At 50.9% G+C, this 57671-nt stretch carries 58 protein-coding genes (2 of these 58 running past the window's edge); 28 read left to right on the forward strand and 30 right to left on the reverse strand.

Features of this window, described 5'->3' with window-relative positions; translation table 11 throughout:
- Both DFR37_RS03920 and DFR37_RS03925 read left to right on the forward strand, forming a co-directional pair.
- Window positions 1-1085: the 3' portion of a (2,3-dihydroxybenzoyl)adenylate synthase gene (locus tag DFR37_RS03920; RefSeq protein WP_113931944.1), read on the forward strand. The gene continues 586 nt to the left of window position 1, outside the view; only the last 1085 of its 1671 coding nucleotides appear in the window; its start codon lies beyond the left edge, outside the window; it ends in the stop codon at window positions 1083-1085.
- Window positions 1086-1137: 52 nt separating this feature from the next.
- Window positions 1138-1980, forward strand: coding sequence for an amidohydrolase family protein (locus DFR37_RS03925; protein ID WP_113931945.1), 843 nt, complete (start codon window positions 1138-1140; stop codon window positions 1978-1980).
- A gap of 48 nt (window positions 1981-2028) precedes the next feature.
- Here the strand turns inward: DFR37_RS03925 and DFR37_RS03930 are convergent, their stop codons facing one another.
- Window positions 2029-2670, reverse strand: coding sequence for a TetR/AcrR family transcriptional regulator (locus tag DFR37_RS03930; RefSeq protein ID WP_113931946.1), 642 nt, complete (start codon window positions 2668-2670; stop codon window positions 2029-2031).
- A 243-nt stretch (window positions 2671-2913) separates the two neighbouring features.
- Here DFR37_RS03930 and DFR37_RS03935 point away from each other — a divergent pair, with 243 nt between their 5' ends.
- Window positions 2914-3945, forward strand: coding sequence for an acyltransferase (locus tag DFR37_RS03935; protein WP_170139819.1), 1032 nt, complete (start codon window positions 2914-2916; stop codon window positions 3943-3945).
- A 190-nt stretch (window positions 3946-4135) separates the two neighbouring features.
- Window positions 4136-4681: a hypothetical protein gene (locus DFR37_RS03940; RefSeq protein ID WP_379881461.1), complete on the forward strand. Its 546-nt coding sequence runs from the start codon at window positions 4136-4138 to the stop codon at window positions 4679-4681.
- Window positions 4682-4816: 135 nt separating this feature from the next.
- Here the strand turns inward: DFR37_RS03940 and DFR37_RS03945 are convergent, their stop codons facing one another.
- From DFR37_RS03945 to DFR37_RS03955, 3 genes are all read right to left on the reverse strand, one after another.
- The gene (locus DFR37_RS03945; protein WP_113931948.1) at window positions 4817-6169 is read right to left on the reverse strand and encodes a type II toxin-antitoxin system HipA family toxin; all 1353 of its coding nucleotides are present in this window, start codon (window positions 6167-6169) and stop codon (window positions 4817-4819) included.
- Window positions 6166-6432 carry a helix-turn-helix transcriptional regulator gene (locus tag DFR37_RS03950; protein WP_113931949.1) on the reverse strand — a complete coding sequence of 89 codons (267 nt, stop codon included), beginning with the start codon at window positions 6430-6432 and terminating at the stop codon, window positions 6166-6168. The genes DFR37_RS03945 and DFR37_RS03950 overlap by 4 nt, the downstream gene beginning before the upstream one ends.
- Before the next feature lie 147 nt (window positions 6433-6579).
- Entirely contained in the window at window positions 6580-7977 is a 1398-nt protein-coding gene (locus DFR37_RS03955; RefSeq protein ID WP_211317205.1) for a chloride channel protein, read from the reverse strand.
- A 302-nt stretch (window positions 7978-8279) separates the two neighbouring features.
- Here DFR37_RS03955 and DFR37_RS03965 point away from each other — a divergent pair, with 302 nt between their 5' ends.
- Window positions 8280-9320 carry a DUF4351 domain-containing protein gene (locus DFR37_RS03965; protein ID WP_113931951.1) on the forward strand — a complete coding sequence of 347 codons (1041 nt, stop codon included), beginning with the start codon at window positions 8280-8282 and terminating at the stop codon, window positions 9318-9320.
- A 176-nt stretch (window positions 9321-9496) separates the two neighbouring features.
- Here DFR37_RS03965 and DFR37_RS03975 read toward each other — a convergent pair whose 3' ends face one another.
- Window positions 9497-9919, reverse strand: coding sequence for a helix-turn-helix domain-containing protein (locus tag DFR37_RS03975; RefSeq protein ID WP_113931952.1), 423 nt, complete (start codon window positions 9917-9919; stop codon window positions 9497-9499).
- Window positions 9907-10035, reverse strand: coding sequence for a type II toxin-antitoxin system HigB family toxin (locus DFR37_RS03980; RefSeq protein WP_113931953.1), 129 nt, complete (start codon window positions 10033-10035; stop codon window positions 9907-9909). Before DFR37_RS03980 ends, DFR37_RS03975 begins: the two co-directional genes overlap by 13 nt.
- Window positions 10036-10155: 120 nt before the next feature.
- Here DFR37_RS03980 and DFR37_RS03985 point away from each other — a divergent pair, with 120 nt between their 5' ends.
- Window positions 10156-10353, forward strand: coding sequence for an aldehyde dehydrogenase family protein (locus DFR37_RS03985; RefSeq protein WP_346724843.1), 198 nt, complete (start codon window positions 10156-10158; stop codon window positions 10351-10353).
- A 45-nt stretch (window positions 10354-10398) separates the two neighbouring features.
- Here DFR37_RS03985 and DFR37_RS03990 read toward each other — a convergent pair whose 3' ends face one another.
- Both DFR37_RS03990 and DFR37_RS03995 read right to left on the reverse strand, forming a co-directional pair.
- A complete protein-coding gene (locus DFR37_RS03990; RefSeq protein ID WP_113931954.1) occupies window positions 10399-10719 on the reverse strand; it encodes a hypothetical protein in 321 nt (106 codons plus the stop codon).
- Window positions 10706-10987: a hypothetical protein gene (locus DFR37_RS03995; protein ID WP_113931955.1), complete on the reverse strand. Its 282-nt coding sequence runs from the start codon at window positions 10985-10987 to the stop codon at window positions 10706-10708. Before DFR37_RS03995 ends, DFR37_RS03990 begins: the two co-directional genes overlap by 14 nt.
- Before the next feature lie 248 nt (window positions 10988-11235).
- Here DFR37_RS03995 and DFR37_RS04000 point away from each other — a divergent pair, with 248 nt between their 5' ends.
- From DFR37_RS04000 to DFR37_RS04015, 4 genes are read left to right on the forward strand one after another with little or no spacing between them, the layout of a single operon-like run.
- The gene (locus tag DFR37_RS04000) at window positions 11236-11757 is read left to right on the forward strand and encodes a TRAP transporter small permease (RefSeq protein ID WP_147251581.1); all 522 of its coding nucleotides are present in this window, start codon (window positions 11236-11238) and stop codon (window positions 11755-11757) included.
- On the forward strand, window positions 11754-13043 hold the full coding sequence (locus DFR37_RS04005) for a TRAP transporter large permease (protein WP_113932402.1): 1290 nt from the start codon (window positions 11754-11756) through the stop codon (window positions 13041-13043). The genes DFR37_RS04000 and DFR37_RS04005 overlap by 4 nt, the downstream gene beginning before the upstream one ends.
- Before the next feature lie 45 nt (window positions 13044-13088).
- Window positions 13089-14105, forward strand: a complete 1017-nt coding sequence (locus tag DFR37_RS04010; RefSeq protein WP_113931956.1) for a TRAP transporter substrate-binding protein — start codon at window positions 13089-13091, stop codon at window positions 14103-14105.
- 18 nt (window positions 14106-14123) lie between these two features.
- Window positions 14124-15530: an FAD-binding oxidoreductase gene (locus DFR37_RS04015; protein WP_113931957.1), complete on the forward strand. Its 1407-nt coding sequence runs from the start codon at window positions 14124-14126 to the stop codon at window positions 15528-15530.
- 41 nt (window positions 15531-15571) lie between these two features.
- Here DFR37_RS04015 and DFR37_RS04020 read toward each other — a convergent pair whose 3' ends face one another.
- Window positions 15572-16450, reverse strand: coding sequence for a fumarylacetoacetate hydrolase family protein (locus tag DFR37_RS04020; protein WP_113931958.1), 879 nt, complete (start codon window positions 16448-16450; stop codon window positions 15572-15574).
- An 86-nt stretch (window positions 16451-16536) separates the two neighbouring features.
- A complete protein-coding gene (locus DFR37_RS04025) occupies window positions 16537-17247 on the reverse strand; it encodes a GntR family transcriptional regulator (RefSeq protein ID WP_113931959.1) in 711 nt (236 codons plus the stop codon).
- 320 nt (window positions 17248-17567) lie between these two features.
- Here DFR37_RS04025 and DFR37_RS04030 point away from each other — a divergent pair, with 320 nt between their 5' ends.
- From DFR37_RS04030 to DFR37_RS04055, 7 genes are all read left to right on the forward strand, one after another.
- Window positions 17568-17987 carry a RidA family protein gene (locus tag DFR37_RS04030; protein WP_113931960.1) on the forward strand — a complete coding sequence of 140 codons (420 nt, stop codon included), beginning with the start codon at window positions 17568-17570 and terminating at the stop codon, window positions 17985-17987.
- 117 nt (window positions 17988-18104) lie between these two features.
- Window positions 18105-18920: an alpha/beta fold hydrolase gene (locus tag DFR37_RS04035; RefSeq protein ID WP_113931961.1), complete on the forward strand. Its 816-nt coding sequence runs from the start codon at window positions 18105-18107 to the stop codon at window positions 18918-18920.
- 14 nt (window positions 18921-18934) lie between these two features.
- Window positions 18935-20293 carry a metal-dependent hydrolase family protein gene (locus DFR37_RS04040; RefSeq protein WP_113931962.1) on the forward strand — a complete coding sequence of 453 codons (1359 nt, stop codon included), beginning with the start codon at window positions 18935-18937 and terminating at the stop codon, window positions 20291-20293.
- Window positions 20294-20402: 109 nt separating this feature from the next.
- Window positions 20403-21497, forward strand: coding sequence for a substrate-binding domain-containing protein (locus DFR37_RS04045; RefSeq protein WP_113931963.1), 1095 nt, complete (start codon window positions 20403-20405; stop codon window positions 21495-21497).
- 4 nt (window positions 21498-21501) lie between these two features.
- Window positions 21502-22275 carry an ATP-binding cassette domain-containing protein gene (locus DFR37_RS23240; RefSeq protein ID WP_242341703.1) on the forward strand — a complete coding sequence of 258 codons (774 nt, stop codon included), beginning with the start codon at window positions 21502-21504 and terminating at the stop codon, window positions 22273-22275.
- A complete protein-coding gene (locus DFR37_RS23245) occupies window positions 22259-23095 on the forward strand; it encodes an ATP-binding cassette domain-containing protein (protein ID WP_245953992.1) in 837 nt (278 codons plus the stop codon). Before DFR37_RS23240 ends, DFR37_RS23245 begins: the two co-directional genes overlap by 17 nt.
- Window positions 23096-23119: 24 nt before the next feature.
- The gene (locus DFR37_RS04055) at window positions 23120-24106 is read left to right on the forward strand and encodes an ABC transporter permease (protein ID WP_113931964.1); all 987 of its coding nucleotides are present in this window, start codon (window positions 23120-23122) and stop codon (window positions 24104-24106) included.
- A 107-nt stretch (window positions 24107-24213) separates the two neighbouring features.
- Here DFR37_RS04055 and DFR37_RS04060 read toward each other — a convergent pair whose 3' ends face one another.
- Window positions 24214-24495, reverse strand: a complete 282-nt coding sequence (locus DFR37_RS04060; RefSeq protein ID WP_113931965.1) for a peptidylprolyl isomerase — start codon at window positions 24493-24495, stop codon at window positions 24214-24216.
- Window positions 24496-25055: 560 nt separating this feature from the next.
- On the opposite strand from DFR37_RS04060, the gene DFR37_RS04065 reads away from it, so the two are divergent.
- Complete coding sequence (locus DFR37_RS04065) at window positions 25056-25994, forward strand: glycosyltransferase family 25 protein (RefSeq protein ID WP_170139820.1); 939 nt, start codon at window positions 25056-25058, stop codon at window positions 25992-25994.
- Window positions 25995-26138: 144 nt separating this feature from the next.
- Entirely contained in the window at window positions 26139-27254 is a 1116-nt protein-coding gene (locus tag DFR37_RS04070; RefSeq protein ID WP_170139821.1) for a Wzz/FepE/Etk N-terminal domain-containing protein, read from the forward strand.
- 143 nt (window positions 27255-27397) lie between these two features.
- Here the strand turns inward: DFR37_RS04070 and DFR37_RS04075 are convergent, their stop codons facing one another.
- The gene (locus tag DFR37_RS04075; RefSeq protein ID WP_113931968.1) at window positions 27398-29239 is read right to left on the reverse strand and encodes a polysaccharide biosynthesis protein; all 1842 of its coding nucleotides are present in this window, start codon (window positions 29237-29239) and stop codon (window positions 27398-27400) included.
- 409 nt (window positions 29240-29648) lie between these two features.
- Between DFR37_RS04075 and DFR37_RS04080 the strand changes: the two genes are divergently transcribed.
- From DFR37_RS04080 to DFR37_RS04090, 3 genes are all read left to right on the forward strand, one after another.
- Window positions 29649-30512, forward strand: a complete 864-nt coding sequence (locus tag DFR37_RS04080; protein WP_113931969.1) for a class I SAM-dependent methyltransferase — start codon at window positions 29649-29651, stop codon at window positions 30510-30512.
- Between the two features lie 126 nt (window positions 30513-30638).
- The gene (locus DFR37_RS04085) at window positions 30639-31793 is read left to right on the forward strand and encodes a DegT/DnrJ/EryC1/StrS family aminotransferase (RefSeq protein ID WP_180148033.1); all 1155 of its coding nucleotides are present in this window, start codon (window positions 30639-30641) and stop codon (window positions 31791-31793) included.
- A complete protein-coding gene (locus tag DFR37_RS04090) occupies window positions 31793-32386 on the forward strand; it encodes a sugar transferase (RefSeq protein ID WP_113931971.1) in 594 nt (197 codons plus the stop codon). The genes DFR37_RS04085 and DFR37_RS04090 overlap by 1 nt, the downstream gene beginning before the upstream one ends.
- A gap of 66 nt (window positions 32387-32452) precedes the next feature.
- Here the strand turns inward: DFR37_RS04090 and DFR37_RS04095 are convergent, their stop codons facing one another.
- The 17 genes from DFR37_RS04095 to DFR37_RS04165 form a co-directional block, all read right to left on the reverse strand.
- Window positions 32453-33244, reverse strand: coding sequence for a glycosyltransferase family 2 protein (locus tag DFR37_RS04095; protein ID WP_170139822.1), 792 nt, complete (start codon window positions 33242-33244; stop codon window positions 32453-32455).
- Between the two features lie 75 nt (window positions 33245-33319).
- Entirely contained in the window at window positions 33320-34612 is a 1293-nt protein-coding gene (locus DFR37_RS22755; RefSeq protein WP_211317207.1) for a hypothetical protein, read from the reverse strand.
- Between the two features lie 92 nt (window positions 34613-34704).
- Window positions 34705-35286 carry a GNAT family N-acetyltransferase gene (locus DFR37_RS22760; RefSeq protein WP_147251583.1) on the reverse strand — a complete coding sequence of 194 codons (582 nt, stop codon included), beginning with the start codon at window positions 35284-35286 and terminating at the stop codon, window positions 34705-34707.
- A 72-nt stretch (window positions 35287-35358) separates the two neighbouring features.
- A complete protein-coding gene (locus tag DFR37_RS23465; protein ID WP_113931973.1) occupies window positions 35359-35985 on the reverse strand; it encodes an acyltransferase in 627 nt (208 codons plus the stop codon).
- On the reverse strand, window positions 35985-37265 hold the full coding sequence (locus DFR37_RS04105; protein WP_113931974.1) for a lipopolysaccharide biosynthesis protein: 1281 nt from the start codon (window positions 37263-37265) through the stop codon (window positions 35985-35987). Before DFR37_RS04105 ends, DFR37_RS23465 begins: the two co-directional genes overlap by 1 nt.
- Window positions 37266-37276: 11 nt before the next feature.
- Window positions 37277-38047 carry a hypothetical protein gene (locus DFR37_RS04110; RefSeq protein ID WP_242341705.1) on the reverse strand — a complete coding sequence of 257 codons (771 nt, stop codon included), beginning with the start codon at window positions 38045-38047 and terminating at the stop codon, window positions 37277-37279.
- A gap of 211 nt (window positions 38048-38258) precedes the next feature.
- Complete coding sequence (locus DFR37_RS22765; protein ID WP_147251584.1) at window positions 38259-39839, reverse strand: capsule biosynthesis protein; 1581 nt, start codon at window positions 39837-39839, stop codon at window positions 38259-38261.
- A gap of 2 nt (window positions 39840-39841) precedes the next feature.
- Window positions 39842-40900 (reverse strand): pseudaminic acid synthase, encoded by a 1059-nt coding sequence (gene pseI, locus DFR37_RS04120; protein WP_113931977.1) that lies wholly within the window; start codon window positions 40898-40900, stop codon window positions 39842-39844.
- Window positions 40901-40902: 2 nt separating this feature from the next.
- Complete coding sequence (gene pseH, locus DFR37_RS04125; RefSeq protein ID WP_113932403.1) at window positions 40903-41397, reverse strand: UDP-4-amino-4,6-dideoxy-N-acetyl-beta-L-altrosamine N-acetyltransferase; 495 nt, start codon at window positions 41395-41397, stop codon at window positions 40903-40905.
- Window positions 41398-41441: 44 nt separating this feature from the next.
- The gene (gene pseG / locus DFR37_RS04130; protein WP_113931978.1) at window positions 41442-42548 is read right to left on the reverse strand and encodes a UDP-2,4-diacetamido-2,4,6-trideoxy-beta-L-altropyranose hydrolase; all 1107 of its coding nucleotides are present in this window, start codon (window positions 42546-42548) and stop codon (window positions 41442-41444) included.
- An 8-nt stretch (window positions 42549-42556) separates the two neighbouring features.
- On the reverse strand, window positions 42557-44584 hold the full coding sequence (locus DFR37_RS04135) for an aminotransferase class III-fold pyridoxal phosphate-dependent enzyme (protein ID WP_113931979.1): 2028 nt from the start codon (window positions 44582-44584) through the stop codon (window positions 42557-42559).
- Window positions 44581-45453 (reverse strand): aldo/keto reductase, encoded by an 873-nt coding sequence (locus tag DFR37_RS04140; protein ID WP_113931980.1) that lies wholly within the window; start codon window positions 45451-45453, stop codon window positions 44581-44583. Before DFR37_RS04140 ends, DFR37_RS04135 begins: the two co-directional genes overlap by 4 nt.
- Window positions 45446-46108, reverse strand: coding sequence for a class I SAM-dependent methyltransferase (locus DFR37_RS04145; RefSeq protein WP_170139823.1), 663 nt, complete (start codon window positions 46106-46108; stop codon window positions 45446-45448). Before DFR37_RS04145 ends, DFR37_RS04140 begins: the two co-directional genes overlap by 8 nt.
- 61 nt (window positions 46109-46169) lie before the next feature.
- Window positions 46170-47324 carry a UDP-4-amino-4,6-dideoxy-N-acetyl-beta-L-altrosamine transaminase gene (gene pseC / locus DFR37_RS04150; RefSeq protein WP_113931982.1) on the reverse strand — a complete coding sequence of 385 codons (1155 nt, stop codon included), beginning with the start codon at window positions 47322-47324 and terminating at the stop codon, window positions 46170-46172.
- Entirely contained in the window at window positions 47321-48337 is a 1017-nt protein-coding gene (pseB, locus tag DFR37_RS04155) for a UDP-N-acetylglucosamine 4,6-dehydratase (inverting) (RefSeq protein WP_113931983.1), read from the reverse strand. The genes pseC and pseB overlap by 4 nt, the downstream gene beginning before the upstream one ends.
- A 120-nt stretch (window positions 48338-48457) precedes the next feature.
- Window positions 48458-49393, reverse strand: a complete 936-nt coding sequence (locus DFR37_RS04160) for a UDP-glucuronic acid decarboxylase family protein (RefSeq protein WP_113931984.1) — start codon at window positions 49391-49393, stop codon at window positions 48458-48460.
- Window positions 49394-49403: 10 nt separating this feature from the next.
- The gene (locus tag DFR37_RS04165; protein WP_113931985.1) at window positions 49404-50804 is read right to left on the reverse strand and encodes a UDP-glucose dehydrogenase family protein; all 1401 of its coding nucleotides are present in this window, start codon (window positions 50802-50804) and stop codon (window positions 49404-49406) included.
- A 313-nt stretch (window positions 50805-51117) separates the two neighbouring features.
- Here DFR37_RS04165 and DFR37_RS22770 point away from each other — a divergent pair, with 313 nt between their 5' ends.
- From DFR37_RS22770 to DFR37_RS04185, 6 genes are all read left to right on the forward strand, one after another.
- Window positions 51118-51525, forward strand: a complete 408-nt coding sequence (locus DFR37_RS22770; RefSeq protein WP_147251585.1) for an SxtJ family membrane protein — start codon at window positions 51118-51120, stop codon at window positions 51523-51525.
- An 11-nt stretch (window positions 51526-51536) separates the two neighbouring features.
- Window positions 51537-51686 carry a DUF5989 family protein gene (locus DFR37_RS23255; protein ID WP_242341706.1) on the forward strand — a complete coding sequence of 50 codons (150 nt, stop codon included), beginning with the start codon at window positions 51537-51539 and terminating at the stop codon, window positions 51684-51686.
- A 3-nt stretch (window positions 51687-51689) separates the two neighbouring features.
- Window positions 51690-53525, forward strand: coding sequence for a carbamoyltransferase family protein (locus DFR37_RS04170; RefSeq protein WP_113931986.1), 1836 nt, complete (start codon window positions 51690-51692; stop codon window positions 53523-53525).
- Complete coding sequence (locus tag DFR37_RS04175) at window positions 53512-54756, forward strand: SGNH/GDSL hydrolase family protein (protein WP_113931987.1); 1245 nt, start codon at window positions 53512-53514, stop codon at window positions 54754-54756. The genes DFR37_RS04170 and DFR37_RS04175 overlap by 14 nt, the downstream gene beginning before the upstream one ends.
- Before the next feature lie 211 nt (window positions 54757-54967).
- A complete protein-coding gene (locus DFR37_RS04180) occupies window positions 54968-56245 on the forward strand; it encodes an O-antigen ligase family protein (protein ID WP_113931988.1) in 1278 nt (425 codons plus the stop codon).
- Window positions 56242-57000: a YdcF family protein gene (locus DFR37_RS04185; protein ID WP_170139824.1), complete on the forward strand. Its 759-nt coding sequence runs from the start codon at window positions 56242-56244 to the stop codon at window positions 56998-57000. The genes DFR37_RS04180 and DFR37_RS04185 overlap by 4 nt, the downstream gene beginning before the upstream one ends.
- On the opposite strand, the gene DFR37_RS04190 is transcribed toward DFR37_RS04185, so the two are convergent.
- A protein-coding gene (locus DFR37_RS04190) for a helix-turn-helix domain-containing protein (RefSeq protein ID WP_113931990.1) crosses the window boundary here: on the reverse strand, window positions 56947-57671 show its 3' portion. 154 nt of this gene lie beyond the right edge of the window; the window shows 725 of its 879 coding nt (coding positions 155-879); its start codon lies off the right edge, out of view; the stop codon is at window positions 56947-56949. The two genes, DFR37_RS04185 and DFR37_RS04190, sit on opposite strands and share 54 nt — an antisense overlap.

Genomic DNA, 57671 nt, shown 5'->3' on the forward strand with positions numbered 1-57671 from the left:
TCCAGTTGTCGGGCGGGACCACAGGCATTCCCAAGCTCATTCCCCGCACGCACAACGACTACGCCTATAACTCCAAAACCGCCGCCAATGTCTGCCGGATCGAAGCGCAGCATGTGCTGTTGGTCATCTTGCCTATTGCCCACAACCTGCCCCTGGCCTGCCCCGGCATCCAGGGCTTCATGTTCCAGGGCGCCAAAGTCGTGCTCTCTGCCAGCACCCGCGCGGCCGACATCTGCGCCGCCATACAAGACCATGGGGTCACGCATATCAAGGTCGTGCCGGCCCTGCTGATACGGCTGCTTAACGACCCGGTGCTAAGCCAGTACAACCTTTCGTCGCTTAAAGTCATTCAAAGCGGCGGCCAGCGCTTGCAGCCCGAAGTGCGCGCACTGGCCAAGAAGCTGATACCCAGCGCCTTTATCCAGGAAAACTTCGGCATGGGCGAGGGGCTGCTTTTTTTCGTGCGGCACGACGACCCGGAAGATGTCCGGATGGAAACCGTAGGCAGCCCGGTAAGCCCCGACGACGAAGTGCGCATCGTGGACGAAGACGGCATCGACGTGCCCTTCGGCGAAACCGGAGAAATGTGGTGCCGCGGCCCTTATACGCTGCGCGGCTACTTCGGCGTTCCTGAATACAACAAAGACGCGTTTTCACCCGACGGCTTTTATAAGTCGGGCGACTTGATGCGCCAGCATCCGTCGGGACGATACATGGTGGAAGGCCGGCGCAAAGACTTGATCAACCGCGGCGGCGAAAAGATCAGCGCCGAAGAAATCGAAAACCTGATTCTTGCCCACCCCGCCGTGAAGGACATTGCCTGCGTTCCCATTCCCGACCCCGACATGGGCGAGCGCATGTGCGCCTGCGTGCTGCTGCGCAATGGTGCAACGCTGGGCTTTGACGAGCTTAAGCAGTTCCTGGCCAACAAGGAAATCGCCAAATACAAGCTTCCCGAACGCCTGGAAATCATGAATGAATTCCCATTGTCCACCTTTGGCAAAGTCTCCAAGAAGAAGCTGCGCGAAATGATCACGGCAAAGATGGAAGGCGAAAAAGAAAACCGCAACGCCGCCGCTTCATGACTCTTTGCCGCGCCGCCATTTCCCGACTCTTTGTTTACTCCGGAACCATGACATGAGAATCATAGACTTGCATTGCTACCCCAACACCCAGGAATGGATTTCGTGCCAGCAGCCCTACGTTGACGCGCTGGCCGAATACTGGAACAGGGCCTGGACGCCCAAGACCGAAGCAGAGGTCGTCCAGGACTTTACCGACGCCGACGTGCAGGCCGTGCTGGTGGCGCTGGACCTGGAAACCACCGTTGGCACGCCACCGTGCTCGAACGAATACGTGCATGGCATGTGGAAGCGCAACGAAGGCCGCATCATCCAAGCCTGGGGCGCGCTGGAACCCTCGAAGGGCGAACTGGCCATCCGCCAGGCGCGCCAGGCCGTGCAGGAATTCGGCATGCTGGGCTTTCATTTTCATCCCATCATGCAGCACTTTGCGGTGGACGACCGCCGCTACTATCCGCTGTTCGAAGAAATCTCCATGCTGGGCGCGGCCGTCATGATCGACGTGGGCACGACGGGGATGGGCGCCGGCATGCCCGGCGGCATGGGCGCAATCATCCGCCACGCCCACCCCAGCGCCATCGACCAGCTGGCCGCCGACTTTCCCAAACTGAAAATCATCATGGCGCACCCCGGCTGGCCCTGGGTGGACGAAACAACCGCGGTGGCCCTGCATAAAGGCAATGTCTACTGGGAAATGTCCGGCTGGGCCCCCAAATACTTCTGGCCGCAGTTAAAGGTGGATATGCGCACCCGCCTGCAGGACAAGATTATGTTCGGCAGCGACTACCCCAGCATGCCGTACGAACGCCTGCTGCGCGAATGGCGCGAACTGGGCTATAGCGACGCCATCATGGAAAAAATCTTCCATGGCAATGCAGAGCGCATCCTGGGTCTTTAAGCAGTTGGGCCGCCGGGTCAACCGGCGCGCTCAAGCCTCTGGATATCGTCAACGAACCGGGTCCAGGCCGTTGATGTACAGCTTGAACTGCTTGCGCAGCGCCGCCAGGCCGGCCTTAAGGTCGGGATTGTCTTCAGAAATCCACAGACGCACCGCGCCCGCATAAATAAAGAACAGCCCCAGGGCTATGGCCGATGAGCTTTCGCGCGAACGGACTTGGCCGCGCTCTTGCGCGCCGGCAACCAGTTGCCTGACGGTTTCAACAACCAGCAGCCGGTTCTTGTTGAACTGGACCGAAAGCTTGCCATGCCGGTAGAACGTCAGTTCGCGCAGCAAGATACGCGACAAAGTCGGATTGCCGGCAAAGTCTTCATACAGAAACGAGAAAAACGTAACCAACTGGTCCAACAGCGGCTTGCGGTAATTCACCGCCTGTGTGCCTTGCTGCTGTATCTCGTTAAGATGATCCACATAGATCAAGAAAATCAAGTCGCGCTTGTCGTCGGCGTAGTTGAACAAGGTACCCAGGCCCACCCGGGCACGCTTGGCAATATCGCGCGTTGTGGCCGCGTCGTAGCCAAGTTCGGTAAACAATTCCTTGGCCGCGCTTTTAATGCGTTGAAGCTTCTCCAGCTTGTTTTGTTCCCGCAGCCCAAGTACGGGTTCGTCGGTCGCGCCGGTCTTTTTCATTGATAAACCACTTATTCGAAGGATAGCGTGCCATCAGTGGCAGCCGCTTGTTTACAAGGCTGGCGTTCTTGGCACCGGCACACGCCGCAAAGCGAACCGGACGCCGCAATTTTATCGCGCATCAATAAAATGAACAAGTTCAAAGAAATCCGAAAGCTCGCCGGCGCTGCGTAACAAGCCGACATAAGCCATCGCAGACCGAAACACGGCATCGTGTTACACCTATGTGCATAGGATATGAATATGGCAAAAAACAGTTTCACCGCCGGGATGGACACCGCAAGAATCGGTGCGTGCTTCATGGTTATTGTGTTGCACGTGGCCGCCGTCAACTTCAACGTTTTCGACGACCAATGGTGGGCGTCCAATTTCTACGACTCCCTTACGCGCAGCTGCGTACCGGTCTTCCTGATGATTTCCGGCGTATTGCTGCTGAACAAACAGGAAAGCCTGCCGGTCTTCTTCAGCAAGCGCTTTGCGCGCGTCCTGCCGCCCCTGCTGTTTTGGTCGCTGTTCTACATGGCCTGGAACACCCTTCAGGGCGAACACTACGGCAGCTTGTACGACTGGGTAAAAAAGCTGGCCAGCGGGCCGGTGGTATTTCATTTATGGTATCTGTACGCAATTCTGGGCATCTACCTGTTCGTGCCCTTTTTGCGCAGCATCTGGCTGGCGGCCAGCCCCTCCGAAAAGAAACTGTTCCTGGCCTTGTGGATGCTGGCCTCGGCCTGGCCGGTAATAAGAAGCGTGTTCGGCATCGACCTGGACCTGCCCGAAACCTACGCGCTGGGGTCCTTTGTAGGACTGATAGGCTATCTGTTCCTGGGCGCCTACGTCTTCGAGGTGTACCAGAATATATTCTCCAAGAACCGCTACTGGTGGGCCAACGCCGGCCTTTTCATTGGCTTCAGCGTCGTAATCATGACAGCCACCTTCATGTATTCCAGCCATGCCGGCACTCCCGACACCCTGTTCTACGACTATCTGTCGCCGCTGGTCATGGGCGCTTCAATATGCATCTTCAACGTCCTGTACGGCCTGGGCGACAAGCTGCGCCCGCATTCGAACCTGCTGAACCGGCTTTCCGCCTGCACGCTTGGAATCTACTGCCTTCATATCTTCGTTTTGCAACGCATAGAAGACTGGACCGGCCTGCTGAAGTCCAGCGCCTCGTCCTGGTGGGCAATTCCTTCCATGGCAGTCTTCGTATTTGCAATCTCGCTGGCAACCATTCTTCTGCTAAGAAGGTTCAGGCTGTTTTTGCATATCACTTGAAGAGTGCGGCTCGTAGATCTTGCGCTCACGCGCCAATCGCTTCACGGCCAACCAGCATATGGATGACGCCGTCGCGCAGGCCACGCTGCCTGCCGCTGCCGCGCGTGTCCGGTCAACCGGCAGACCCATTCGCATATTTTCTCCAAACGTGCCAGCATATTGGGCTAGGCCCAAAAAGCCATGGATGCATATGGAGAAGTCAGTGAGTAATGGCAGTTTTACCGGCGACAGCCCCCTGGACGACATCGACGGCGCGGACGCGGACGCCGGCGCCCAGAAAATACAAGAACCCACGCTTTGGCGCGACGATGGCTGGACGGCGCGGGTCATCAAGAATGAAGACGACGACGGCTGGGCCGTGGAAATGATTCAGGACGGCCAGGACGAACCCGCGCTTGTGGGGCCATGGACCATGGGCCGCGATAAGAAAAACCCCAAGCCGCTGGACTCGTCCGCCTTCATCACGCTGGTCAAGACGGCTTCAGAAGTATTGCGCCGCCACGAGCAGCAATTGCACGCGCTGCTGCACAAAAACATTAAAGTCTCGACAGACGACGGCCAGGTTACTGTCAAGCTGGACATTGTCCCGGACGACGACGATCCCTACGCCACGCTAAGCGCCTGGGACGCCTACGGCGAAGAGCTCGGACGCGCCAATGTGGCGGTAAGCTTCAAGCTGACCATGGAAAGCGCAACGAAATGGATAGAAAGCGGCTATCCGGCGCGGGCTGGTTGAGTATCCGGGCTACGTAAGCGTTCACGCCGCGCGCACTGCGGCCCGCGCTTGCGCACCAGCAGCCGGTATGCCAGTCCGGCTACGGCTATGTCTTCCAGGCCTATGCCCAAGCGTAGCCGTTGCGGCTTGGCAAGCCTATCGTCGCTCCCGCGGCTTTGCCAAAAGCTCTGATCGCCCTATTACATCACGCGATGTATGCGGCGGTTCGGGGTCGGAAAATTTTGCTTCCTCTATTGCAGCGGTTAAGCCGCGAAATTGCGCCGCTGGTCGGGGGCTGCGAAGCGACTCCATGCCATCGTTCCAGGCATGCACCATCTGCTTGGCTATGCCATGCCATTGCGGTTCGTTTTTTGCCGCCTCAATAACTTCACGCCCCACCTCCACCGCCGATTCGCACAAGCGTTCAACCATACTGGCGTACTCACGCGGGGCTATGCCAAGCCGGGCGTTGAAGAATCGCTCAAGCGTTTTACCCACCGTCCATGTTTTACGTCCCTCAACAGACAAGCCAGGCGCGCTTGCGGCGTAACGAGGATACGCTTGTGTCGTCACAACATCGTAAACGGGCGTAAAGGCTATGTCGGCTAACGACGTGTAATAAAGAGCGATATTCTTTGCGTGGCAATCAGCGTTGCGCACTACATAATTCGTCAACAGGAGCCAGCCGAATTGCTCCAGCTGCGCCCTGGCCCCGGAAGCTGGTAAATAAGAGCGCGCCGCATTAAGAACCTTTTCTGTCGTCGGGCTGTATTTTTCATGCGGCGGCAGGCCCAGCAGTCCACACGTATCCTCCAACCCAAAAACCGGGATGCCATTTTCATCGACGTCGAAGCGTTCGACAACCAGCACTCGTCCATCTTCCGACATTCGCGCTTTGGCAACATTGGCCACATTCAAACGCTCCAGGACACGCATGGAGTAAAACTCATTAAAGCCAAGGAACGGCGTATTGGCGTCCGAGCCCTTGATAATGTGGCGACTGGTGCGCAGTGTCGATTTGCCCAACGTCGCAATTACATCATTGGGCATAGGAAGTTCTGGAGCAATAAACTTGGGAACGGCACCAGAAATTGCCGCTCGCGCATACTTATGCACGAGCGCCGCAAAACGATCGGCAGTGTTTTCGCCGGTAAGAAGGTCCTCTAACTGCAGAGGCTCCAGCTGAGTACCTGGCGCTACGCCTTCGGGGGTCACTGTAACTCGGCCAATCCCCATACCGCCGATAATTGCCAGCAACGACAAATCGGTGCCGTCCAACAAAGGACCGAACTCCTCGCGGATCACGTTCAACAAATATCCTTCCGGCAGATTTTGGCGAAAAAACGGATGCAGATCGCGTGGCCATTTCCATGCTTCCTCACGAACGGGCATAGTGAGGCTGACAAAGTCTTCTGCTGAAGCTGTCGCGCCGTACTTCAAAACATACTCGTCTCGCTCGCGGTACAACCGCGCAACAAGTTTGCCTTTTACCTGTACGTCAAGCTTCATGACAGGTCCTCTTCGGCCCGCTGCTCCGCCAATATGTCTTCAAGAGTTCGCATATGACCCCGCTTCACCATTTTCAGGTCATAGCCGGCGCCTTCCAGCAAGCGCAGCAGCGCCGAAACGCTCATATCGCCTTTCGCCAACGTTTCCATACGTGCGACGGTGGTTCGCGCCACACCGGCGCGCTTGGCCAGCGTGCTTTGCGTCAAGCCAGCCTCGCGGCGAGCTTCTTTCAGCATGTCGGCGATATCGGCAAGGGTGGTCATAAGTAGCCTTAGAGCATCAAAAACACAGTAGTCCAGTATTAATGTAGCCTATGAGGCACAAACCGACAAGAAGCTTTGTAGCCCCTGGGCATCTAAAAGACGGTAATAGCCACATTTAGTAGCCCGCAAGCATCAAGAATGCTCCCCTTACCTTCGTCGAACCCACGCCACCAATCGCCTCCAATACTGCGGCCCTTGCCGCTGCTTGAACTTGCTCCACCATCTTAGAAAGCCATAAGAAAGGTAGACCTTTTCCTGCCCCAGGGGCATATCGGGCCGGACAACCATCCACGAGGATTTCGAATAGGCGATGAGCTGGTCCGGGTAAACGCTGCGGTGGCCGATGATGAGGTAGGCGGCAATGCCGGCGCCGGCCACATATACGGTTCCCAATGTTCCGCCGAATAGTTCAACGCCCATCAGTATTGCGGCAATGGGCGTGTTCGAGGCCGAGGCCACCACCGCCACCAGCCCTACCGCCGCGCCCAGCGCGGGGCTGAGCCCCAGCATTGGCGCAAACGCGCTGCCGGCAATCGCGCCGATCACGAACTGCGGGGTTACGATGCCGCCGTAGAAGCCCGAGCCCAGAGTCACCGCCACCAGAATCGTTTTCCATAAGAAACCAAGATAAGGCATGGCTTCGCCGTCCAGCGCGCGGTCCATCAAGGGCAGGCTCAAGCCCAGGTACTCGGTGGGAATAACGAGGATCAAAGCCGAAAGCACCAGGCCGCCGAACAATGGCAACAACGGCGGCCAAAGGCCGAACCGAGCTTTGAGGCGCGCGAAGATATTACGCACCAATGCGATCATGTCGACAAACACCCAGGCGACAACACCGCAAATGACGCCTATCAGCACGGTCTTCAAAAACAGGATTTCCGAAAACTCCGGCAACGGAAGCAATTTGTAGAACGTATAGGGCACGCCCCACCATTTGCTGACTTCAAAAGACACCACGCCGGCAACAATGGCCGGAAACAGGAAGTCATGCCGAATGCGCCCGATGGCCAGGACCTCGACGCCATATATGGCGCCAGCCAATGGTGTGCCGAACACGCTGGAAAAACCGGCGCTGACGCCGCAGGCGACCAGGCGCTTTTGCAGCTCGGCATTCAGCTTGAATACCCGGCCAATTCCCGAAGCCAGCGACGCACCAATATGCGAACAAGGCCCTTCCTTGCCGGCCGAACCGCCCGAGGCCAGGGTAATGATGGCGGCAACCGGCTTGATCAGCAGCGTTTTAAAAGGCATTTTGCCCGACTGCGTGTGCACCGCCTCTATCACCGAATCCTTCAGTCCGGTCTTATTGGCTTTGTAGCCGTAATACAGCAGCAAGCCGTTCAACAGCCCGCCCACCGGCAGCAATATCATTTGCACCCACAGCGGTACGGAGGCGGTTCCTTCTACAAAGAAAAACAGGCCATGCAGAAAAAAGCTGGTGCCCGTACCGACAATGGCCCCCGCTATCGTCGCCAGAACCAGCCATTGCACGACCGTCGCCAGCATGACGACGGGCTCTATATAGTTGAAGCGTGGCAATGGCATGGTGGGCGCTACCCGCAGATGGGTCCCGTTGAAATGACCAGCCAGATTTTACTGCTCAATTGCGGGGGCCAGACAGCACCTCGGACACAACACCCTGGCTGCCGATTTCCGGCAGATCAGTCTGCTTGAGGCCATGTTGCTGCATTAGAAACTTCAAAGCTTAGGTACCGGTAGCTTCAGGCAGGGAGTGAAGCCCACCTCTCCGTACTTCCCGGCCTGGCTATTCAGATGCGCTACCCCTACCGACCCCGTACGGCGCCTTTTACAGTGATAACTCATGCGCCTTTTTGGATCACACCCCGATGCCCGAATCGTCCACCGACTACGACAGCCCCTGGAAAGAAGCACTGGACTACTACTTTGAAGATTTCTTGCGCTTGCTCGCTCCCTGGCTGCATACGCAGATAGACTGGGCACATCCACCGGCGTTCCTGGACAAAGAGCTGCAAGCCCTCATGCACGACGCCCAGAACGGGCGTGGCCGCCTGCACGCCGACAAGCTGGTTCGGGTCGTCAGTAAACGCCAGCAACCATTTTGTATCCTCGTTCATGTAGAGATTCAGGGCGGCAGAATCACTGCCGCCGCCGTGCCGCGCTTTGGTCGGCGCATGTTCCGCTATGCGTGGCGCATTGAGGATCGCTATATCGACGGTATCGCCGGCCCAGACGGCGGCCTACAAAAGATGGAGTTGGTCAGCTTGGCCGTGCTCACGGCCAGTCGAGGCGCTGGAACTCATCTCACATATTCTTGGGGCAACCGCGAGGCCAATAGTGGGCAATTTCGCTTTCCTGTCGTACACTTATCCGTGTGGCTGGATCGCTGGGCCGAGCTGGAAAAAGAAGCCGCCAACAATCCCTTCGCGGCTGTTGTCATGGCGCAATTGCACACCCAAACCACCAGTAAAGACGGCCCGCAACGCCTGGCATCCAAAACGCAGATTATCCGGTTGCTGTACCGGTATCGCTACAGCAAAAAGAATATCTTGCGACTATTCCGTATTATTGACTGGATGATGACTCTGCCGGCTGCACTGGAACCGGCCTTTGAGCAAGCCATGGCCACCATCGAACAGGAGCATGAAGTGACATTCGTAACCAGCATTGAACGCCTAGGTGAGAAACGCGGACTTGAAAAAGGACTTGAACAAGGGCTGGAACAAGGCCTTACGAAAGGCCGCAACGAAGGCGCAACCGCTGTGCTTCAACATCAATTGGCCCGCAAGTTCGGCCCTTTATCCGAGATCCTGCAACAACGCCTGGGGTCTGCCACGCCGGCTCAACTGGAAACCTGGTCGCTCAACATCCTGGATGCCGCAACACTAGACGATGTGTTTACCGAATAAGCAGCAGCTTTGCCGTTGCTGCGATCATTGCGTCTTCGTGCGGTCCGTCGGAAAGGCAGGCGTCAAGAAATTCACTGAAACGCGCTTTTGCGTCCTGTACAGGCCAAATCCTCATATCCACCCCACCAACAAACTAGTCATCCGCCTAGTTTAGTCTCCGCTACGCCAATACCCAATCAAACAAAGGTGGCGCTGGAAACGCCAAAGCGCTTGCTCAATGCGCGAACTTGCCGAATATTGGGGTCGCGTTTGCCAGACAGCACCTCGGACACAACACCCTGGCTGCCGATTTCCGGCAGATCAGTCTGCTTGAGGCCATGTTGCTGCATTAGAAACCTCAAAGCTTGGGTGCCGGTAGCTTCAGGCAGGAAGTGGTGTTCGGCCTCGTAGTCTTCGATTAAGTCGCCAACGATGTCGATCAGACCCATGGCGGGATGATGTTCATTCCCTTGTGCCGCGTCCAGCAATACCTCAAGCGTTTCTGCCATGCGCATGTAGTGGGCTTCGTCCCGAATTGGAGCGATGTCCGTCGCGTTGCGGAAGTGTTCCCACGCCGGAAGCAGGTGTTTCAGATTGATATGTGCGTTCACGATTTCCATGCTCCTTTGTCGTAGTCCTGATGGGTAAGTACGGCCTTGATGTAAACAATCTGCTTTTCAAAGCGAACATAGGCAATCAGACGGTATTTGTTGCCCCCTATGTTAGCCCCCACCATTTGCTCACTTCAAACGAAACAAGACTGGCCACAATGGCCGGGAATAGAAAGTCGTGCCGGATACGCCCAATGGCAAGAACCTCGACCCCGTAAATCGCCCCAGGATCAACAGCACGAGGAATGGCAATATCAAAGCGCCTTAAAACAGGCATGGTTCATATCAACGACCAGACCGTCAACAATGAATTCCACGTGCCATTCGGCGGCATGGGCGCCTCGGGCAACGGCGGACGATTCGGGGGGCCGGCAAACGTGCATGAATTTACCCAAAGCCAATGGGTAAGCGTCATGGACAAGCCCATTACCTACCCGTTCTAAAACCGCCGTCTCGTTACCGCGCAGGGAAACCCCAGCTGAATGCCATCACTTTTTTCCGTATGTCGCATCGTGATCAGGCTCGACCGTCAAAAAGCGTATGAACTCGCTGTCGCGGTAGGCGGTTGCCCGGCGAGCCTGAGTAATGCGCAGGGAATAAATGGTGTCAATGCCCGCCGGGGTCTTAATGCTGGTGATCTTTTCCCACTTCAAGCCAGGGTCTCTGTAGACCTGGTCCCAAGTCAACTGCCGAATCTTGTTAAGGGTATCCAGCGCGGCATGCCGCTCGGGTTTTTGTAGCGTAAGTAGATTTTCCTGGAAAACAGGATTATTCAGGTCCAACCGGACTTTGGCCTTATTGATCGCCATGACTCAAGCGGCTGAGCGTATCGTCTTGTTCGGCGTCAGATGCTTCGTGCTTACTCGACCATTTCATAGCGGCTTGCAGATCTGCGGCGGCTTTGGGTTGATGCAACCAGCGTTCATTATCAGGGATAACCGTGGCTGTGCGCACCATCCAGACACCCGGCTCACGCTCTTCCACCAGCACTTGACGGCCGGCATATTGCTTGCCCAGCGAGATTTGACCATTCGCACCGACGACTTTGACACTTGAAGTTTGTACAGTGGCAACCATGCCTACATCCTCTAAACTATTAATTTATTAAATTATACAATTCGTGCCTTCCTATCGCAACGCTCAAATACAGTATTGCGTCCTAAAACAACCCATGGCACACATACACATTTTGAAGCATTTTTTCGCAACCTAACCATCCCCCACCCGCTAGGTGAAATCCCCGACTGATAAACGCAAAAAACCCACAATTCAGCCGGCAACGCTGCCCTATACTGCACCAATAACAAAACAAGAGAGGAAACATTGTGCAGCAGACACAAGGGTGGGCAAGCAAGCTTCAACGGGCCGGCTACTTGGCGGCGGGGCTTTGCGCGGCCATTTCATTGGCCGGCATCATGCTGTTGATGCTGGTCGACGTAACAGGCCGCTATGCATTCAATTCTCCGGTGCCCGGAGCCGGAGAGCTTATTGAACTGGCGATGGGCATTGTTATATTTTCTGCGCTGCCGCTTACCACCGCCCACGGCGAGCATGTAAAACTGGACTATCTGGATGGCTGGCTGCGCGGCGCCGCGCAACGCGTTGTACGGTTTTCAGCCCTGGGCATTACCGCCGCCATTGTGGCTTTTCTTGCATGGCGGGTGGCCGCAAAAGCCGCCACCATCATCCATTACCACGACACCACGCCGTTTCTGGGCATTGCGCTGGCGCCGGTCGCTATTTTCATCTCCGCCGCCACCGCCATAACAGCCCTTATCTTTCTGGCCGAGGCATTTGCGTCGCTGTCCGGCGCCGCCCGCCCCACTGCTACCCCCACGGAATACTGATGACGATAATAATCGGCCTGGCCGCACTATTCCTTCTGGCTGGCATAGGGGTTCCCATTGCGTTTGCCATGGCGGTATCGGGCTTTGTAGGATTCGGATTGGTGGTGGGCTGGGGAGGCGCCATGGCCATGGTCGGCCAGCTGACATTCGATACCGCCCTTAACTACAACCTATCGGTACTGCCGCTGTTTATCTTGATGGGTAACTTCATTACCCGCGCCCGACTTTCCGACGACCTGTATTCCGCAGCCTACTCCATGGTTGGGCACTTTCGCGGCGGGCTTGCCTTGTCAACGCTAATGGCCTGCGCCGGCTTTTCGGCGGTGTGCGGGTCCAGCCTTGCCACCGCCGCCACCATGTCGCGCGTCACCATGCCGTCGATGCGCAAGTTCGGCTACAAAGATTCGCTGGCCGCCGGCGCCGTAGCGGCTGGCGGCACACTGGGCATTTTGATTCCTCCGTCGGTGGCCCTGGTTCTGTATGGCATCATGACCAACAACGACATTGGCAAACTGTTCATTGCCGGCGTGCTGCCTGGGGCGGTCGGGCTGGCGCTATATTGCCTGACAGTTACCGTCATCACCACCCTCGACAAAAAAGCGGGCCCTCCCGGAACCCGCGCGTCCTGGCCCGAAAAGCTGCGCACAGTAAAACGGGTTTGGGGTATTACCGCGCTGTTTGTCATTGTCATTGGCGGAATCTACACCGGCATTTTTACCTCGACGGAAGCTGCCGGAATCGGCGCGTCTTTTTCGGCGCTATTTGCCATCTGGCGCGGCGGCCTAAGACTTCGGGGCGTTTACGAAGTGCTGGTTGAAAGCGCCCGCATGTCGGCCATGATCTTCGCTATTTTGATCGGCGCCATGATCTTCGCCAACTTCGTCAATGTGGCCGGCCTGTTGCAAGCACTGGAAGCCGCGATCAATGCCATGGACCTGACCCCCATGGGCGTCATGATCGGCATCATTATTATCTACATCATCCTGGGCATGGTGCTTGAAAGCATGTCCATGCTGTTGCTGACAGTACCCATTTTCTACCCGCTGGCCATGGCCCATGGCTTCGATCCCATCTGGTTCGGCATTATCGTAGTCGTGGTAATTGAAATAAGCCTGATCACGCCGCCGGTCGGGATGAATGTATTCACCTTGCGCGCCACCTTGCCCGACGTATCGACCGCGACTATTTTCAGGGGTGTTGCCCCATTTATCGTGGCGGACATAGTGCGGCTGGCCCTGCTGGTGGCTGTTCCCTGGATTACCCTTGTTCTACCCAGCCACCTATAAAGGCGGCATCCGCAACAATTTACCCGACCAAACGGAGACAAGCTTATGATCAAGAAAACCATTTTCGCCGCAGGCCTGCTGATAGCCGCCATGTCAACAGTCCACGCGCAGACCACCACAATCCGGTTCTCGAACTGGCTGCCGCCCACCCACCCCATTACCACCGACATCCTCAAGCCGTGGGCGGCCAATATAGAAAAGGAAACCGAAGGCCGGGTCAAAGTGCAGTTTCTTCCCGCGCTGGGCAAGCCGCCCGCCCACTTCGACCTGGTGCGCAATGGCGTCGCCGACGCCGCCATGAGCGTGCACGCCTATACCGCCGACCGCTTCCCCGCGGAATACGGCATGACCCTGCCCGGCTATGCCGACGACGCAACCAGTGCCTCCATTGCATACTGGCGCACGTATAAAAAGTTCTTCGAAAAGCTTAATTCTTTCGAAGGCGTACATTTGGTGGGCGTCTGGGCCCACGGACCAGGCCATTTCTTTACGCGCAACAAGCCCATTGAAAAACTGGCCGACCTTAACGGCCTGAGACTGCGCGCCACTGGCGGTATTGTGCAAGACATCTCCTCGCGCCTGGGCGTGGTCCCGCAATTTGCATCCGCCAGCGAAGCCTACGAACTGCTGTCTCGCGGCGTCGTGGATGGCGTCATGTTCAATGCCGACTCCGTCTACAGCTTCAAGATGAATTCTCTGTTGAACAACGCCTATAGAGTTCCAGGCGGGCTGTATCGCGACACCCACTACGTCATCATGAACCCGAAAGTCTACGCAAGCCTTAGCGACAAAGACAAAGCAGGCGTAGACAAAGCATCGGGCGAAGCCCTTGCCAAACTGGCCGGCCAAGCCTGGGACAAAGTAGACAACGACGCCTGGGCCAAAATGAAAGCGGCCGGCTATACCATCAAGGTCGCCGACGACAAGGCTGTGCAAGAGCTGGCCAAACAAGGCGAAGAGCTTAAAAAGGCGTGGGTCGCGCGCATGGCCAAACTGGGCGTCGACGGCGAAGCCGCATTGGCCTATTACAAAAGCGAAATAGCCGCCAACAAACAGGACTAAGAAACAGGACCAAGCACCATGAACGCGCAAACACCCATCCAACACGAACATAGCCCACGCCTGCCGCAAGCTATTGCCGAACTGCAAGCCCTTTTGCACGACCGGCTCTCGACTGTCGAATCGGTGCTTGCGCAGCATGGCCGCGACGAATCCTGGCATAACCCCGAGCTGCCCGACGCCGTCGCGTTCCCGAACAACACGGCCGAAGTCTCGGCCATTGCAAAGATCTGCAGCGCTCACAAAATACCCATGATCCCGTTCGGTGCGGGCTCGTCGGTAGAAGGCGCCCTCATCCCCACCATGGGCGGCATTGTCGTCAGCACCTTGAACATGAACCAGGTGCTTGCCGTTCACCCAGACAACTTCGACTGCGTCGTCCAGCCCGGGCTTTCACGCAAGGCCTTGAACCAATACCTTAAAGGCACGGGCCTGTTCTTTCCCATCGACCCCGGCGCCGACGCCTCGATAGGCGGCATGACAGCCACCCGTGCCAGCGGCACCAACGCCATGCGCTACGGCACCATGGCCGAGGTCGTGCGCGGCCTGGAAGTCGTGCTGGCCGACGGCCGCATCATCCGTACCGGCAGCCGCGCCAGAAAATCGTCGGCCGGCTACGACCTGACCCATTTGTTTATTGGCCACGAAGGCACACTGGGCCTTGTGACGGAAATTATCCTGCGCCTTTCGCCCTTGCCGGAATCCGCGACCGCCGCCACCTGCCGCTTCCCGTCCCTGGAAAGCGCCGTGCAAACCTCGGTAGCCCTTATGCAAGCCGGCATCCCCGTTGCCCGCATCGAACTGCTGGACGAACTGATGGTCGACGCCGTCAATCAGTACTCGAAAATGGATATGCCGCTGCTGCCGCATTTATTCTTTGAATTCCAGGGCTCGCCCAGCAGAACCAAGGAAGACGCCCTGCTCGTACAAGACCTGTGCCAGGAGTTCGGCGGCGACGAATTCCAATGGACGTCGTCCCCCGAAGAGATGACGCAACTATGGAAAGCGCGCCACAACTGCGCCTACGCCTGCATGGCCTACCGCCGCCCGCGCAAGCTGATGACCACCGACGTATGCGTGCCGCTTAACAACCTGACAGAATGCATACTGTCCTCGCGCGCCGACGCGGAAGCCCAAGGCATAACCGCCCCCATACTGGGGCATGTGGGCGACGGCAACTTCCATATGGTGCTGCTGGTGGACCCGGACAACGCCGACGAAGTCCAACGCGCCGAAGCCGTAAACACCCGCCTTATCGAGCGCGCCATAGCCTGCGGCGGCACATCCACCGGCGAACATGGCGTAGGCCTGGGCAAACGCGCCTACATGCAAACCGAACACGGCGAAGCCCTGAATGTAATGCGCTCAATCAAACAGACGCTGGACCCGCATAACCTGCTTAACCCGGGCAAGGTGTTGCCCGATTAGGCAACGATACCCATGCATCATTGAACGAATACCGACGCCCCCTACCTAACCGAATTAGACAAGCGCCCCAAGCCGTCGATTTCAATTTCGACTTTGTCGCCGCTTTGCAAGAAACGCGGGGGGTTGAAGCCTATGCCTACGCCTACGGGTGTGCCGGTGGCGATGATGTCGCCGGGCAGCAGGGCGAAGCCGGCGGACAGGGTTTCGATAAGCGTGGGGATGTCGAAGATCAGGTCTTTGGAGTTGGCGTTTTGGCGCAGTTCGCCGTTGACCCAGCACTTCAGGTTAAGGTTCGCGCCGTCCAGTTCGTCGGCGGTGCCTATCCAGGGGCCCATGGGGCATGAGGTTTCGAAGGACTTTCCCAGGAACCACTGCTTGTGCTTGGCCTGCAGGTCGCGGGCGGTAAGGTCGTTGATGATGACGTAGCCGAACACGTGGCTCATGGCGCTGGCCTTGTCGATGCCCAGGCCGCCCTTGCCAATGATCACGCCAAGTTCTGCTTCGTAGTCCAACTGCTCGCAAGCGCCGGGAAATCCCATGGGCTCGCCGGAGGCGACTACGGTTTCGGGCATTTTGGTGAAGACTATGGGTGCGCTGGGGACGGCGTCGGCGGGTTTCGATGCGCTGCTGTCGAAGCCGCTGCGGGTGAATTCGTGGGCGTGCTCGAAGTAGTTCTTGCCGACGCACATAATGTTGCGGCGCGGCCGCTGAATGGGCGCGGCAAATTGCAATTGGGCGAACGGAATGGCCTGGCTTTCAAACTGAAGCGCGTTCTTCACGGTGTCGAAGCGTTCTATCAGGGTTGTCATGTCGGCAATAGCTTCGCCGCCGGCCGAAACAAGCTTGCGGGCGGTTTGGCCTTCGGCGTCAATGCTGGCAATGGCGTGGGAATTGTTATGCAAGATGGTGGCAAGTCTCATGTATTTATCCTGGCAAAGTGGACGTGAATAATGAGCATGCATGTTGAATACGCTTCAACCCATGCATGCATACGGCGTTGCTGTTGCTATGCATTTCCCGCAGCGGAAAGCCCTTCGGTACGGTTCAGCCCGGTCAGCAGGCGGTCGCGGGTGTGCTCTGAATGCTGTTTGGTCAGTTCCAGAAAGCGCTCGGAGTCGCCCACCACAAAAGCCTGCGCCAATTGGGAATGCTCTTCTTGCGCTTCGCGCAGGTCGCCGGTAAGCCGCGCTTCGGTGCGGATGTAGGCTTCTATCAGGTTGCGGGAATGCTGCAGGGCTTTCAGGTGGTGGGGGCAGTCGGCCGGGGCCAACAGCGCGTCGTGAAATTTCTTATTAAGTTCGAACCATTGTGAAAGCGCCTCGGCGCTTTCTTCCGTGGCGAGCGCTTTCATTTCGGTAACGATGGAATAGATGCTTGCGATATCGGCTTCGGTGCGCCGTGCAATGGAACGGCGCGCCAACTCTACCTCCACCAGGCTGCGCAGGTCGAAGACCTCGGCTATTTCCTTGGGGTCGAGCGCCGCAACGGCATAACCGCGCCGCGGGTGCAGCACCACAATGCCTTCCGCCTCCAGGCGCGGCAAGGCTTCGCGCAAGGGGCTGCGGCTTACGCCCAGCTTGGCGGCCACATCGTCCTGGCGCAGCATTTGTCCCGGAATGAACATGCCGTTAAGGATGGCTTTGCGCAATTCCCGATAGACGATTTCGGGCAGGGTTGGGGTGGCAACGATATCAAGCCGTTCGCTATGTGTGTTCATGATGTCCTAGAAAAACTGTACCGCAAGCCCAAAACCGCCTGAAATCTCTGCTCAAGCGACACCGACCCAAATATTTATATTGTATAAAATTTAATTAATTAGTGCAATTGCCCGATAAGAATTCGACCGACTCACGGAAATTCAATAGCTTGCAGCACAAAAAACTAGAGTAAACCCCTATAGGTAGTGGGTTTATCGATGAATATACTTTGCCTAATCCGGTTTTTTATATTGTATAAAATTCACGGATGCAGCCTTTGAACAGCCCGCAGCACTAGAACAGTTTCGTACGCATAGCGTCATTCTTTAAAGGACTAGGCATGACAAACCAGGTTGAATACATCAATCCTCCAGGCTCGGCACCCGCCCAGGGCCAGTACTCCCATATCGGCAAGGTCAAAGACGGCGAACTGCTTTTCTTCGCGGGGCAGCTTGCCGTCGGGGCGGATGGCAGCGTCAGCGGAAAAGGCAGCTTTGAAACCCAGTTCCGCCAAGTCTTCAGCAATCTGGGCGACGTGCTCAAAGGCGTCGGGCTGGACTTCAATGCTGTCGTCAAGTTCAACACCTACCTGGTGCACTCGCAAGACATAGACAGCTTCATGAAACTGCGCGCAGAACTGTTCCCGAAAATATTCAAAGACGCCAACTACCCGCCCAACACCTTGCTGGTCATCGACCGCCTGGTGAAAGAAGACTTCCTGCTGGAAGTCGAAGCGGTCGTGCGCGCTCCTTCGCAGTAGGCCGCCAGGCAAAGCCGGCCCGGCCGCCAAGAAGCAAGCCGCGCAAAGCCGCGGCAGGCGCGGGCCCTGCAACAACGCAAAACCCGCCGCATGCCGGACAGATAGAAAGAGGAAAAGATGGTTGAAGAACAGTTTGACTTCGAAGGCGTTTCCGTCAACTACTACCACCTTGGCAAAGGCCAGCCGCTGCTATTGCTGCACGGCTCGGGTCCCGGCGCCTCCAGTGTCGGCAATTGGCGCAGCGTGCTTGAACCGCTGGCCCAGCAGTTCGACGTCTATGCCATGGACCTTATCGGCTTCGGCAAAAGCGGCCGCAAAAAAAGCGAACCCTACTTCGACTACGACCTGTGGGTGCGCCAGGCCGCGGCCATGCTGGAAAAAATCCCCGGCCAGCGGGTTGGCGTCATCGGCCATTCCTTGTCCGCCTCGGTAGGCCTGACGCTGGCCGCGCAAGCCCCGCGCGTCAAGGCCCTGCTTACCACGGGCGCCATGGGCACCCGCTTCGAAATGAATGAAGGCACACGCCGCACCTGGGTATGCCCGCGCAATCGCGAAGAGCTCGTGCTGGCGCTAAGCGGACTTATCCACGACACCTCCGGCATAAACGAAGCCTATCTGCAAGCGCGCGAACAAGTAATTTTTGCGCCCGGCTATGCCGACTACTTCGACGCCATGTTCAAGGGCGACCAGCGGCAATACATCGAAGCCGCCCTGCTGTCCCAAGCCACGCTGGACCAAGTCACCTGCCCAGTGCTGATGCTGCATGGCCGCAACGACAATTCCTTTCCCGCATCAAGCTCTGTGGAACTGGCCGGAAAGCTGGCCGACGCCGACCTGATGCTGTTAAGCCAATGTTCGCATTCCGTAGCGGTAGAGCGGGCCGGCACGTTCCTGGCGTTGGCCAACGAATTCTTCAACCGCACGCTGACATGATTGAAGGAAGCACGATGAAACAGTCCAAAGGTTACTTGCTTAAAGGCCGCATTATCGACGGCAGCCTTAACCCTCCGGTAGAAGACGGCGCCGTCGTGGTCGAAGGCGAACGCATTTCCTGGGTCGGCAAAACACAAGACCTGCCCGCGCACTACAACGAAAACGAATACACATTAATCGACCTTCCAGGCCGCAGCATCATGCCCGGCCTTATCGACGGACATACGCACATTTCTTTCGGCGAATCGCGCTCGGAAGAAGAAAACGCCCTCTACACCCCGGTGGAATTCCGCACCGCCAAGGCCTTGTACTACTCGAAGAAAGTGCTGCAGGCCGGCGTAACCAGCGCCTTCGACGCCGCCACCAGCTACAACATAGCGCAGGCCGTGCGCGACGCCATCGACACCGGCATGTTTCCCGGCCCGCGCTTTACCGTGTCTGGAAAACAGATTACCAACCACCAGGGCCTGGAAGACTCCTTTCCCAGCAATATGGAATTTCCGCCAGGCCAAAGCGCCGTGCTCGTTAAAACGCACAGCGACCTGGTCGAGGCTATCCGCCTGCAAGTCAAGGACGAGGTCGACGCCATTAAAGTGTCGGGCTCGAACGACAACCTCATTACCCCAGACGCCCTAGGCGCTTCGGCCTTTACCTACGAAGAGCTGAAGATCATTGTCGACGAAACCCATCGGCTTGGAAAAGTATGCAGCGTCCACGCCCGCTCGCGCGACTCGGCGGTGGATTCCGCCCGGGCCGGCTTCGACCAGATCTACCACGCCTCGTACATCGACGACGCCGGCATCGAAGCCTGCCTGAAGAACAACTGCATCATCACACCCACGCTTACCTTGCTGGTCAACCTTATCGAAGCCAGCCCGGCCCAAGCCGGCGCTTCCAGCAATGCCGCCTTCCAGCGCGAAGTCGAAGCCGCAACCATGAACCTGCGCAAAGCGTTCGACGCAGGCGTGCCCATTGTTGCCGGCAGCGAAAGCGGCTGGTCGCCCGTGCCCTACGGGCAATGGCACGCCCGCGAAATGGAACTGTTCGTGAACCTGCTGGGCATGACCCCATTGCAAGCCATACATTCCAACACACTGGCAGCCACCCGCATGCTGGCCCGCCACGGCCATGAAGTGGGCAAAGTGGAAGCCGGCCGCCTTGCCGACCTGCTGGTCGTGCCCGGCAACCCCAGCCAGGACATCAGGATACTGCAGCGCCCAACCCAGTTCGACTACATCTTCAAAGGCGGCCAGCCCATCGACCGCACGCCGCCGGCCCCGCGCCAGCGCAAATGGTACGAGCGCACCAAAACCTTTCTTGCCGGCCTGTACGAGTTCGACGAGGAATCGGGGCAAGGGCGTTTGGTGCAGTAGCTCGCAAGCAGTCTTTTTTCACCTTCCCATGTTTGTAAAAACGTCACGCTCTTATCCGAAGTCGCGCTATGCGAATCACCAAGACGCTTGATAAAACCCGGAGATGATCATGTTAGACAACCACGTTGCATCAAAATCAAGCCGCATAGCCAAGGTACTAAAGGTTGGCGCGCTAAGCCTTTCGGCCGCATTCTGCCTGGCGGCCGCCACCCCCGCAAGCGCCGCTGCCGCGCAAGAAGACCGCCTGCAAGGCCTTATCGAGCCCATCAAGGCGGAAAAGCCCTACAAGATCGGGGTTACCCTGGTCCACCTGAACGACGACTTCTGGAAAGGCATAGCCTACGGCATCCAGGACGAAGCCAAGCGCAGCGGGGTAAAGGTGGTGCAAATATCGGTCGCCGGGGCCTACGGCAACGTGCGTGAACAATTCGCCCAGCTTAACGCCCTGAAAAGCCTGGGCGTAGATATAGCCGTCGTGGGCGCCGCCAGCTTCAATGGCTATGATCCAGTATTCAAGGAAATGCAAAAAGCGGGCATCAAGATAGTGGCCGCCGGCATTCCGGTAAACAGCCCGAACGTCACGTTCGGCGTCGGCCAGGACGACGCTTCCATCGGCGTAGCACTGGCAAAAGAAGTCTGTAAAGCCAAACCGGACTCCACCGTAGCCACCATTCCCGGCCCGGCGGGCGCCGAATGGGTAAGGCTGCGCTATGTCGGCTTCATGGACGAAGCCAAGAAATGCCCCGGCCTTAAGACAATTCCCGGAGCGTACGGCGGCGACCTTGGCCTGGCCTATGGCCTTTCCCAAGCCTCCGACTTGCTTCTAAAGCACCCGGAAGCCAATTTCATCTATACACCGGTAATTTCACTAGGCATGGGCGCCGCCCAAGCGGTTAAACAACTTAACCGGCATACGCAGGTCGTTTCAAGCGCCGTGGTCAAGGAAGCCATCCCAATGATCAAAGACGGCCGCATCCTTGCCGTGGTGTCCGAGCCTGGAATCATCATGGGGCGCTTGATTGTTCAATACGCCATCCGCGAAATGGAAGGCAAGGCCATGCCAAACCTGCATACCGACAAGAGCCTGCCCTACCCCTATGTTTTAACGCCGCCGGTTCTCATTACACCGGCCAATGTCGACCGCCACCCTTTCAATATCTATGAGATTCCGCCGCAAGACTGGCGGATCGATGCCATGCAATAACACCTTGAACCGCCTGACCAAACCACTTCATGGACCGACCGCAATGGAAAGCGACACAAAAGCCGAGACCACGACCCAAAGGGTTTCGAACTGCATGCTTGAAATACGCCACCTGACAAAAAACTTTGGCGCGACTCGAGCATTGGCCGATGTGTCGCTTTCGTTCCTGGAAGGAGAAATACATTGCCTTCTGGGCGAAAATGGCGCCGGCAAATCCACCATAGGGAAAATCATCGGCGGCCTGCACAAGGCCGACGCCGGCGAACTGCTGTTCCGCGGCCAGCCCGTAGCGCTTAACAGTATCAGCGAAGCCCGCACCTGCGGGATTGCCGTGGTTTATCAAGAGCTTTCGCTGGCGCCAGATCTGTCTGTGCGCGCAAATTTGCAGTTAGGCAGCCATCGCTCGCGCAACCCCTTCGCAAGACTTCGGCACAGACAAGAAGCGGACGAAGCCATTGCCGTGCTGCGCGGGCTGGGCCTTGAGATTGATATTGAACAAGAAGTTGGAAATTTGTCGGTTGCGACACAGCAATTGATCGAAATCGCCAAAGCACTGATGCAATCGCCGCAACTGGTGGTCTTCGACGAACCCACAGCCATGCTGGGCGCCGTCGAAAAACAAAAGTTCTTCGAGGTTTTACGCGTACTACGAAAAAAAAGGAACCGCTTCCATCCTGATTACCCATCATATCGACGACGTCATGGCGGTAGGAGACCGAGTCAGCATCATGCGCAACGGACGCCTGGTGGATTCGTTCCCTATGGAATCCCATCTTGAAGAAGAGACCATACTAGAGCGGCTAACAGGAAAAAAAGTCCAGGCCGCGCCGCCCAAGCTGCAAATACAACACGGCGACGACTTCTTGCGAATCGACAACGCCCACTGGCATAACAAAGCCTCGGCGCCGCTGACAGCGCAACGTGGCGAGATTGTCGGGTTCTACGGTGTAGTAGGATGCGGCGCCGAGCGCATCATACAAGGCCTGGCCGGCGTGCAAGACGCCAGACCCTTGTCGTTCTCCATTGACGGCAAACAGTTCAAACCGCGCAATACGTCGCAGGCCTTCAAGCAGGGGGTTTCGTACCTTCCGTCCGGCCGGGCGGCCAACGGCATTCTGCCAACGCGCTCCATCCGCGAAAACATCATGCTTACGCAACTGAACCGCCTAAGCAAATTTGGAATCGTCTCTGGAAATTCCGAATGCAAGTCAGCCGATGACCTTCTAAAACGCTTTGCCGTGAAGTTCGAAAATGCGGACCAGTTAATTACCAGCTTAAGCGGCGGAAACCAGCAGAAAGTACTCTTGGCACGCGCCATGGCGCGCGCAGAAAAACTACTAGTCCTGGAAGAGCCCACCATCGGCATCGACGTCGACGCCAAGCATGAGATCCACGAACATATCCGGGCACTGGCCAAAACCGGCGTTACGGTAGTCTTGCTGTCTTGCGACCTGCTGGAAACCCTTGCCTTGTGCAACTCCATATTTACCATGTGCGACGGAGAGGTCATGCAAAACTATACCAACCCAACACTGGAAGACCAGGCCGCGATAATTTCCGATGTCCTGGGCCAGAACGCAGACGCCAGAGCCGCCTAAAACACAGTCTTAAAGGAGCGCAATATGTTCAACGTTTTAAGGTGGGGGCAAAGGCCGGCCCAATCGTCGCCTAAAAAGAAGGCCAGGCAAAAAAGCTCGGACACCATGCTGCCGCTGTTTATTATCGGCCTGGCGGTGATAGCGGGGGTAATAGAGCCCAAATTCCTATCCGCAGACAACCTGATCAATCTCGCGCGGCAAATGATTCCGCTGCTGATCATTTCACTGGGCCAAGCGTACGCCATTATCAGCGGCGGACTTGATTTGTCGCTGGCGGCGGTAATGTCCCTGGCCGGTGTAGTAGGCGTCCTGATCATGCCCCAATACGGGCCGATAATCGGCGTTGCCATTATGCTGGCTACCGGTATTGTGGTGGGGCTGCTCTCGGGCGGTATCATTGCTTATCTACGCACCAGTCCACTAATCGTAACCCTGGGCATGCTCTCTGTAGCGCAGGCCCTGGCCCTGATCCTTTCCGGCGGCGTCCCAATTTACGACGCACACCCCGGCTACGTGCAGGCAATCGGCTTCGACAGCTTTTTGAACATCCCGCATATGGTGTGGATAGGCGCAGCCATGGCCGTTGCCGCAGCGCTTGTACTTCGGCATACCGTCTTCGGCCGCCACGTCTACGCCATAGGATCCAACGCCTCGGCGGCGGCGAAGTCGGGCGTCAACGTCAAATTCAATACCATGCTGGTTTATGGAGTCAGCGGATTTTGCGCTGCCATCGGCGCCGTCGTCCTGACCGCCTGGGTGGGTTCCGCCCAACCCATTGCCTCGCCCAGCCTAACCCTGGAGTCGCTTGCGGCCGTGGTGCTTGGCGGCGTAGCGCTAACAGGGGGATCCGGCGGAATCCGCCAGGTCTTCTACGGCGTACTGATTTTAAGCATGCTGTCGAACGTAATGAACATGATCGGCGTTTCCGCCTATTACCAGACCTTGACCATAGGCATAGTCATCATCCTGGCCGTGATTTTGGACCGCTTGCGCGGCCGAGAACGATCCTAGGGCCGCCCACAAAAAAGCGGCCGATATGGCCGCACGGCCGCCCAGGCGGCTAGCCAGCTCCAGGCAGGCAGCGCCGGCAAGCAAAGCCACGCCGGCGCGCACTGAAATCAGTCCTGGCGGCTGGTCACTTCCAGCAGGTGGTACCCGAACTGGGTCTTCACTGGGCCTTGCACTTCGTTAATAGGTGCGCTGAACACCACTTCGTCGAACTCGCGAACCATTTGGCCCGGACCGAACGAACCCAAATTGCCGCCGTCGCGGCTGGAGGGGCAACTGGAGTTTTCTTTTGCAACCTGCGCGAAGTCAGCGCCCTGTTCAATAGCGGTTTTAAGTTCGTTGCACTTTTCTTCGGTAGAAACCAGAATATGACGTGCGGTAGCTTGAGCCATGAGTATTACTCCTTAAAATGAAGGGGAAATAGTACCGCAATTGAGTGCGGCAACCAACGTAGCCGGTTCATTGGCTAATTTAGCCCGTAGCTCCCGACTCTTCACACGTGTAGCAATCAGGTGATACAGTAAGCGCCATGACTGATGCCATTGACGCCCATTTTCAATGAAAAAATACGTTCCCTATGTACTGGCTGCCATTTGTTTGGGTGCTGTCTACCTATATTTCGCACTGGCCAAAGACGTCAAGCACCTGGCGGACAGCCGAGCCGTTGTAACGAACCATTGGACTGGAGAGGTCAAGCAGTGCATCGTTACGCCAGACCAGAAATGGGCTTGTAAACCTGCCGAACCCATATCGGTACCGTGGTATATGGCTATCGTGCAACACACGTTTGAATCGCTTAACTAATGGCTACGCAGCGCAACACCATAGCAACCGCCTTTCTCTCATACACAGCTTTCGCCCCGGCGATTGCGACGACGTAAGCACAAGCCCCACGGGGCGGTTACATTTGGTAAACTGCAGCGCATCGATTATTACTCGCGAAGCCTATACCGTGCCTCCCAAAATTTATGTAATTAACCTTGTTGCCGCGCAAGACCGGCAAGCCTTTATGCGGCAACAGCTTCAGCCGCTAGATGTGCCCTTTGAATTTTTCGACGCAATACACGGCACACAAAATCCCGACCATTACTTATTCAAGAAATACAACAACACAAAGCGCACACGGCTGCGGGGTGCAAACTCGTCTTTAAAATTGTCGCAGCTAGGTTGCTTTGCAAGTCATTATTTGCTATGGGAAAAATGCGTACAAGGCAGTGAGCCAATTATCGTATTGGAAGACGACGCGATCCTGCTGCCTACCTTTATACAGTTCATTGAAGACGCCGATAAGTTTGCCAACCACTACGACTTGGTATGGATGCAGCCCAGCCGAAAAGTAGCCAACCAAACCGGCCACCCCCTCGAAAGAATTGGCGCCTTTACTGTCAAGAAATTTGCCAAGGGCTTTGCCGGCGCTACCGGATACCTTGTTACGCCCAACGCTGCGCAAGCCCTACTGGACTACAGCGTCGAATGGCTTTATCCCGTGGACAACACTATGGACCGCTTCTATGATCATAAGATCGAAGCTATTGGTTTAGACCCTGCTTGCCTTACGCAGGATGACAACTTCCAGTCATTTATCAACGAGCCCGATTTCGTGCATAAACGCACGCTGCAGGATACGATAAGACATGAGTACGCCAACTTGAAAGATAATTTGAGAAGAGTCAGCCACAACGTGGCTTTTTTAATCGGCCGAAAGATCACTGGCATTTTGGCGAGGCTGTGGTGTCCGCAGCTATGCGCTTCGTCTGGACGTCATCACACCACAATGCCCACATCAGACGCTGAGCATAAAGACACCGCCCAAGCATTGCATTTGCTGTCTGAACCGGCAGATTCCGCTGGACCACTACCGTTGCGAAACACGGACAAAGTGATACAGTAAGTCAGTATGAAACCGGTAAGACACTGACCCTATGCTGATCACCATTTGCGTTACGCGTAGACAAAAAGTCAGAACAACTCGTCTGTATAATCCAACATTCCCAACATAAAATCCAAAACCAGAATGGCTTCCGGAGTCTCCTGCATGGCACCTGATACACATCACAATCAACCGTCCGACGAAATTGACCTACGCGAGTTGTGCACAACACTGTGGAGGTCAAAAGTATTGATTCTGAGTATTACTCTCGCGGCAACCTGCATAGCTGCGGCTTACGCCTTTCTGTCCATTCCCAGCTATGAGACATCGGTTCGCCTATTGCCTCCAAAAGTTAGTGATTTGGCGAGCTATAACACAGCTTCGCAGTTAACAGGAGAAGCTATTAGTGGCACCGTTGATCAAGGATATGCAAGGCCAGCGCCTCCAGGAATACAGAGTCTCACAACAAAAGTTGCTTATGATGCGTTCTTGCAAAACTTAGACTCTGACAGCATTAAGCTAGAGTTTTTCGAAAAATATTATTTGCCTGCTTATGGCCAAGATCACGATGACGTCGAAAAACAAGCCCTCTGGAAACGGTTGAATGGAATATTGACAATTCAACTGCCTAAAAGTCCTAATAGCGCAGCAACAACACTAAGTTTTGAAGGAGAAGATCCTAAAAAGATCGCCGATTGGGCCAATCATTACGTAACATTAGCTGCTAACACCACACAAAAAGATTTTCTTCAGAATCTCAGTAGTGAAGTAGCTGCACGCAATAAAGGCATCACGGAGCAAATTGCGACGCTACGTAAAATTGCAGAAACCCAGCGTCAATCACGCATCATACATGTTGAAGCTGCGTTATCGATAGCTCAATCGATAGGTTTGGATGTCCCGCCCTCGGGAAGCACCTTAATTGCTATCAACAATACTACTACAAACGAGGTGAATGCTTTCCCCGCTGGCGACATGATGTACCTTCGAGGTACAAAAGCCTTGAGTTCGGAACTCGCGCTATTAAAATCCCGAAAAAACGAGGACGCGTACATACCAGAACTTGATAATCTACTTAAAAAGCGGAACCTATTGTCAAGTATTGATTTAAGCCCCGCTCATTTATCCGTAGTTACTATTGACCGTGCAGCCATTGCTCCTCAGAAGCCCCTTAACCCAAAGAAATCCCTAATATTGACTCTAGGTTTAATACTGGGAGGAGTAATCGGCATTATGTCTGCACTTATCCGAAATACGTTTAAGCGCCAACCTAATGGTTAATATTCCGAAACAACAAGCCAAACGACGGAATCAGCACAAACTAGGCTTCCTAGTATTAAATCTCGGACGAAGCTGAAGTGCCATTCTTAGACAAGCCATATGACTCTAGTGGAACAAGTCCAGATGAAGTCAATTAAAACCTCTCATATTTTCATTGGCTTATATTCGGGAATCCAGTGCTTAAGTTGATCACGCACAACATCATCGGACACCGAATCTTTGCTGGTCAGCCACTCTTGTAATTCACTGTAGAAGCCCTCCGATACCGAACGCGAACGGACTATTCGCAACTTAGGATGAGGAGTTTCTAAGGTCTCCTCAGAGTCGGCCAATAATTCTTCATACAATTTTTCACCCGGCCGCAAGCCCGTAAACTCGATACGTATATCGTCTTCCGTAAATCCCGAAAGGCGAATCATGTTACGAGCCATATCGACAATTTTAACGGGCTCGCCCATATCCAGTACAAACACTTCGCCGCCATTACCCATTGCGGCTGCTTGCAGTACCAATTGAGCCGCTTCAGGAATGGACATAAAATAACGCGTAATTTCAGGGTCGGTGACCGTAACGGGCCCACCGTGCGCAATCTGAGCCTGGAACTTTGGAATGACACTTCCGGTGCTACCCAGGACGTTGCCAAAGCGTACCATTTGAAACCGAGTTCCGTCATCAGAACTATGACAGTGCAATACCTCACAGACCATTTCAGCCAGTCGCTTCGTAGCGCCCATTACATTCGTTGGATTCACTGCTTTGTCGGTAGAAATCAATACAAAACGCTCCGTTCCGAAGCGTTGCGCACATCTCGCCACATTGAGAGTTCCAAGCACATTATTGCGCACAGCCTGCCAAGCGTTTCCTACCTCCATTAGAGGCACGTGTTTATAAGCTGCCGCATGAAACACGACATGGGGCCGCAAACTGGTAAATACTTCAATTAAACGCTGCTTATCTTTTACGTCACCAGCCAGCGAAAGAACTTTTATTTCGGGGCGATGCTCCATAAACCACTGTTCAATCATGTAGAGCGCAAACTCACTAGATTCAAACAGCACAATGCAAGCAGGCGAAAAGCGCGATAACTGCCGACACAACTCGCTACCGATCGATCCCCCCGCCCCGGTTACCAAAATACGTTTGCCAGTTAACATGGCCTGCACATTGAGGTTATCAATATGCACTGATTCGCGCCCCAGCAAATCCTCAATTTTTACTGGTCGCATCATGTTAATAGCTACCCGCCCGCTCATTAGCTCGCCGAGCCCTGGCACTGTAAATAAATGCGCACCTGCTTCGCTAGCAATTTTCGTGATCCGCTGTAAAACCTCCGCCCTGGCCGATGGCATAGCGAGAATTACATGGCGGGCGTTGTAGTGCCGCATAATCTCAACCAATTTGTCGGCCCCGCCTTCGACTCGACGGCCAGAAATTTCCAAACCCCATTTAGACCTATCATCATCTGCTAAAGCCACGACTTGCCACTCCGCGCTACGACCCAATTCGCGCACTAGCATGGCCCCTGCTGTGCCAGCGCCCACCACCACAACTGGCTTGCCTTTACCGCGTACATCGCCATACATGCGATATTCTTTCCACATGCGCCAGGCGGCACGTCCGCCCCCCATAATGAGTAACAGCAACAGGGGATACAACAAGACGATAGATCGCGGAACTACCACATAGTCACGTACCAGTACCGTTAACAACAGCAATACAGCTCCCGAAAAAAAAACGGCCTTTAACACCCGCTTTAAATCGGGTAGGCTGGCAAAAATCCACATGCCTCGATATAGCCCGGCCCATCGACAAGCAATCAATTGTGCAATCACCAGCGGTAAAACGCCGACCCAAATAGCACGATCAACAGGGATCGGCCAATCGAAGTTAAAACGAATTAAGAAGGCTCCCGCCCATGCCACAAGAACGGCCACAACGTCGAACAAGAACACAAGCGTAGAACGAAACCCAGTACTTAAGCCCATAACCACAAGCTGCCTTCCATTAAATTTATTGTTTAAAAAATGTAGCTTATACCCAAATGTGTCCTGACGATGCCCTATACGACATGTCTAAGTACTACGGAAGCCGCATGCATGCGCTAATACCATTAGCTCAGTAAAACGTTATACCTTCATTGAGACGCTACTGATTACACTATTTTCACATAAAACGCAGTAATGCTTAACCAGCAAGAAAGCGTTTCCTGCATAAATTAACCATATTGCTATATTTAGCCGTATATTTGAGAGCTGTCCCACATTATTCCTACAGAGCGCTGAAGAAATTGTTTTTCGACCTCTGTGTGATTTACGGCACCGAGGACCGAATGCAACTCAATATTCAAACTGTGTCCTTATTATAAAAAATCAACTTATAAAGTAGGAAGCAAACATGGACTGGAAACTAAAAGCAAAAGTATTTCGGGGCTTAGCCGCCATCCCCTTTGGAGACCGAATTCATTATCGTTTACAGCGACACCTGACCAAAGAGCTTCCGAGAAAGCCACAAGCCTTAGACGAAATATTAACAGCCGCCCAAAAGCTGATAGATTTGTTGAGGCAACACTCCAAGGTTAAATTACACCAAGCTCATTTTTTAGAAGTCGGCGCCGGCTGGGATTTAGCGATGGCGATTGCCTTACGTCTCTTGGGAGTTGAGCGTATAACGTGTATTGATATATCAAAGCTAGCAAAGCCATCTATGATTCAACATGCGGCCAAACACATTGCAAACCGCCTTGGGAAGTCAGTGCCGGCCTTGACATCTTGGGAATCCATTAAAGAGTTCGGCATTACGTACAGAGCGCCGATGCTGCTACAGAATGCAGCCATTCCTTCTTCTTCAATTGATGTGTTTTTCTCAGTAGACACCTTGGAGCATATTCCACGAGCAGCTTTATTAGATGTCTTACTTGAAGGACGCCGTATTATTAAACCCGAAGGCACATCAATTCATCTGATCGACTATAGTGATCACTACGCAAGGGGTAGCACAATTTCCCGCTTCAATTTCTTAACATATACCGAAAAAGCGTGGATACCATTTAACAGTAAATTTCATTATGTTAATCGGATGAGACATAGTGAGTACCTCGAAAAATTCGATGAGTCCGGCTTCATCGTCATACACACCGAGCCCGATATAGAGCAACCGCAACCCAAAATACTCGACAGCCTCGCACCGCAATTCGAAAAGTTCAACGTGAACGATCTATTTACAATACGTGCAAAAATTATCGCGTCTCCAAGACTTTGAATCGATAGGCTCTCTCAATAAGGTGCTGCCGCATATAATACGCTTTTGACCTGCTCACAAGCTAACCCTCTTTGTTATTGCCATTAGAATAGTACTTCATAGATATACTCCGTCCAGAGAATCACAATGCCAAATTTTTTACCATATGCGCTGCCTGAAATTGGTCAGGCGGAAATCGATGAAGTCATCGACAGTTTAAAGTCCGGTTGGGTAACTAGTGGCCCCAAAACACGCCGGTTTGAGCAGGAATTCAAATCTTTTTTAGGCGACGCCAACTTAGAGACAATAGCAGTAAATTCGGCTACCGCTGGTCTACATTTGGCACTAGAGGCGCTTGACATAGGCCCTGGTGACGAAGTGATCACCACAACGTTAACGTTTACCGCTACAGCGGAAGTAGTTCGATACATGGGTGCGGATGTTCGTTTAGTAGATATAGACCCTATTACACTCAATATGGATGTCAATGCATTGCGGGCTGCTATCACTCCCAAAACCAAGGCTATACTACCCGTACACTACGGCGGCTTATCATGTGACATGCAAGCTATTATAGACGTAGCGAAAGAGTTTAATCTTAAGGTTATCGAAGACGCAGCTCATGCTTTGCCAGCCGTCTACGAAGGCAAACTAATTGGCACACTTGATACAGACGCCACGGTTTTTAGTTTTTATGCCAACAAAACCATGACGACAGGCGAAGGTGGCATGGTGGTTACTCGTAATAAAGAAGCGGCCGCCAGGATGCGAATAATGCGTTTGCATGGTATTAATCGAGACGCATTCGACCGGTTTGTCTCCGAAACACCAGCTTGGTATTACGAAATCGTCGCACCAGGCTTCAAGTACAACATGACGGATATTGCAGCTGCGATAGGCATACATCAATTAGCCAAATTAAATCGTTTTTGCGAACGCCGCCAAGAGTTGGCGAAACGTTACTTAGCGGCCCTCCAAGATTTACCTCTGACATTGCCAGCGGCCGCCCCTAAAAATGGGCAACATGCTTGGCATTTATTCGTCGTGCGTATCACCAAACTTTCAGACAAAACCCGCGACGAAATTATTAACCACTTATCCGAGGCAGGTATCGGAACCAGCGTTCATTACTTACCGCTGCACCGCCAACCCTATTGGCGCGACTTATATCAACTACAGCCCAATGACTTCCCAAAAGCAAATCAGGCCTATGAAACCATGCTCAGCCTACCGCTATACACCGCGATGCGAAACGAAGACCAAGATCGCGTCATTAATGCGCTAACTCAGCTTTTTTCCTAATGACGAAGCGATTATTTGATATCTTATTCTCGATACTGGCACTCAGTCTTCTTAGTCCGTTACTGCTTATAGTCACTATATGGATTAAGCTCGACTCAAAAGGGCCGGTATTTTTCCGTCAGGTACGAGTTGCTCGTTACGGCGCAAAATTTCGTATCTTCAAGTTTCGTACTATGTCCGATAACACGGAGAGTCTAGGCTTGCAAATAACAACTGACAACGATCCTCGTATTACTAAAGCTGGAATATTCTTACGCAAATATAAAGTCGACGAATTACCCCAGTTTATTAATGTTCTCTTGGGCGACATGAGTATTGTTGGGCCAAGACCAGAGGTGCCTAAGTATGTAGCTTATTACCCTGAGGAAATACGTCAACTCGTATTGAGTATACGTCCGGGCATTACAGATAAGGCCTCTATTGAATTCAAGAATGAAAATGCCTTACTTAAGTCCAGTAGTAACTCAGAAAAAATTTATATTGAAAACATAATTCCGATTAAATTAAGGTATTACACCGATTATGCAAGAAACCGAACGATGATAGGCGACGTCAAAATTATTATGCATACTATTGCCAGCATAATTCATTAAACTCAACAATCGTAACTTGTCTCGAACGTTGATATCTCAGTCGAACCTCAGAATCTCTCGGCCAAACTATAGCTTTCTTTTCAAAATTCGGTAATAAAATGCTCCTATAGCATGGGTGGCCGTAAAGACCATTGCTTTAGCTACCGATCCACGGGGATATTCTTTATGAACCATATAAACACGTCCGAGCATTTTCATTTTGGACCTTGAAATTTGCTCATCGCTTTTACGATAGCGTAATAAAGGATAATTTAACTTTACGGCGCTTCCAGCCGTCTGCAATATCCGTAACCAACAATGGTAGTCTTCAACAGCCTTATAGCGCGTTTCCTCATTGAAGGGAAAACTGAGCAACAGCTCCCGACTTAAAATCACACTAGAAGCAGGTATACGTCCTTTTAATTGTTGCTTTTGAAAATCAATCACTTCATAAACAAGCTCTTGTGGCTCTTCGAAAGCAAGTCTCTCCCCGTCGGAAAAATCTTGCATTTGCGTACAACTAAATTGAATCTTGATTTCCGCCATAGCCTTTAATTGCAACTCAAGTTTTCTTGGATGCCAAATATCATCGGCATCAAGGAGCGCAATCCATTGGCCGCGTGCCTCACGAACACCAATATTACGGGGTGCAGCGGGGGCTCCATTATTTTTGTCCAAAGCAATTAAACGGATACGCGCGTCTTTCTCCGCATAAGTCTTGACCACCTGCTGTGTGGCATCCCGAGAGCAGTCATCAATAACAATAGCTTCCCAGTTCTTATACGATTGCTTTAACACGGACTCGAGCGTTTCACTAATTAAACGCTCCGCGTTATATGAAGGAATAATGACACTCACCAATCCATTATCATCAACCACTATGAATACCCCAATAATAAAAACCCAAAAAGCGACCGAATAACTAAGACAATAATCTAGCCATACAATAAATCACTAGCGTCCGCTCCCCATAGGCTTTATCCCCGAAATGCAAGTGGTCCACAACCGCACAAGAAATATCGCTATAAAGCTACCGGTAATAATAAAAGGGAAGGAAATGAAGTCACCCGCAAAGAGAAATGGCGATATAAGCAAGATAGATTCCGAACAACAACACAATAGAAGCATACTAATCGATGGCCATTTAAATTTATATAATAAATTAACCATAGACGACCATATACCAATAAGAAAAGCGCTCACAACCAAGCCAAGCCATCCAAACTGAAAGTACAAAGCGCCAGGCAGCGAAGGAAAACGCCCCGACAGAAACCAGTTTGGATCTGGAGCATCGATAAGCCCTAATTTTGCTAGCATCTGGTAAATAGTATTAAAGATAACATTTCCATGACCAAATGACTCATCGAATATTGCAGCCGTTGTCGCGAAACTATGGGTCAAGTATGAAACAGCCAAATTAACCAATGCAAAAATCCCCCCTAGAGGAGAATTACTTATATCGGAAACAAACCATCTAGCTGGCGCAAGCCCCATAAAATCCAAGAATCCAGCGCCATAAGCAGCAAATGAAACTCCTGTTGCGTCACTCCGTAGGGAAAAGATGTACAAAACATAAACGACCATACCAAGACCGCAAAGAGCAAAAACTATCTTAGCTATCTTGCTATTAACAAGCTCACGTGCGCCAGAGCCTGAGCTCGTTCGATATGCATATACTAAAAAAGCTAAAAGCAAAAGAATGCTAGACCTTCCCCCCGTTATCGCGCTATTAGCCAATAGCAATAACAAACCAAATATTATCCAGAATACTCGCCTACAATCACGCATCTTTAGATTCTTCGAAACCAGCAATGCAAGCGATATAAAATATGAGCTCCCAATTAGGTAGCCCACTACGCTGTATATGGACGAAACTTGCCCGCCTCGCTCTTCTCCATGTAGCCGCCATTGCTCACGCGCGACCGCAAATCCTTGCGAATAATCAATGCCTTGCACATATAACTTATCAAACAATAAAAAAACAAATCCTAATGACGATAATGCAAAGCCGGAAAAAATTACACGTCTTACCAACAACTCGTAATTTATCCCCGAATAATGTATTTGTATTAACTTTCGATCTTTCAAAATTACATAATTGGTCAGCAAAAACCCACACGAAACTAGAAATACAAAAAACAATTGTAGGAGGAACGCCTCAATTGTATCGGGGTACTTAGAGGTAACCGGTTGCACAAAATAGATTAACCAATAAGCAACCCAAATCAATAGAAATCGTTTAAGCATCGTTATAGCAACCAGCCTGATTTGTCAGATGATGAATTCGCTAATTCTTATAAAACCAAAATCATTTCAATAATAACAAATAGAAAGGTTTATTAGCTCGTAGAGGCTTCTAGGTAAAACTGCCCCGTAGAATATCCCTTTATAGAAAAGCCATTTTTTAAATAAAAATTTACGGCTCTAATATTATTAATGCGTACGTATAAGCCTATTCGTTCTTGCTGCTGTAATTTCGCCATTTTTTTCGATTCGGTCAATAATTTAGGTCCTATCGTTGGCGAGCTACGATCGCTTACTATGGACAAGATTAAAAATGGACACTCAGAGAATGGCTCATGCTTATCGAAAAGCTTAAAAAAAAGTGACGCAATTACTTTACCTGCCGCCGCCTTCGGATAACACAATGCCGTTTTCAGAATATCCGCTCGATTTTCTTTTTTGAAAACATTGATCTTTTCTGCCATAGATGAGCCTACAACTACAAAACCACACATATTTGAATTGTGCGCAACAGCCTTAATTACACGATCAGTGTCTTCAAAAAAATATCCATAATATTTTATTAGAAGTTCTTGGGAGAAAAAGGACGTGAAATGGGAAGATGAATATAATTTCTTATGCAGGTTCGCCATTTGTGGCAAGTCGTCTTTGGTTGCTAATTTTAAACTTATCATCACCAAGCTATTCCCATATCAAAACAATTTGCTACACTCATTAGCCAGAAACGACTTACAAGCACGAGAAACATGTCAATTGCATCTGAGAGATATTTGCCTTGCCGGCGCCCCTGCAATTACCACGCCGCTTGGGAATGATTTCGTAACTACACTATTGGCGCCGACAACACACCCAGCACCAAGTACAACTCCAGGCATTACAACTACGTTTGTCCCAAGCCAACAATCATCCCCGATAACAACGGGCCTATCATCAAAACCGACCGGTCGCCGCCCTTGCTCCAACTGGTGATATTTTTCTTCCTGATCTCTAATGGGCATTTCTGGCCAGGCTCGAAAAATATGCGACCCTGACGAAATAAAAACGTTAGGCGCAAAAATACATTGCGCACCAATGCTTACCGTACCGTTAACGGTGCAGCGGCGCTGTATAGTCGTGCCTCTTCCTATGTCAATTTTAGTAGTAGTTTGCATCTCTACGTCGGTCGATACCCACACATCCCTTCCCAATATACAGTGACCAACGCGATCCACATCGATCACTACACGAGCCCCTAGCTTTAACCCGCGATGGCAGACTATGTTCTTTGACATGCCGAGTAACACAGCGGTGGGATGAACTCGCACGCCCGATTGGATAAGTAAAAACAGTGTACGTACCCAACGCCAAGCCCATAAATGTTGAATCAGCCGCTTCATTAGGTCACAGCCTTATTTATACGCCTAGCGGCTTCAGCAGAAAATAAATAGCTACAAGCAGACATAAGTGCGGCGAAGACTGCAATTTCCTCGATACCAAGCCCGTTTCCATTCCATGGCTGTACCCACAGCACCCAAAATAAGCCGGCGATCAAGCCGGCACTTATATCCAACATCAACAGTCGTGATTCAAAACCACTAATAATCATAAAGCTTGGCCAAAAATTAGATACACGCAGGATGGCAACAAAAATAAACAGTGGCAACACAACCCGAACGGCTTGATACTTTGGAAACCAATACGCCACGCCCTGATCAATCAGAAACCATGCTGGCCCTCCAAAAATGGCGCATATTATTAAAAGCACCATCGACACTCGCCAACAAAGGAGATATGCACTCTTCCTTCCCAGTTTGGCGTAACGTCGGGCTAGCATTGGAAACACGGATGCATTAATCAAAACCTGTACTGCTCCAGCCATTGTAAGCACTAGGCCAGCAAACGAGTACAGCGCAAACTGTTTTGTAGTTAATGCCTGCGCCGCCATCCAACGATCAGCGCTATATGCAATAAAGCCAACTACACTTACAAAAAAAAGTGTAATTGCCGAGCGCCAACGAAGCCTGTGGATACGACGAAACCCAGCTCGGAAGGCACTCATATAACGGATTGAAGCCGCCCGGAAAATCGCCCGTAAAGTGCCTTGAACAAGGATAAGAGAAACAGTAGCTTCAGTAATAAGCGTTAATTGGGCCGATCGCGTATAAAATGCCACTAAAGACCCAAGACAAAAAACACCGAGACCACGCACCAAATTTTGCCGGGCGAAACGCACTGATTGTGAGCGACTTCGACTTTCTACAGTGACGATCAAAAATAATTGCTGTGATAAGCCGTGCAGCAAACCGATCACCAGTATATCTTTGGCTATGCCTGCTATAGTGATTCCGGCGACTCCACCAGCGATGCATATCAACACGCAAACGCAAGCCACAAGCACGCACTGGCTCAATAAAACTGCAGCTGCATGATTTTGCCGCCGCACCATCATCATTGGCATATCACGTTGCAGCAGCGACTGTAGACCTAAGCACGCTAGCATGCAAAAAGTACCTGATACTAACAATCCTGCACTAAACTGAGCAAAGCCGTCTAAACTGAATAATTGCGCCATCACCAACGTACGCAACATCATGAGACCCATGGCGAAGGCCAATACAGGCACATACCAGAGCTGTTGCAAGCGTTCGGGAGTCAAGAAAGCCAAAGTTTGCCGCATAGAGAAGCGGCCTAAACAAGCATTTGCAGTTGTGCCGCATCACGGATATCGTTCGTGACCCCATAATCAAACAGTGAATACTGCAACTGTAATAATAAACGTTCTTTCGCTATCGGAGTGCGGCCTTTATGAATGCATAACGTGTTCTCTGCAAATCCGGTCCCAGCCTCGCCGCATATCTCCACTATATCTTTTGCGGCGTAAAAGCCATCAATCTCTTCGTCGCTGTAACGACGAAATGTCCATTTATCGCTAGCTTTTATCCTAGGAGGATTCTCATGTGACGCGACCACACACACATGGGCTCCTTCACCAGGATTTACATCAGTAAGATAAAAAAAGAATTTGAAAAATTTATAATCATCTACATCGCGGTGAAATAAGTGAGCATGTTCACTCCTGTCCTGTTCTGAAGCCTTTACTGGAAATGTCCACCACATATTAGCCCCTACGAATGTGGGCACCGATTGGAGGTAGGTAGCAGCTATCCATTGTAAAACCGGATCATTTATTAATTGCTTAACGGCATTACACTGGACTGCAGTGTTGAAATACTGAGCCAGTAAAATGGGTTTCTGAAGGGAATTCTCAGCCAATTTGTGCTCATTAAAGCGAAATCCCGCTTCAGTACGTCTATATGCATAGCAAGGATTATTTTGAGCGAACAGCGTGAGTTCCTCCAAAATACCGGCCGGAAGTCGAAGACCAAACGCCACACCTTTTGTACGCAGTTCATCGACAAACGATTCTAAATCGACATCATGGAATACTGACTGGCCCATTCTTTTTTGACAGTTTAATAAAAACTCATCAGTCGATCGAGTGTGCCTTAGCTTCCTACTCAATATCACTAAATTGCGGAAAAACACGAAACGACCCAACCCGCGCATAAGTGTATATTGGGGATGGGACTTAAACGTCTGCCACACATTTGAAAGAGACATGGTTTATATGTTTGAACTGCTAAAGGAAGGTCGACGCTGAAAAAACATCTTAGCGATCTCCAATAGGCATTTTATTTCTAATAGAATCAATTGGCTTGTAAAGTAAACGACGGGTCATTGGGCGATACAAATCTCTATCAAACTCCAATCCCGGTTCCCTCAACGCAGCCCAGTCATGCATCAATAAACGATCTAAGACGACGGTTTCCTCACGTGAGTCGCTGGAGTAAGTCGCATCGTCAGCTTCCAATCGCCCAGTGGTCAATATATTTAATAATCTATTGGGGTCCGCGCCCTCTTTGTAAAGATATTGTGTTGTTGTTTCTGCTTTTACATGGTCTACGTACTGAGGGAGCCGGTGAGTCATCGTATAACAAAATCTAAGCGTTTGCCTGGCGATTGCCCTAGCTCGACGCATTTGCATTTCAGGCGGCAGATCCATATTCAATTTTAATAAAGCCAACTTCGCTGAGTCTCTTGCATCATCGGCCATCCCTGCTCTTTGATACACAGATGGCCCCACGCTAATGATCTGTTTACCGAGAGCGCCCGCTTCAAGCGCAGCACTGCCTCCTGCAACTACTATTGCATCACATTGTTCTATTAGCCCTAGCGTACTTGTTTTATCATGACTCGAGATAACATGTATACCGCGTACTTTCGCCCACGTTGTATATAAGGCTTCTGGTAATTCTCCCGTACGTTTTCCGATTGTTTCACCCCAATTTGGATGACACCGTAAAACAAGGTCATTGGCCTGTAATCCCAAATGAGAGATAAGCGCATCATATGCCTTCGTAGGATGCTGCCAGTCTGACTGCCAATCTCGATGCCCCCAGATTTCGTTAATACTGCCTGGAATCAGTAAAATCTTCCTTTTGCCATTATCTCCTGGCCAAGGTGCCGGCACAGACTGCGTATTATAAGCACGCCACTCCTTATTATTTTGTCCTAAGAATCTGGAAGATATATATCCGGCGGACTTTTTAGCCTGGGAGCTTGTAAGTGGCTTGTCACGCCATGAGTCCATCATATCGTCAACAGAGCCTAGCCCTAGGCAATTTTCTTCTGGATAGATTTGCACACCATCGCCAAACCATGTACGCTCCAGACTAACCACAGAAATTTTACTGTCGCGCGCTGCCTCAAAAAGAGCCCTAGTCGCATCCATTCGTCCGTTAAATATACACAACGCATCTAGCTTCTTTTCCCGTATCCAAGTTTTGGCGGCACGATAAGCTAGATCGACCACAGGCTCGAACTTCTTGGCCATTGCAACGAACTCATCGCTATTATAGTCGGCGCTAGACTCAAAACGCCCCAAAGTACTGGCACTCGATAGAGTCCAGTCCTTCCACTCGTCCGGCAACGGCGCTTTTGCAATCTTATATTGACCGAGAGATGATACATTCGTACCCGTGTATGAGCGGACGCCTCCGGCACGACATATAAAGCATTCTTGCCAATCAGGACGAATATCCCTAATTTGACGTGTATAACATGTAGGCAAGTCACTATCACACGTTAAAAATTCAACATCATGCCCAGCCTTTTGAAGAAGCTGAGCTAAAAAAAACATATATCCAACATGTGGGCGCCACGAGTATATAGACGCAAAACCAATACGCATTTTCATTCCAACAAACTAAAATTCACCGCAGTCGCCTTTTTTACATTCTGTTTAACCCGCATTCCTATCACTTGCTGATAATACTTAGGTGGTATTCCGAATCCCGGCCGGACGCTTCGCACCGCATCCTCAGTAATTACCTCTCCCGCCTTAATATCCCTGACGAAGTACAGAGATCGTCTGAATTGCACATTCCCGACCTCGCTGGATTTACGCCCATAATTCACATCCCCTAAAGCTTGCCATGCAGTTTTAGTATCTCGACAGAGCGCTTCAAGTTCTGTAGGCTCTAACGAAAAACTATCGTCAGGGCCACCAGCGCCGCGATCAAGAGTAAAGTGCTTCTCAATTATTGCCGCACCTAATGCAACGCTGGCTATCGCTGTGGCATTAGTCAACGTGTGATCAGACAGCCCAGTCACGAAACCAAAGCGTGCCATCATATCTGAAATTGTGCGCAGATTATAATCAGGAGCTGGCGCAGGATAGCCGCTAACGCAATGCAAAAGTGCTAACTCCTGGCAGCCGCCTTCACGCGCCGCCTCAATCGCCTCTTGAATTTCTTCCGCATCTGCCATTCCAGTAGAAATGATCATAGGCTTGCCTGTACGTGCCACGTACTTAATCAATGGTAAATCAATGGCTTCGAATGAAGCAATTTTATACGCGGGCGCATTCAAGTCTTCCAACAGATCAACTGCCGTGTTGTCGAATGGAGAACTAAAAATGGTGATGCCCAGCGTGCGGGCGTATTCGAACAGAGGCGCATGCCAATCCCACGGCATATGCGCCTGCGCATACAAATCATAAAGCGTACGCCCATCCCATAAGCCACCATGAATACAAAACTCCTCAGAGTTAGAGTCGAGAGTAATGGTATCCGGACGATAGGTCTGCAGCTTTACCGCTTCAGCGCCCGCGATCTTTGCCGCCTCTATAATTCGAAAAGCCGTCTCGAGGCTGCCATTGTGATTGGCAGAAAGCTCCGCGATAATATAAGGTGACTCGTCAGTCGCAATACGGCGACCTGCAATAGAAATATATGGATAATTCGTCGACATAGTCAGTTCTCTTCGTGATCCAAGCCCCATTCCTCTACCAATAAGCCAAAGCAAAGAACGGGATGATAATGAGTGCCGTCAAAATGCTGATCACGTAACACTCCTTCTTGCTGAAAGCCCAGCCTCTGATGAAACTTGATCGATCGCTCATTGAAACCAAGAGCTTCGCCACAGACCTTATGCAGCTTCAACTGAGTAAATGCATAGTTCAGTGCAGCGGTACCTAGGCGCACCCCAGTTCCCTGGGGGCCATGAGGCGAAACATAAAAGCCCCACTCAGCAATGGGCCCGCCGTTGATGCATTGAAAACTCAGGAATCCTAATGGAATATTCTCGCGATTACTGTAGATTAACAGATGACACGTGTGATCTTTCGATACACGCCGAAACCACTGGCAATGCTCATCCCAACTGATTTCGTGCTGTGTGTACATATACCGCCGGATATCAATGTGGTTGCGCCACTCTAAAACCAATTCAAGGTCATTCTCAGTCATTGGCCGAATATGCCCGCGAGTCGATGTATACACGTTCATATACATTAGTATCCCATATGGTTCAAAACTTTTTGCACACCTCTACCATCCGTAATGCGCGCGGCGGCATGACTCATATCAGAAAGCGCTGCTGGGCACATACGGTATCGGTTAATCAAAGCAGGCAAGATCACAGGAAGCGCAGCCAAATTACTTACTACATCTACAGCTAGTTCAGCTTTTAATACCTGCGCAATATGGCGCTGATTATCCGCCAATACCACGATAATGCTCGGCAGCCCTAAACAGCAGCGCTCCCATGAGGTGGCTCCAGCGGCACCAATCGCCAAATCAGCGGTTGCCATTAGCGTTGCCATATCGCTCACATTAGTCAGCACCGATGTTTTACAACGAAGGGTTGTTGCTATCTGCATCACCTCTGTCAACCATGGAGCGTGAGGACCCATTATCACGGTAATTTCAATGTCTTCCGCTAGATCACAGCCCTTCAACGTTTTCAGAACTAGTCCAGTAACATTGTCTTTGTCCACTCCGCCCATAGCAACCAACAAGCGCCTGACCTGCGGCGACACTCGCCGACTAATACTATACCGTCGCATGGTCGCAAACTCAGGGCGCAATAAAGCGTACTGCGCTCCTAATAGCAATGTACACCGTGCGGATACCCATGGCGCATAGCTGGTGCTTTGTCGACCAAAAGTTTGATCCAAGAGTAGGTCACATCTATGGGGACGATCTGCCAGATCATCAATTACCATCAATTGTCGATAATGCGCCGCCAGCGCACCCTCCCAATTTGCCTCAATGCCATAATGATCAACTACCAGCCAGTCCATTACCGTTAGTGATGCCAAAGCGACCGCTGTTTGTTCTGCATCTTGTTCCCAATCACTCCCTAACCACAAAGCATAGCCACGTAACTGACACTTTAATGTTTGGGTTGTTGGCACCGTGTTTGGACATTTATGTTCAATTGGGAGCAATTTATGCCCACGCTGAATGATTAAATTAAATAAATGGCCAGGATGCCGCTTGGATATAAAGTAACAGGCAACTCCTTTCGCCGTTAACGCATCTGCCAGTGTCAGGCAGCGCATAACATGACCAGTGCCTATTTGCAGCGATGCATCAACCCGGAAGGCGACATTCATTTTACGTGTTAATTCAAACGCTTAAACCCACCGTGACATACTGGCCCTTTAAGCAACCCCATAACATCGCGTCCATCCTCACACTCCTTAATGAGTCCAAAGACAGAGCCCAAGGCCTCAAAATAACCTGAAATAATTTCGGGTGTATGCTCGGTACAAACATATACACTGTTGCCCGCCAGATAACCTTTGCTTAACATTTCCTGAGTTATTAACGTCTTATAAGCCAGAGAATTCGCACTGGCAAACGTATAGCCCGTCAATGCAGGTAATCCCCAGTGTTCAATCTTCAAATCGTGCTTATCCGCAAGATCCTGCCAACGTTGACGAATATCCAAACCGGTCCTAGTGACTTTCTCCCAAGACCGAGTCCGCTCCATAACTTCTAACGTTTTCAACGCTGCCGACGGGCCAATCCGTTCAGTCCAGAACGTGCTGCTAATAAAGGTGGTTTGCGCCGCCTCCATAATTTCCCGACGTCCAATAATAGCGGTAATTGCGTAGCCATTTCCTAAGGCCTTGCCAAACATAGCCATATCGGGCTCAACGCCATACATCTTGTGTAGCCCACCAAAAGTTTGCCGGAAACCCGATGTACATTCGTCAAAGATTAAAACTATGCCGCGCTTAGTAGCCAGCTCACGCACCCTATGTAGAAAATTGTCTTCTGGGCCGTGGTTTCGCGAAACCTCCATCTTGATAATACCTATGTCGTGGGTATCTACCAAGTTTTCCAATTCAGCATAATTGTTATAATTAAAAGGGAATACAGTTCCCCTTAGATGCTGTGGGACACCTTTGGGCTCAAGGCCAGGAAGTAAATGCCCGGCCAAGGTTTCATCGTTTCCAAGGTTTGCAGACAAGTACCAATCATGCCACCCGTGATATCCGCAAACAGCCACATTGTCCCTGCCAACGGCTGCTCGTGCTATACGAATTCCAACGGCGTTCGCCTCTCCGCCAGCACGTGCGAAACGCACCATATCGGCCCACGGGTGTAGCTCGATCAGTTTTTCGGCAAGCCAGACTTCCTCAGGGCAATTAAAGGTGGACATATTGCCGGCAGTCACTGTTGCACGTACAGCCTCATCTACTTCGGCGTTTCCATACCCCAATAGATTAGTGCCAACTCCCATTATGCTCATGTCAATGTATGCATTACCGTCCATATCCCAAACTTTGCAGCCTTTAGCCTTGCTGAAATATGCCGGCCATCGCTCAGGCAAGAACATTTCCGCCCGCTTGGACAGCAGCATGTTTCCACCAGGAATAATTTGTTTAGCACGCTTCCAAAGTTTTTGACCTGTAGCCATAGTGGCACCTTCATTACGGATTAAGTGTTGATTAGCGGCAAACATATCCGGTTTGCCGAGTTGGAGCTCCAGCACCTGACGCCAAGTAAAATACTTGGATGGCGAAAAGTGTTCAAAAACTTGCTTGATTACTTCAAAATCTGCGGCCTCGTCAACAGTCCAACGCAGATTGGAAAAATCCTCTGTATTCACCATAGACCCCTGTCGAAATAAGGCGGGCCTACGGAGGTAAGGTGTTACGTGCTCTCGATCAAACGCATCGGATGCATCACGCCACGCTTTTTCCAGTGCATCAAATCGCATCACCTCTATATCAAGGCCATCCGGAAAAGTTGGCGGAGCCACGTTACTAAAATAATCGACGTTTAAAACTTTAAATTCGCGCACAGCCTCGTCAACTAATGTTGAGTCAACCAAAGGGCAATCACCTGTTATACGAACTATCGCATCTGCTTTCGCGGCATTAGCAGCGGCATAAAAACGGTCAAGCACATCGTTTTCGCTACCTGCGAAACAGAAATAACCCAACCCACTGACAAAATCCGATAAATACTGATTCTTTTTACCCTCCGCGGTTGCCACAATTATTTGATCCAATTCGACAGACTTGGCCAATCGTGCAAGCAACAACTCGATCATGGGCACACCGTCAATAGGTTTCATTACCTTATTTGGTAGGCGAGTCGACCCCATTCGGGCTTGAATAATAGCGACAACTCTCATAGCTGATTCCAACTTGCTGGATTGATCAAAGCGCCATCAATGGGGTGCGGCCATTCCGGCAAGCTGGGTAATTGGCCAACGGAAGCAGCAAGGATTTCACGAAACTGTGACACACTGTCCACTCCGACAACGACTTTATCCACTTCGGTAATGTTCAGCACGTAACGCAAACTAGCTTGTAATGGGGACAGTTCTGTTGCTGTCAACCAGCGCTCCCATTCGTCCCACAACGATTGCCACCGTGCAAACTTCCAAGGACGTTGATCTGGAGGCATTAATAACAGCCCCTGTAAAAAAGCCGACCTGACATGTAATTCTACGCCTCGCAACCTCAAGCGCCGACTCCAACCGCTTTTAATAATTCGTTGATCCAAGATATTTAATGGAGCTTGGACTAAATCGAAATCCATCGTTTTCAATAACTCATCCAAGTCTTCCGGGCTATAAATTGAAATTCCTATTTTTTTTGTGTAGCCCCGGACCTTGAGGGCTTGGAGTGCGCTGAACAGCTCCTTCCCTTTTTCTTCCAACAATTGACCTGGGCGATGCAATAGCACCGCATAAAGCTGTCGACTACCTAAGCGCAACAACGACCCTTCAATTTGCTCATGCACCCAGCCTGTAACGTCAATGCACGCATCCGGCACCTCGGGCAGTTTGGTAATAATTTGCCAATCCGCGCTTCCAATTTCCCCAAGCAGGGTCTCGCTATCGCCGTATGCAATAGCAGTGTCCAATGTATTAATGCCAGAAGATCTGGCTTCGCGCAAGATAGCTTGCGCCTCGGAGAATCCGACTTTACCAGCTCTATTAGCCACACCATACGCAAGCCCAAACTGAACTGTACCAAGCGCCAACCGACTATTCATTTGACGTCGTCACCTTACGCAACAACGATATAGCGACCCACTCTTGCGGATCATCAATAAGATCACCTAAGCTATGCGAAGTTAATTTGTGCTCGTAGCACGTATAAGCAGGATGCCAATCGAAAATAGTTCGATAATCCATCTTGTATGAATACATTCCGGATTTGTGATGATATTCCCGCTTCATCGGCGTGCTCGAAAAAAAGTCATTAATAATGACCCAAGCCTTCGGCTTAAGTACTCGATCAGCTTCGCACGCGATTCGAAACAGATCTTGCCTATCACACAAATAAAGACAAAATCCAAATACCACAATATCAAAAGAAGCTGTCTCAAATGGTAGGGTGTCCGCGGTACCTCGTTGAGCTTTAACTCCACGGCTGCATGCTTGCTCCACCGCCTTGGCTGACGGCTCTATGCCATATACCTCAATATTAAAATTTTTTGCCAGCCACTCAAGACGCCTTCCTTCCCCACAACCAATCTCTAAAAGCTTGATGGGTCCGCCACCGTGGAGTGATACACGTGAGACTATTCTTGCCACAATCCGAGCGACAAGGTCGTCATTAGCAAAGTCTCTTTCCAAGCATGCTTGGTGATTTCGCTCAAACCAGGCGTCTGCCTCGGATGCTAGAAAAATGTCTTTTTGCTGCACGTTAATATCCGTAAAAAACACAACAAGCTCATAACAACACTTTATTGCAAAACGATTTTGTCTACGCCAAATCCCGCAGAACATTGACTACGACATCTTGTTGTAATGCTGTCAAGGTGGCATACATTGGCAAACTAATCGCCTCGGCATAGTATCGCTCGGCCTCTGGAAATTGCCCCTCCTTAAACCCTAGATGTTTATAGTAAGGCTGGGTATGCACTGGTATGTAATGCAAATTCACACCTATACCATGCCCACGAAGGCTTTCAAAAATTTGGCGATGGCTGCGTTTAAACGCATCCAAGTGCAAGCGTATTACATATAAATGTAAACCTGAATAACCATCGGGATGTTGCCAGGGAGTCGTTAAAGGCAGGTCTGCCAGCAACTCATCATAGCGATGTGCTAGCTCATGCCGCGTGGAAACATACTGATCTAAACGGTTTAACTGGCTTAACCCCAAAGCACCTTGAAGCTCAGTCATCCGATAGTTATAACCAAGATCTACCTGTTGATAATACCAGGGGCCGTCTGACTCTTGAGTCATTAAATCTGGGTTTCTTGTAACTCCATGGCTACGCAATAAATCCATACGCTGCGCGAGCTGCGCATTATTAGTCAAAGCCATCCCCCCCTCAGCGGAGGTAATAATTTTAACCGGGTGAAAACTAAAAACGGTCACATCGCTATAACGGCCACTACCTATAGGCTCGCCCTTATATTTACCGCCGATTGCGTGCGATGCATCTTCGATAATGCTAAAACCGAATCGTTGGCTCAAAGCAAAAATGGCTTCCATATCACACGGTTGACCACATAAATGCACTGGCACCACCACTTTTGGCAGACGTCCTTGCTGCTCGGCCAAAAGTAGCTTTCGTTCTAACGCAACGGGACACAAGTTATAGGTTATAGGATCGATATCAACAAAATCGACCTGTGCCCCACAATACAAAGCGCAGTTAGCAGATGCAACAAAAGTAATGGGCGTTGTCCATAAAGTATCGCCATGGCCCAACCCTAACGCCATACAAGCAATATGCAGCGCAGACGTTGCGCTGTTCACCGCCACCGCATATCTAGCGCCACAATATGCGGCTACCGCATCTTCAAAAAGAGGAACCTGCGGGCCTTGCGTCAAAAAATCTGACTGCAACACCGCTACAACAGCATCAATGTCTGTCTGCGTGATCTCTTGCCGACCGTAGGGAATCATGCTGCACTTATTTCCGGATTAAGGACATGTTCTGCAATAAGCTCACGCAACTGATCAACAGTCAAAAAATCGGTATTACTGCCACTATCATAAGCATAACCTGGTGCAACCGGGTGTCCGCCACAACTTGCGCAATAACTTTCCGCAGAATGCTGGCCGGCAGACGGCAATATTGCAAAATACTTGCCTAAATCGACTGTATTGAAGCTATCGCTCGCCGTAATCATTTCTTCATGTATTTTCTCGCCAGGGCGAATACCAACGATCGGGTGGTCACAGTCTGGACCGATTGCCTGCGCAATATCGGTAATTCGATAGCTCGGAATTTTGGGAACAAAGATTTCTCCTCCTTGTGCATGCTGTAACGCCCATAACACCATCTCAACGCCATCTTGAAGGCTGATATTGAAGCGTGTCATCGCTGGGTCTGTAATAGGCAATGCCCCAGTTTGTCGGCGCTGTAAGAAAAATGGTATGACAGATCCGCGGCTACCCATGACATTGCCATAACGCACTACACTAAATCGTAAATCGCGCTTGCCTTTAACATTATTAGCAGCGGTAAACAACTTGTCTGAGCAGAGCTTGGTAGCGCCATATAAATTAATCGGCGCCGCCGCCTTGTCAGTAGACAAAGCAACGACTTTTTTAACTTCCGTATCGAAACAGGCCTCGATAACGTTTTGCGCTCCGAGCACATTCGTCTTTATACACTCGAAAGGATTATATTCGGCAGCAGGCACCTGCTTTAGAGCAGCGGCATGTATGACAATGTCTACGCCTTCCATTGCTCTACGTACACGGTCAGCGTCACGAACATCACCGATAAAATAGCGTAATGCCGGATATTCCGCATCCGAAAATTGTTGCGCCATCTCGAATTGCTTAAGCTCATCGCGACTAAAAATCACCAAGCGTTTAACATCGGGATAACGCTTCAAAATTGTTTTGACAAAGGCCTTACCAAAAGAACCAGTGCCACCCGTTATAAGTATAGATTTATTATTCAACATAAGTTGAGCCCTAACAATTACGCACAAATGGCTTATAAGCCGCTGATTTATACATACAGTTTAAAAGATGGCTTATAAGCCGGCGATTTATACATACAGTTTGAACCTTATAAGATGACGTTAAATTACTGAACGAAAATAATCTACCGTGTGCTTTAAACCCTCATCTAGTTGAATGGACGGTTCCCAACCACCAAGATGCGTTTTGGCCAACGAAATATCAGGCTGCCTTTGCTTCGGGTCATCTTGCGGCAATTGCCGATAGACTAATTTGCTCGACGAATTCGTCTTTTCCAAAATAGTCTGAGCCAACTGTAGCATCGTAAACTCCCCTGGATTACCGATATTTACTGGCCCAATGAAATCGTCAGGGGAAGCCATCATGCGCACCATAACTTCGACTAAATCGCTAACATAACAAAAACTACGGGTTTGAGAACCGTCGCCGTAAATCGTTATATCTTCTCCCCTCAGTGCTTGAACGATGAAATTTGATACCACTCTGCCATCGTTAGGATGCATACGCGGCCCATAAGTATTAAATATACGTACCACTTTAATACGCAAACTATGTTGACGCTGATAATCGAAAAATAATGTTTCCGCGCAACGCTTACCCTCATCGTAACAACTGCGTATGCCTATTGGGTTTACCTTACCCCAGTAAGTTTCAGGTTGCGGGTGTATTTCGGGATCACCGTACACTTCGCTGGTTGATGCCTGCAATATCTTGGCGCCAAGCCGTTTCGCCAAGCCCAACATATTAATTGCACCGTGAACGCTTGTTTTAGTTGTTTGGACGGGATCATGTTGATAATGCACGGGCGAAGCCGGGCAAGCCAAATTATAGATCTCGTCGACTTCAACGTAGAGCGGGAATGTGACATCATGACGCAAGACCTCAAACCGCGGGTTAGTCAGTAGATGTCTAATATTTGCTTTCGTACCAGTGAAGTAGTTGTCAACACACAACACATCATGCCCGTCATTGAGTAGGCGTTCGCAAAGGTGAGAGCCTAGAAAACCCGCTCCTCCAGTAACTAGTATTTTTTTCATCTATCTTATCTCAATTAACAGTCGGCCTACCAATGGAGTAGTATTCAATCCCGGCGTCGGCCAATATGGGCGGTTCATACAAATTCCTACCGTCAAACACTATTGGGTGTTTAAGTGCAGATTTCATTGCCGAAAAATCAGGACTCCGAAAAGTTTTCCATTCCGTCACAATAACCAAAGCGTCAGCATCAGATAGTGCATCTATAGGTTGAGCAACAAAGTGAACAGCCGCAAGCCTTTCCGGCGCACCGGCGAAATCAATTTCCAAACACTTACGACACTCTTCCATCGCAATAGGATCGTGTGCTTGGATTTTCGCCCCACGGGCGACTAATTCCCGAATAATTACACGACTAGGCGCCTCGCGCATGTCGTCAGTGTTCGGTTTAAAAGCCAATCCCCACAACGCAAAGCAACGACCACTCAAATCCTCGCCAAAACGTTTAAGAACCTTACCAACAAGCACTCGTTTTTGCGCCTCGTTAATAGCCTCTACAGCATCCAGAATCTGTAAACGCTGATCATGTTCAGCCGCAGTTCGAATTAAGGCCTGTACATCTTTCGGAAAACAAGATCCACCGTAACCAGTACCCGCATACAGAAAACTATAACCAATGCGCGGATCCGAACCAATGCCTTGGCGAACCAATTCAATGTCCGCGCCCACCGCGTCTGCCAAGCCAGCCAATTCATTCATAAAACTAATTCGTGTGGCCAACATCGCATTAGCTGCATACTTCGTAAATTCAGCCGACCTCACGTCCATGTAGTGCGTACGTTCATGATTACGATTAAACGGCGCATACAAATTGTGCATTTGAGCTCGCGCCTGTTGGCCTGCCGCACTATCGTCTACACCTATAACGATTCTGTCAGGGCGCATGAAGTCGTCCAACGCAGCGCCTTCCTTTAGAAACTCTGGATTCGAAACCACAGAAAAATCAGGTTGCCCCAACGCCCGTCGCTGTTCGGGGTCTGGCGAAAAGCCACGTTTTACTAACTCGTCGGTAATTGCCGCCTTGACCATGTCAGCAGTTCCCACCGGCACTGTGGACTTATCCACAATTACCTTAAATCCCTGCATCGAGCGGCCTATCGTTCGGGCTGCCGCCAGTACATATTGCAAATCGGCCGACCCATCTTCTCCTGGAGGGGTACCAACGGCAATAAATTGAACATCACCATGAAGTACACCGGCCTCCGCGTCGGTCGAAAACAGCAACCGCCCGGCTTCTCTATTTTGTTGAATTAATTCTTTTAAACCTGGCTCATAAATCGGAACACCGCCACAGTTTAAAATATCAATCTTGCCGGCATCCACATCGAGACAAAACACATGATTTCCTAGCTCCGCCAAACAAGCGCCTGTTACAAGGCCGACGTAGCCTGACCCAACTAACGTTATCTTCAAGAACCTACTCCTCGTAGCGATCCATGGCAGCTCCGCTACCAAACTCTTAAAAAACTAATTGGTTTGCGCAACAACTACTCGCAACCTATGGTCTCGTTGAGCTTACATTTTATGCGATTTCAATCAAAGGGGCCGGAAGACCGAAGCATATGCCTCCAAGATGCAGCTTCCACTTTGAGCTAATGCCCACGCAACCGCCCCCGAATATGCGGCGATTAGGCTTGCGAACCTCAGAATCAATGCAATGAAATGCGATTAGCGGTTTACGGCCCGAGCCTTTAGAATGGTGTGCCTTTCACAAATAGAAGCAATAATGAACCTCTCTAAACAAGACAAACTTCCATCCAATCGTAGCTTCGGCGCCTTATTTACCGCCATTTTTGCTGCCATTGCAATTTACAGCCATATAACAGGCGCACAACAGCATGTCTGGCTTAGCTGGGCATTTATTTGTGTACTACTCGGACTGATTACCCTATTAGCTCCAAAACTACTATTACCGTTCAATAAAATATGGTTTTTAATAGGTGTCTCTCTAGCAAAAATTTTCAATCCACTTGTACTCGGAGTACTGTTCTTCATCGTGCTCACTCCTGTTGCACTCGTCGCGAAGGTATTCGGCCGAGATGCGCTTCGCCTAAAACGCCGAGAAATTCCTTCATACTGGATCGAACGGTGTCCACCCGGTCCTTCTCCTGAAACGTTCAAAAATCAATTCTAAGGTCTTATATAATGTCTTTCATTAAAGAACTGTTAGTATTTTTGCGCGTTCGTAAGAAACTATGGTTAATACCGATTATTATGATAATGGTGCTGATTGGCGGCTTGCTTATCGCGGCGCAAGGTTCCGTCATCGCTCCATTCATCTACACACTATTCTGATCAATGAAAATACTCGGCCTCTCAGCTTACTACCACGATTCCGCCGCATGCTTAATCATAGACGGCGAGATTATCGCAGCTGCGCAAGAGGAACGATTCACCCGTAAAAAACACGATCCTGATTTTCCCATTCTCGCCATTCGATATTGCTTGCAACAAGGTGGCGTTGATGTTGGTGAAATCGATTATGTCGTGTTCTACGATAAACCGTTCTTGAAATTTGAACGACTGCTTGAAACATACCTTGCATATGCCCCCCGAGGGTTCAAAAGCTTTGCAACGTCTCTTCCCGTTTGGTTAAAAGATAAATTATTTCAAAAGAAAGTCATCTCAGATGCTCTCCAAGAGCATCTGAGCAAAGCTATTGACTGGCAAGAAAGACTACTATTTTCCGAGCACCACCTAAGCCACGCAGCGTCAGCATTTTTTCCATCGCCTTTTGAAGAAGCAGCTGTCTTAACTATGGATGGCGTCGGGGAATGGACTACTACGTCATTAGCGATTGGCCAGGGCAACTCGCTCCAAGTACATAAGGAAATTCAATTTCCCCACTCACTCGGATTACTTTATTCGGCGTTTACCTACTACACTGGCTTTAAAGTAAATTCGGGCGAATATAAAATTATGGGGTTAGCACCCTACGGTGAGGCGAAGTATACGAAGTTAATTAAGGATCATCTCGTCGACATCAAAGACGATGGCTCCTTTCATCTAAACATGAGCTACTTCAATTATTGCACTGGCCTTACCATGACCAACGCAAAGTTTGACTCCCTCTTTGGTGGTCCCGCACGTACTTCTGAAGGACAACTCACTCAACGGGAGATGGATTTAGCTGCGTCTATTCAGGCGGTTACCGACGAGATAGTGGTCAAACTCGCTCGGGGAATTCAAAAATCCACAGGGCAAAGAAATCTATGCTTAGCTGGCGGCGTAGCCCTTAATTGCGTAGCAAATGGCAAGCTCTTACGCGAAAATATATTTGATAAACTGTGGATTCAACCCGCTTCTGGGGACGCAGGCGGTGCAATTGGTGCGGCGCTGGGCGCATACCACTTAATGTTGAATCAGCCTCGAATCATCGCTGCGCCCGATGCAATGAAGGGTTCATATCTTGGTCCAGAATACAGCCAGAGAGACATTGAAGAGCGTCTCCAAAACGCGGGAGCAAAACTCACTATCGTTTCCGATGAAGATTTGATCAACATTACGGCTCATGCTCTAGTTGAAGGAAAGGCAGTAGGTTGGCATCAAGGCAGAATGGAATTTGGCCCTCGCGCCCTGGGCGGCCGGTCCATCATTGCTGACCCACGATCACCCATCGTCCAAAAACAGTTAAATTTAAAGGTAAAGTATCGCGAATCCTTTAGACCATTTGCTCCCAGCGTACTTTATGAAGACGCTAAAAACTGGTTCGATATCAACACAGAGAGCCCGTACATGCTGCTAGTCGCGGATATAGCTAAAGAGAAACAGCTTCCAATGACCGATGAACAACAACAACTTTTCGGTATCGATAAGCTGAATGTCCCAAGGTCCACAATTCCAGCGGTGACGCATGTTGACTACTCGGCACGTATACAAACGGTACATCCCAATACGAATCCGCGTTATTACAACCTTATTTCAAAATTTAAAGAGTTAACCGGCTGCCCAGTACTCGTGAATACCTCATTCAATGTACGAGGAGAGCCAATCGTCTGCACACCAGAAGACGCCTTCCATTGTTTGATGGGAACCGATATCGAGCTCCTGGCCATTGGAAATTGCGTAATAAGAAAAGAGGAGCAAGATACCACCCTGATCAAAGACTACAGAGATCGTTATGATCTCGACTGACAGCCGAAAACGCTGGATATACGCTGCAGGCTATATATCAGTACTAATTATCATCTATATTTCGCTAGTCATAGCAGATATTATCTTCGACATTTATTTGAAAAATATTAATGGGACAAGAGCAGTTCAGCTTGAGCAAGTACGCGCCTGTGATGAAGATTACCCATTAATTAATCAGGCCAGAAAATTAGGCTATCAAAGCCTTATTTACCCGGATCTATATGACCAGCCTCCCTATAAGTTAATAGCGGACAAACATCATATTGCACCACTTGCATCTATGCCCAACTCCAATCTTTATTACTGCAATGAAGGTTATGGACAAGTACGCTACACATCAGATCGATATGGCTTCCGAAACATTGACTCTGTATGGGAATTATCAGAGCTAGATGTTGCGTTGATCGGCGACTCTTATGTTCAGGGTGCGTGCGTAAATGCCAATGACAGTATATCCGGCTTCCTCAAATTAGCAGGGACAAAAGCCATAAACCTAGGTACGGGAAGCAACTCCCCGATCCATTATGCTGCTATCGCACAAACTTTTGTAAAAATCAAGAATTTCAAAAATGTCGTGGTAGTCTTCTATCCAAACGACAACATTAATAACGAGCGCGATAGCGTATTTCAAAAGTATTTTTTTGATCAAGCGGCAGAGTACTTTTCCGACGAGAGCGCAGACCATAAAGCGCCAAAATTATCAAATACCTTGATTACACTCTATGAAGAGTCCGCAGATCTACTTGCGGCCAATACTCATGTGATAGACGAGAAAAGAGCAATAGCCGCTCAACAATGTTTCGAGTCAAGGAAGCTAAGTGTGCGGCTACAAACCAGTATTGGCGAGGCCAAAGAGCACCTAAGTCTCGCGGGTCTCCAACGTTTAGTCATGACTCATCTGCTCGCCCCGCCCCAAACTGAAAACGTTCAGAAGGACTTGCCTTATGGCTCAAAGTTAGCCATTGACGTACTAAAAAGGGAGTGTGGACAAAACAAATGTACCCCACTAATTGTTTATATTCCAAACAGTAACTTCTGGAGGCCTGACTCTCGGGCGAAACAGTACTCCAATCTTTTAAGAGAATATTCCAAATCTATAGGTATTACGTTCTTGGATATGTCTTTGCAACTAGAGAAAATGGGTAAATTTGCATATGCGACACATGGACCGCACCTTTCCCCTAAAGGATATCAAGCCGTGGCCGCAGCAATTTCGAAACAAATTAATTGACTACTTAGGCCTGCATTACTTTACGACCCGCCAAGAAACTGTCCAAACTCTGATAGCTATAGTGTTACGCACCTCATATTTTAGGCCACAAGAATACCCATCCAGTGTGCGAAAACATGCGTTATGTATTGAGCTACCATAGCAAATTCTTCCTACAACCATTTACCGTTAAAAACGGAAATACGCCGGCTTAATAGATTGCAATACAACAATGAAAACTCACCTCTATCAAAATAGAGCTTGGTCCACCATCGCGTCGGTGGCGGTTTTTCTACTCTATGCCCTTACATACATAGTTCCCTCCGGTTACTCATATGGCGCTGTACTGCTGTTTTTAACAAGTTTGGGATATTTAACAACAAAGCCAAACTGGAAGCTCTCCGCCGAGGATAAGGCTCTCATTTACATCTTTCTTAGTATTTTTATTATTGCCCTTGTCGCTTTTATCATCCACAGTAACGAACCAAAAACCGTAGATCAGGCCAGTCGATACTTACTTTTCGTCCCGATTCTATTATTGCTATTAAAAATGCCACCGCATCAGTGGGCCATATGGGCCGGCATTGCGGTAGGGAGCATTTCAGCGGCAGCATTTGCCACATGGCAACGATACGGATTAGGCATTGATCGCCCTGATGGCTTCATGACTAGTGCGATCCCATTTGGTGATATTAGTTTAATGGCCGGTATATTATGTTTGCCGGGCATGTTTTGGGCTAACGCTCAAACCACATATACACGCGCTTGGCGCATCTTGGCAGTAGGCTTTTTAGCCGGACTTTATACCTCTATCCTCAGCGGTAGTCGTGGGGGCTGGTTAGCAATTCCCTTAGTTATTGTTCTGCTTTGCATTGCCTTTCTTAAAAGGAAAGGTTTGAAGCAAACTATTATAAGTATCGTTCTAGTAATCGCCGCCCTAGGCGTAGTCTTTACAGCACTACAAGATAAAGTCATTGCGCGCTATGACATTGCCGTAATTCAAATCAATGATTACGCGCAACACCGCGATGCGAACACTTCAGTTGGCATCCGCCTGGAAGCGTGGCGTGCTGCAGTCATCAACATTGCAGAAAGACCAATTCTAGGCTGGAGCTACAAAGACTACGCCGCCAGGCTGCAAGAGCTAGCGGCAGAAAAGAAAACCTCACAGTCGATTACCGAACTGGCTAACACCCACAACAACTACCTGGAAGTCTGGCTGCACCAAGGCATATTTGGCTTACTAGCTTTATTGGCTATGTTCATAGTTCCGTTCTGGTTCTTTTGCAAGCGCCTTCGCTCGCCCAATGCCAACGTGCAGGCGCTAGCAGTTGGCGGTGCCTCTTTGTTGGTGTCGTTTTTTATCTTCGGGCTTACCCAGGTAATTCTCGGCCGCAATAACGGAGTCATCTTCTTCGGGCTAAGCTTGGTTATTTTCTGGGCATGCATGCGCAACGAAGAAAAAAAGGCGGCGGAACAGCTATCAAACACGCCAGTAAGCCAGCAATGACTTCCACCCTAAACACAATAATTTCCCAATTCGTCCTGCTGCCAACCAGCCTATTAATCGTCCTGCTTATTGGCTGCATCCTGCTTTACAAGCGCTGCAGTCGTTCCGCCCTGCTCTTGTTGTTTATTGGCCTGGGCGGCCTAACCGTTTTAAGCATGCCCTTTACCGCCCAGCACTTGGTGCAATCATTGGGCGTTGTACCTGCGGCTACTCCGGCTTCTTTGGCGAAGGCTCAGGCCATAGTGGTTTTGGGCGGCGGCATCAAGCGTGACCAGCCCGAATATGCCGCCGATGTCCTCAACACCACCAGCCTGGAACGCGTGCGCTACGCGGCGTTTTTGTATGACGAATACGAGCTGCCCATTCTAGTTACGGGCGGCAATCCGGGCGGGGGCGAGGCCGAGGGCTGGGTTATGAAGCGCACGCTGGAAGGGCTGTTCAATGTGCCGGTGCGGTGGATGGAAACGAAGTCCATGGACACCGACGAGAATGCGCGTTTTTCTTGGGATATTTTAAGCAAGCAAGGCATTACCGTTATTGCGCTGGTTACCCACGCAACGCATATGCCGCGTGCGCAGCGGGCTTTCCAGCAGGCGGGCTTTACGGTTGTTCCGGCCGCCACGGGTTTTCCGGATTTGCCGGTGGCGGGCGTGATGAATTTTATTCCGCAGGCCAATAGCCTGGGCTTAAGCAACCTGGCGCTACGCGAGTGGGTGGGCAGGCTGTGGTACTGGGTACGCGGCCATATTCGTTAGAAACGGAGTGTTGCCGGGGTATTCCATAAGCTTGGAAAACAGTTCTTGCTGGGTGCGGATATTAAGCTTGGCAAAGCCCCTGTTGCGGTAGGTAATGGCCGAGGCCGGCTGTATGCCCATGGCCTTGGCGGCGGCTGGCAGTGTCATGCCGCGCGCTATATAAAGAATGAGGTCGTATTCGCGCTTGCTAAGCTTGGTTTCCAGCTGGGCTTGCAGGGCGTTTAGCTTGTCGGCGCTAAGCGCCAGGGTTGGCGGCATGACGCGGTAGCGCTGTACGGCGGCTTCGCTTAGGCAGGCGGAAAGCAGTTCCAGGTAGTTCAGGTCGGCCCTGGAAAAAGCCCTTGCGGTGGCTGCACGGTATATGCCTATCAGTAGATTATTGTTGCCTTTTAGCTGGCGGAATATGGCAAAGCGCTGGGCTGTGCCAGTGCTGTTGTAAATGGTGCGGTAGGCGGGGTCGACGATGTCGTCGGCGTCTTGGTGCAGCAGTATGGTGGCCTGCAGCGCGGGGGTGGCGGCGCGGCTGCGCAGTACTTCTTGCAATGCAATGTCCCGTTGGTAGTGCTTGTCTACGTAGGCGCTCCAGGCGGGGGCAGAATTGGCCATGCCGGCGGCTTCGGCATGGCCCAGCAGCCAGGGCTGGCCGGTGGCGGGCAGCAAGAACAGGGCAC

The sequence above is a fragment of the Eoetvoesiella caeni genome (assembly GCF_003315175.1).
Taxonomy (GTDB): Bacteria; Pseudomonadota; Gammaproteobacteria; order Burkholderiales; family Burkholderiaceae_B; genus Eoetvoesia; species Eoetvoesia caeni.

Bases quoted from the DNA above. Each gene is read 5' to 3' on its own strand.
- DFR37_RS04075 (WP_113931968.1), bottom strand. From the start codon at position 29,239: ATGGGCTTAAGTACTGGGTTTCGTTCTACGCTTGTGTTCTTGTTCGAC.
- pseB (WP_113931983.1), bottom strand. From the start codon at position 48,337: ATGTTGAATAATAAATCTATACTTATAACGGGTGGCACTGGTTCTTTT.
- DFR37_RS04090 (WP_113931971.1), top strand. From the start codon at position 31,793: ATGACGAAGCGATTATTTGATATCTTATTCTCGATACTGGCACTCAGT.
- DFR37_RS23465 (WP_113931973.1), bottom strand. From the start codon at position 35,985: ATGAAGCGGCTGATTCAACATTTATGGGCTTGGCGTTGGGTACGTACA.
- DFR37_RS04030 (WP_113931960.1), top strand. From the start codon at position 17,568: ATGACAAACCAGGTTGAATACATCAATCCTCCAGGCTCGGCACCCGCC.
- DFR37_RS03940 (WP_379881461.1), top strand. From the start codon at position 4,136: ATGGAGAAGTCAGTGAGTAATGGCAGTTTTACCGGCGACAGCCCCCTG.
- DFR37_RS03995 (WP_113931955.1), bottom strand. From the start codon at position 10,987: ATGGTTGCCACTGTACAAACTTCAAGTGTCAAAGTCGTCGGTGCGAAT.
- DFR37_RS04020 (WP_113931958.1), bottom strand. From the start codon at position 16,450: ATGAGACTTGCCACCATCTTGCATAACAATTCCCACGCCATTGCCAGC.
- DFR37_RS03945 (WP_113931948.1), bottom strand. From the start codon at position 6,169: ATGAAGCTTGACGTACAGGTAAAAGGCAAACTTGTTGCGCGGTTGTAC.
- DFR37_RS04040 (WP_113931962.1), top strand. From the start codon at position 18,935: ATGAAACAGTCCAAAGGTTACTTGCTTAAAGGCCGCATTATCGACGGC.
- pseI (WP_113931977.1), bottom strand. From the start codon at position 40,900: ATGTCGACGAATTATCCATATATTTCTATTGCAGGTCGCCGTATTGCG.
- DFR37_RS03935 (WP_170139819.1), top strand. From the start codon at position 2,914: ATGGCAAAAAACAGTTTCACCGCCGGGATGGACACCGCAAGAATCGGT.
- DFR37_RS04060 (WP_113931965.1), bottom strand. From the start codon at position 24,495: ATGGCTCAAGCTACCGCACGTCATATTCTGGTTTCTACCGAAGAAAAG.
- DFR37_RS23245 (WP_245953992.1), top strand. From the start codon at position 22,259: ATGGAATCCCATCTTGAAGAAGAGACCATACTAGAGCGGCTAACAGGA.
- pseG (WP_113931978.1), bottom strand. From the start codon at position 42,548: ATGAATGTCGCCTTCCGGGTTGATGCATCGCTGCAAATAGGCACTGGT.
- DFR37_RS03980 (WP_113931953.1), bottom strand. From the start codon at position 10,035: ATGGTGGGGGCTAACATAGGGGGCAACAAATACCGTCTGATTGCCTAT.
- DFR37_RS04140 (WP_113931980.1), bottom strand. From the start codon at position 45,453: ATGAATAGTCGGTTGGCGCTTGGTACAGTTCAGTTTGGGCTTGCGTAT.
- DFR37_RS04055 (WP_113931964.1), top strand. From the start codon at position 23,120: ATGTTCAACGTTTTAAGGTGGGGGCAAAGGCCGGCCCAATCGTCGCCT.
- DFR37_RS04135 (WP_113931979.1), bottom strand. From the start codon at position 44,584: ATGAGAGTTGTCGCTATTATTCAAGCCCGAATGGGGTCGACTCGCCTA.
- DFR37_RS22755 (WP_211317207.1), bottom strand. From the start codon at position 34,612: ATGCTTAAACGATTTCTATTGATTTGGGTTGCTTATTGGTTAATCTAT.
- DFR37_RS03965 (WP_113931951.1), top strand. From the start codon at position 8,280: ATGCCCGAATCGTCCACCGACTACGACAGCCCCTGGAAAGAAGCACTG.
- DFR37_RS04080 (WP_113931969.1), top strand. From the start codon at position 29,649: ATGGACTGGAAACTAAAAGCAAAAGTATTTCGGGGCTTAGCCGCCATC.
- DFR37_RS03925 (WP_113931945.1), top strand. From the start codon at position 1,138: ATGAGAATCATAGACTTGCATTGCTACCCCAACACCCAGGAATGGATT.
- DFR37_RS03955 (WP_211317205.1), bottom strand. From the start codon at position 7,977: ATGCCATTGCCACGCTTCAACTATATAGAGCCCGTCGTCATGCTGGCG.
- DFR37_RS04085 (WP_180148033.1), top strand. From the start codon at position 30,639: ATGCCAAATTTTTTACCATATGCGCTGCCTGAAATTGGTCAGGCGGAA.
- DFR37_RS04175 (WP_113931987.1), top strand. From the start codon at position 53,512: ATGATCTCGACTGACAGCCGAAAACGCTGGATATACGCTGCAGGCTAT.
- DFR37_RS04035 (WP_113931961.1), top strand. From the start codon at position 18,105: ATGGTTGAAGAACAGTTTGACTTCGAAGGCGTTTCCGTCAACTACTAC.
- DFR37_RS04105 (WP_113931974.1), bottom strand. From the start codon at position 37,265: ATGCGGCAAACTTTGGCTTTCTTGACTCCCGAACGCTTGCAACAGCTC.
- DFR37_RS04110 (WP_242341705.1), bottom strand. From the start codon at position 38,047: ATGGGCCAGTCAGTATTCCATGATGTCGATTTAGAATCGTTTGTCGAT.
- DFR37_RS04015 (WP_113931957.1), top strand. From the start codon at position 14,124: ATGAACGCGCAAACACCCATCCAACACGAACATAGCCCACGCCTGCCG.
- pseC (WP_113931982.1), bottom strand. From the start codon at position 47,324: ATGATTCCCTACGGTCGGCAAGAGATCACGCAGACAGACATTGATGCT.
- DFR37_RS04170 (WP_113931986.1), top strand. From the start codon at position 51,690: ATGAAAATACTCGGCCTCTCAGCTTACTACCACGATTCCGCCGCATGC.
- DFR37_RS04010 (WP_113931956.1), top strand. From the start codon at position 13,089: ATGATCAAGAAAACCATTTTCGCCGCAGGCCTGCTGATAGCCGCCATG.
- DFR37_RS04025 (WP_113931959.1), bottom strand. From the start codon at position 17,247: ATGAACACACATAGCGAACGGCTTGATATCGTTGCCACCCCAACCCTG.
- DFR37_RS04160 (WP_113931984.1), bottom strand. From the start codon at position 49,393: ATGAAAAAAATACTAGTTACTGGAGGAGCGGGTTTTCTAGGCTCTCAC.
- DFR37_RS03930 (WP_113931946.1), bottom strand. From the start codon at position 2,670: ATGAAAAAGACCGGCGCGACCGACGAACCCGTACTTGGGCTGCGGGAA.
- DFR37_RS22770 (WP_147251585.1), top strand. From the start codon at position 51,118: ATGAACCTCTCTAAACAAGACAAACTTCCATCCAATCGTAGCTTCGGC.
- DFR37_RS03990 (WP_113931954.1), bottom strand. From the start codon at position 10,719: ATGGCGATCAATAAGGCCAAAGTCCGGTTGGACCTGAATAATCCTGTT.
- DFR37_RS23255 (WP_242341706.1), top strand. From the start codon at position 51,537: ATGTCTTTCATTAAAGAACTGTTAGTATTTTTGCGCGTTCGTAAGAAA.
- DFR37_RS04070 (WP_170139821.1), top strand. From the start codon at position 26,139: ATGGCACCTGATACACATCACAATCAACCGTCCGACGAAATTGACCTA.
- DFR37_RS03975 (WP_113931952.1), bottom strand. From the start codon at position 9,919: ATGGAAATCGTGAACGCACATATCAATCTGAAACACCTGCTTCCGGCG.
- DFR37_RS04185 (WP_170139824.1), top strand. From the start codon at position 56,242: ATGACTTCCACCCTAAACACAATAATTTCCCAATTCGTCCTGCTGCCA.
- DFR37_RS04180 (WP_113931988.1), top strand. From the start codon at position 54,968: ATGAAAACTCACCTCTATCAAAATAGAGCTTGGTCCACCATCGCGTCG.
- DFR37_RS04045 (WP_113931963.1), top strand. From the start codon at position 20,403: ATGTTAGACAACCACGTTGCATCAAAATCAAGCCGCATAGCCAAGGTA.
- DFR37_RS03950 (WP_113931949.1), bottom strand. From the start codon at position 6,432: ATGACCACCCTTGCCGATATCGCCGACATGCTGAAAGAAGCTCGCCGC.
- DFR37_RS22765 (WP_147251584.1), bottom strand. From the start codon at position 39,839: ATGCGTATTGGTTTTGCGTCTATATACTCGTGGCGCCCACATGTTGGA.
- pseH (WP_113932403.1), bottom strand. From the start codon at position 41,397: ATGACTGAGAATGACCTTGAATTGGTTTTAGAGTGGCGCAACCACATT.
- DFR37_RS03985 (WP_346724843.1), top strand. From the start codon at position 10,156: ATGGCAATATCAAAGCGCCTTAAAACAGGCATGGTTCATATCAACGAC.